Here is a 50,797-nt window from a genome sequence, read left to right as displayed (position 1 = left end):
ACGCATTAACAATCCAAGCCGACGCATTAACAATCCAAGTTAACGCATTGGCATTGTAGGATATTGCCTTTCATTAATTCGCTATGAATTAATGAAATGCTGTACTAAGTCTTGACGTTCGGTCTTAAACCCTTAAATTTATGAGAAAACGTGCGATTTCTCTATAGGCTCTTTGAGATATACAGATTAAAGTAATATAGCAACGGTGGTATTATTGCATCCAAATGATACCGTAATTTTGTCTAGATATAGAATTCTATCGCCCTGCCAACGGGAGATTATTTCTAAAAGGAGTTTGCTGTAATGTCCACAACCCCAACTACTCGATTAATTTTAGAGACTTTACTCCCCCATCTCAAAGTAGCAGCAGCCTATGCCCATTTTCTACAACCAAAAATTGCTGCACTTCCTGCCAAAGAACAAGCAAACAACTTTTTTAGTGCTGCACTTACTGATGCAGATGTGGCTATTCAAAATCTGGTAGAAGTAGTATTACTAGGCACTTTCTCAGATATTCGCTTTTATGGTGAAGAATATGAAAGTTCTAACAACACTAAATATTTTCGTGCTACCGACCTCGGATCGCAAGGTGATTACTTAGTCACACTTGACCCGATTGATGGCACGAAGTTTTACATGGATGGACATTCTAATTACCAAATTATTCTCAGTATTCTAAATTCGGATGACTTTGAAGCAGTAATTGCCATTTCTCCTGCCCAAAACATTTATTTTTATGCCCTCCGAGGTGAAGGTGCTTTTAAAGGGACACTGGAGATGAACTTAGCAGCCTGTGCCCCGTTACATATAACATCTTTTAAACCTGCTATTTTGTTGGGATGGGGAATGAATTCTATCGCACATTTATTAAAAGATCGATATCAAGTAATCGATATAGCAACTGATTACTCTAGTGATATTCAAATTCCCAATCTCAATGGTATTCTCAGTGGCGACTTGAGTGGAGCAGTCATCAAATCGGGCAAATTTCTTGATAGTGCTGCACTCGCTTTTATTGCAAAAGAGGCTGGCTGGATTGTAACTACTCTGGACGGTTCGACTTTACCAGCACTGCATACTTGTCAAAACTATAGTCTGCCTGGATTGATCGTTGCTGCTTCAAAATCTGTCCATCAAGACCTGCTGTCAGCGATGCAAAGCCTAGCTGTTTAAGGGTTAATCAATATCGGGTACTGTTGCATCTACAGGTTGATGTTGAAGATGAGTTAGTCCAAGGTATTCGGTCTAGATTGCCAATGAAAATGTACTCTCAACGACTCTGTTTAGAACCACTAGAACCATATCATGCCGAACTGCTTTTTGATGGATTACAGAGTGCGAGTATATACAAGTTTATTGAAGATGTGCCGCCAGAAAGCGTTCAATCACTTCGCGATCACTACATGGTTTTGGCACGTCGTCAATCACCAAATGGAACGGAGATTTGGTTAAACTGGGCTGTCTGGTCTCTTGTAGAGAAATGCTACGTTGGATATGTTCAAGCAACAATTACTATAGATAATAGTGCAATGCTTGGATATGTGTTTTTCCCTAATTTCTGGGGAAAAGGTTATGCGATCGAAGCCGTGAAGTGTATGATTAATTATTTAGTTGAGACATACCAAAATCTTGATTTTCGCGCTGATGTTGATGTAGAAAATCACCGTTCTATTGCCTTACTACATAATTTGGGATTTGTCAGATCGACATTTTTTCAAAATATTGAGTCTAACCAAGATGAATTCAACCACGAAGTACAGTACCGCCAACCCTAATAGATAATTAATTCAGATAATGCTACTTTCTACAAATCTCATCCTGCTTTTTGCTGAGGGTAAAAGCGACTAATACAGCACGGCGTAAATAAGCAGACCATTGAAAAGCTTTTTAGAGCTTATTCCATAAAACTTTTGACTTTTGATTTTTGATTTTTGACTTCTGCCTTGCGGTACTAGATACCGTCTTCCACGACTCATATTCTTTTGACAACATGAAAATCTGTATTGTTGGCGCGGGTGCAATTGGTGGATATTTAGGGGCAAAACTGGCACTAGCAGGTGAAGCAGTGACGCTGATTGCTCGTGGTTCTCATTTGGAGGCAATTCAAACAAATGGGCTGAAGTTACTTATGGCAGACGGTTCCAGCCAAATTGTTACTCCAATGGCAACGAGTGATATCCAGTCAGCAGGGACACAGGATGTAGTAATTTTAACTGTGAAGGCTCACAGTGTACCTGCGATCGCACCTTTTCTCCCAGCACTCTACGATGCTCACACAATGGTGGTGACAGCCCAAAATGGCGTCCCTTGGTGGTACTTTCGTCAGCATGGCGGTGAGTATGAAGGTACGCGGATTCAATCTGTCGATCCAGATGGGATTATTGAAGCTAGTATCGGTGCTGAACGTGCTATTGGTTGTGTGGTTTACCCGGCAACTGAGATAATTGAACCAGGTGTAATTAAACATATTGAAGGCGATCGCTTTACTCTCGGTGAAATCGACGGCACTAAAACAGAACGCATCCAATTATTGGCACAGACTTTAAAACAAGCAGGATTTAAAGCACCAATCCGCAATCAAATTCGCACGGAAATTTGGATCAAGTTGTGGGGAAATGTGGCATTTAATCCGATTAGTGCCCTGACTGGTGCAACTTTGGAGGATATTTGTCGCTATCCTCTCACCCGCGAACTAGCGCGGCAAATGATGAGTGAAACCCAAGCGATCGCAGAAAACTTGGGTATAAAGTTTGGCATTACTTTAGAACAACGAATTAATGGAGCAGAAAATGTTGGTGCCCATAAAACCTCGATGCTACAAGATATTGAAGCCGGACGTGCTACGGAGATAGATGCTATTGTTGGCGCGGTGGCAGAATTGGGAAAACTTACTCAAATTCCCACACCTTATATTGATGCTATTTATGCCAGCGTTAAGCTGCTGGAGGCGACCAAAGTCAGAATTTGACAGTCCCGAAGTTTTCATGGGATTAGGCAGATATATTACCTATAGAAATGGATATTAGAATTTTTCCCGTTCGTAATGATACACAGTTTTCCATTTAGGAATATTGTTTGGGAGCATTCGCCACACCCAATCTACACAAAAAATGTACATGATTACATTAACCAGTAAACCAAAAAGTTTTTCCTAAAAAGAGATCGCAAAACTTTTCGGTCTACTGAAATTCCCTATTTTTTTTAGTTGTTAATCAACTGACTTAGCTGACGATAGCAGGGAATAAAGTATTGTGCGATCGCATCGTCAACTTGCCAGAACTCTTCATAACTATCGCCACTGCAATAGCACCCCATAAATAGGAGTAACAAGGTTTGAAATGGAACATCAGCTAAAGTATGTAAGCTAACGTCTGTAAACAGAGTATTGATCACGTTTTGCAGGTGAACCAAATTAGCAATTACATCGGCATAGATGCTGGTATTGCCTGTGATTGTCGGCAAACAGGTCAGCCAATACTCCTCAAAGAAAATTTGGTAAAGTTGGGCGATCGCTTGCTTCAAACTGACTCGCGCCTCTAGTGACTGGATAGACTCTCCCAACCTGCCCCATTCTGCTAGCAACTCTTGTTCCAAGATTGATTCTTCAAAGCTCGATAGCTTGACATCTAACAATGGTTGCAGTACCCGCAAAAATAAAAAGTCTAAATCTGCAAATGCAAAATCTAGTTTCGTTGGGTTTTCTTTGAGTGAGGAGGAACATGGAAGTTGTTCGCTCAATTCCGGACGATCCCAGATGAATTTGAACTCTGCAACATCTGCAACCATTTCACCGATTAAATGGGTAAACATTAGCCCCAAGCGTTGCCGTACCTCTCCTTGAAAAAACAGCCTTGCTCGTTCTGGCTCAACGGATACTTGTTCACCCTGGCGTTGAAAAATTTCTCGGCAGGTCAACGGCCCATAGTCGGTATAGGCAGTCTCAGCCGGTCGTAGTGGATCGCTACAGCTTGCCAATATTTGATAGTCGCCCCGAAACTGAGTCAGCATGGACTGCCAGTTATGTCCCCAGATGTCATGCAGTAAATACTTTTCAGCATCTTTCGTAGGCAGAATACTCACTGAATGACTGAGGGTTTGGAGAATTTGCGGTTGGCTTAAATTAGTTGCTTGAGCCAAACGATAGCTCCAAGCAGCATCAATGCTTGCCGGATCGCTAAAGCTAAACGAGGGAAAGTGACGGAATTGTTCAAACTTAAAGTTACCAAGGGATTCTAAAAACTGTTGGATTCGTTCGCTCTCAATCTCTGATAGCTGTTCCCACAAAGCTGAATCACGCAGTTGATTGTCAGAATAATCAATACAAAAGTAAATCTGAGTCTCTGTGAACAGAACTGCGATCGCCTCAACTGGAATGGGAACATCTCCAAACAAATGTTGAAATAAAACTAGCGGTGCAGCAGGCGGCGCACTTTTTAAGTTAGGTAATAAACCGACATTCGTCAGGGCTGCCTGAACGATCTGCTTCTGCTGAACGACCTTATAATCGACCGTCTGCAACAGTGTCGTCATTTGTTCCTGAACTTCAGTTGCTAACTGAAACTGCTGGCACAATTGCGGAATGGCAAATGTGAATGACTCAGCTGGTGTTGCTTCAACTTTGTACTGGCTTAATGTGGTAGATGATACAGTTCCCTGCCAAACTGCACCCCCCACCTCGTAGTAGTGCTTGAGTAAGGCGATCGCTTCAGCAAACGCTTGACGAACATTGACGGGGATATTTTCTACTGGACAATCCTCACGACAAATTGGATGGGCAAATCCTTGTAATGTTGCTTGTAATTCATAAAGCCGTTGCTGCCATCGCTGTTGTGAATGAGCATCTCCACTGCCATTTGCTATATGACGAGCAACTTGCAAAGCTTCAGCCATCAGAGTACGCTGTGCAGCATCAAGCGTTGGTTTCGGTTGAAAGTTAGAGGTAATCATGGTGAAAGTGTGAATTAATGTCTAATATGAATTGAGAGTTAAATACCTGAAAATTTATTTGATAATCAAACCACTTCTCTAAAATCCGACTTTCTTAATTACGAATCAATACAGTTCAGTTAAGCATTTCTTTCTTCTCTTTGCGTCCTTGGCAGTTAGTTAAAAAAATTGACTTTAACAAAGAGTTTTAGCCTTAACCCAAGCGTATTGAATTACGAATTCCGTAGCTTGCTTCTCACATTCATGCAAGTATTACGAATTAGTATTCTCGCCTTGAAGAGTGATAGTTGCGTTTGATTCTATTACTTCGGTGGCGCTCTGCTTGAGGTATCGCACAACCTCTTCATAAATTTGGCTGCTGACGCGATCGCCCCGACGACCGTTTTCTAGCCTGATATCATCAACAAAGAAATTCAGGTTGAACTGAACGTAAGTTATCGCGTCACTATTTTCGATTCCTTTGATTAAAACTTGTGGCTCCTGCCACTTTTGTCGGGGTTCTTTAAATCGTTCTCGTAACCATCGGTTCAGTTCCATTACATAGTCATCTAATCGGGTTTCTTCACTTTGAGGATTAGAAATTTTTTGATATAAACGCTGTACTCTCCGCTTTAATAAATTGATTTTGCGTTCCCATTCTTCAGTTAGAATGCTGCTATCATTATCTAAAAGATGAAAATCCCGAATGTAAATCCGATACCAATTTCGGATCAGTTCAATCAAGCTATCTTTAGAACGATTCTCTTTAAGTGTAAAAACTGAACGATTGCCGTAGATTTCGGTGACAACTTCTAAACCGATCGCACTTAAAATTTCTCGATACTCTTGTTGTACATTTTCAATTTCCTCGTTGGTCATACCACCTTTTTCAGCAAACTGCAAGGTGACGACAAGTGCCTCAAGTGCAGGTGTAATTTCTTCTAATTTAAAGTTCACTTCCTGCTCGGCAAGCAGACGCAATTTGCCAATTTTCTGTTGGTTTTCTAATCCTTTTAACTGATAGTAGCAGTCAATTTGTGCTAATTTCAGATCAATATCACCTAGAGTATCGGGATGAGCCTGGATAACCTCTACCATCACATGCTTCGCCTCTTGGACATTCAACGCGATCGGCAGTTTCATGTCAGTAGAGTAATGGTAGTACGAGGTCGGACGGCTGAGATTTGTAATGTTTTGACTTTGCAGTGTGCTGTTGGGAATGTAAATATTACAATGCTTAGATGGTATATACAGTTGAGTCACTCGCACTCCAATTTTTTGCAGCATAGCAATAGAGCCATTCTCCAGCAGCAACACATCGCCAAACTGAAAGGGAGTATCAATCAGTAATACAACTCCACTAAAAAAGTTAGCTAAAATTCCTTGAGCTGCAAAGCCAATTACAAAAGTTGCCCCACCCAAAGCCACCCAAATTCCAGTTAGATCCACGCCAAAGGATTTCAGCACAAAAACAGTGGTTAGCGTGAAAACGATGACGGGAACAACTGCTTCCAGCAGGGGCAAAAGCACATCATCCCACATCGATTCAGTTTCCTGGGTATACCCCCGCAGGTAGTAAATGAAAACCTGAGTAAATAGTTGAACGAGCCAGTAACTAATCGAAACAATTAAACCAGCTGCCAATAAATTTTCAATACCGTCAATCAGCTTCACGGAGGGCAACTGATGGAAGGTAAGTTTAAGAACGCCTAGAATAAAAATCATCAGAACTGGATACGCAGACACGTTCAGCGTCACCAGGGCGATATCTCGTTCAAATTTACGAAAGATTGAACGCAGAATATAAAATAAAATGATGTAGAGGAGTATTGTACCGGCGATCGTCAGCACTACGCTACTTAGGAAGAAACTCCAGGTATTGGCTTGAAATGGTAAAAGTTCTTTGAGCATTATTTTTAAGTCCATTTACCAACGATGTTTGGCAAAGACAACATTGGCTTTGACTGTGTGGAGTGGTACAAGGATGGGGTGTAAACCCTACTGAATGTCTAGTTTGAGTCCGGGTAGCAGTTTCTCCAAGTTCTTCAAAGATTTCCCTTGCCAGGGCATATCATTTGACCCCAGCACGACTAACTGAACGCCTTTTTTCTTCTGCATACTCAGCACAAATTTGTAGAACATACTAATGCCGGAACTATTTACAAATTCCAGTTTTCTCAGATCCAAAGTCATCGTATTTGGCTTGGTCTCTATCACTTTATTTAAGAGATTGGCAATCGGAGCGTACTCTGTAGACCCACCCAAACAGAGTTCCCCTTGGAAGAGAACCGTTGAAGTGTCAGGTTCAACGTATACGGTGTAATCCTCGCCTTTAACGTCTTGCATTGCTACCATGTTGGGTTACTTTAAGCAACAATTTGAACATAATCATTAAGAACAAACTCGCTAATTGGCAATAGTGTTATTGCCTTGTTTTTAAGTCAATTTACCAACGATGTTTGGCAAAGACAGCATTGGCTTTGACTGTGTGTAGTGGTGCAAGGATAAAATGTAAACCTTACTGAATGTCTAGCTTGAGTCCGGGCAGCAGTTTCTCCAAGTTCTTCAAAGATTTCCCTTGCCAGGGCATATCATTTGACCCCAGGACAACTAACTGAACGCCTTTCTTCTTCCGCACACTTAGCACAAATTTGGACAACATACTAATGCCAGAACTATTTAGAAATCCCAGATTTCTCAGATCCAGAGTCATCGTATTTGGCTCGGTCTCTACCACTTTATTTAAGAGATCGGCAATCGGAGCGTACTCTGTAGGACCACCTAAACTGAGTTCCCCTTGGAAGTGAACAGTTGAAGTATCAGGTTCAACATGTACGGTGTAGTCCTCGCCTTTAACATCTTGCATTGCAATCATCTTGGATTATCTTTATCAACAATTTGAACATCATTAGGACTTACGCACACTCTACGAATTCTCAGCGCTCTTGGCGACTTGGCGGTTCGATAAATTAAGCCTTTTGGCGATTTTTGCGTAAGTCCTGATCATTATTAAGAACAAGCTTTAGACTGGCAAAAGCGCCATTGCCGTGACCGCGATCGTATTGGGCATTTCTTGAACCACATCAAACTTCCAGCCTAGCCGTGCAGAGTAATCATTGATCATGGTTAAAAATCCCAAACCTGATGCTTCACTATTTTCCTCTGCACTTTTTTCAACTTGCTGAACATAAAGTTCGTTGGGGTCAGAAACTAGTAGTTCTTGAATAAATGCCTGAAATTTATCAACACCTGCCGCACTAATGCTATTTGTGGCAAAAAGGACAGCCGTGGTCTGCTCCTCCTCTACAAAATGAATCCCAAATCTCACTTTAGAGTGAGTGGTTGCATCGTTGAATTTCATGGCATTTTCTAACAGTTCGTTTGCCACGAAAACCACAGCAGCTTGTGTCTCTTTAAGCTGTCGTGCATGAGTTGGATCGTCTTCATCAATTGGCAGAAAGTTGGAGAAATAGTCAGCAAGAAAGTGAGCCGATAGGCGGTTGTTACGCCAGCGCTGTTTAATTGGGCGAGAATCTGGGGTAAATGTGAGTTCGAGTGAGTCGTGTTCGGGAGGAAATTGTTCGATGAAATCGCCAAAAATCTGTGCCATCGTTTTTCCAGTTCTAGTTGTAATTGAGTTTCGTGTTGATAAGGGTTCCTAAATTTAGGTTATGTCTACGCTTTTTCCCTTACGGGTTCGCTAGTCGCTACAACGGGGGGAACCCCCGCAACGCGCTAGCTCACCAAATCAGGCTGTTCAGCTTCTCGCTTCAGCACAAGTAAGGTAATGTCATCAAATACTTTTTGCTTACCAATGTGTCGCCTGACATCGGTAATTACGGCATCTTTAATCACCTGTGCTGAGTTCTGCCAATTCTGGCTAATTGCTACACACAGTTGTTCCACACCATATTGTTTCTTGTCGATATCATAGGCTTCTGGAATACCATCAGTGTAAAGAACAACGCCTTCTCCAGGCTGTAACTTTACTGTTGCATGACTAATAAGACTGGCAATGTCATCATCGAGTCCAATCGGAAAGCCGAGATCCATTGTGTCGATACGTTCGATTTTTCCGTCACTCCTGACAATCAGGGTCTCTTCATGCTGTCCACTAATGCTTAAGTTGCCCTCTGAATAATTCAGTACAGCCAGCGTCAAATTCTTTTCCGAGTTCATCCGTTGCACATTTTTGTATATAGTGCGGTTGAGAGCATCGAGGAACTTCACCGGGTCATACTCACGTACCTCTTTGAGGGTTCGCACGGCAGTTTGAGTCATTACCATCAGAATTCCGCTTTCTAGTCCGTGTCCAGTCACGTCACCAATACCAAGGGTAGTGACTCCATCGGTGTGTAGTACATCGTAGTAGTCACCACCGACTTCATCGGCGGGTTCCATGTATCCAGCAATGTCGAGTCCTTCAATTTCTAATTCTTCCGGTTGGGGCAGAATCATCTGTTGCAACCGTTTAGTTACTTCTAGTTCAGCACCCATTCGGAGATTTTCGGCTGTGAGTTTTTCATTTAAAAGTTTGATTTCCTGATTTGCTCGTTCTAATTCAGCTGGGCTAGGAAGTGCTAAAGCTTGTGGAACTAAGGGAATAAGTTGTACAGCTGTAAATACAGATATTATTGCTGTTAGCGCTTTGATTAATCCTGATACCCAATAAGTTGGAAACCAAAGCGTCCAAATCTCCATGATGTGAGTAGTGCCACAAGCTACGATAAATCCACTAAACAGTAGAAAAATCCAATTAAAAGGCAAATCCTTACGCTTGTTAACGAAGTAGAAGAGTGTAATGGGAATAGAGTAATAAGATAAGGCAATTAGTGCGTCAGAGATGACGTGTAGCGAAACTAAACCGGGTTTCCAAAGATAGCAATGTCCATGAGGAATAAAATAAAATGTCAACAATTCAGAGCTAAGATGCCACATAGAAAAATTCTCTGTACTAATAAAATTAAACACATTGAGTTGTTCTCTTGAAAATGCTTAAGCTGCGTAGGCGTAGCCCGTCGTAGACATCGCTCTTTAAATCACTAGTATCGCTTCAATAAATTGATTCCAAGTCAATAGTTGCCCTCCTGTGCGATCGCGTAAAAATGTAATTTCATCTTTTGTCAGTGGCGATTCTCCCACGCTTGCCATTGCAATATTCATTTCATCAAGGCTGATGATATTGTCTTCATCAGCATCTATTGGTAAAAAATAAGTAAGAAAATCGTTGTATTCTGCCATCAACTGACGATGGCGCAGCATTAACTCACCGAATTCTTCAAAGTCGATTGTGTTGCTGCGATCGCTATCCATACTTGTGAATAACAGCGTGATTTCGTTATCCGACAACCCCTTTCCTGCCTGGTTTAAATGATTGGTTAATTCTTCAATACAGAGATGCCCACTCTGGTCTTGGTCGATGGCATCGAAGATATAGCGCAAGTCTCCTTTAAAGGTAGAAGACGCTTGTTTAAACAGCAGTTGGCGCGGCTTGCTTTGGATCGCGGCTGCAAGGTGACGACGAAAGTTAGAAATAATCCGCTTTGCCACTAAAAACCGTTGCCGATGTTCTTCGGGACTGGCAACTGTATGCAGTGCTACTGGTACGAGCGAGGGTAGCGATCGCCGTAAAATCAGAAAACAGCCAATGGTTACAATCGCAAAGGGCAGCGCCAGTACGGGCAATTTTAGCGGAGCAAACAAAGCTGCCAAGCCCCAACTAACTAGCGATGCGAGAAAGGCACAACCCAGAGCAATAGAAATACTGAATAGATTTGGTGTGTAGAATACTCCACCAATGGCGATCGCTGTCAGCACAGCATTGTAACCCCATAGCCCAGTATACAAATCGTCAGGAGTCACTTGCAGCAGCAAACCTGCAAGTAAGTACACTATGCATCCTAACAAGCCAACAATGGCACTAATCGGGGTACAAATGGCAATCCCCAGAATAACCAAAATTCCTACAACCCAGCTATTAGAAAAAAACACCTGCCCAACACTGAGCGGTAGCGATTGAGCCAGTTGCAAACCGTTAAATTGATTAGAAGAAACAGGCGGTAACGACCCAAAATCGAAGAAAGTTTGGGGTAGAAACAGCACGAGAATTACAAAACTTAGCACTGCAATATGATATGGAATACCGAGCGGAGCTACTCGGAACTGACTAGCAAACCAGACTCCCACAGTTTCCATTAATACTGTGGAAATAGAGGCGAATACAACCACTGCGATCGCCCAATTTAGATTCCATGTGCCATTGCCAAATAGCCCCAACGATGCGATCGTCGCCCCAGTGAGTAATCCATTCAGGCCAAAAATGCCATTTTGAATGTCATCCCGATTAATCTGGAAAATTTTCGCCAAGTGTTTCTGTAAGATAATTGCCGTTAATGTTGCGATCGCAGTTCCCAACAAGCTCATTGTCCCCAACCAAGGAGCTTGAATGAACATGGCAATTAAAAATAGTAAACCGCTTACAGGATTATTCACAAAAATCACCTGACCAATTCCCCGAAGAGTGGCATTAATAAAATCCAATAAAGGTTGATCCATTAAGCGTTCATTGAGGGACTGCATCGTACCTAATGGCAATAAGCTCTTTGATTGCTGTAATTTTGATTCCTCTGAGGATAAAACATGAGAGATTAACTCATGCAGAGGAGAGGGATCGTTATCCATTTTGTCTAGATTGCCAACAAAAAATAGGCTGTTTAGTTCTAAGATTTTTTTCTAAAGCAAATGTATCTCAAGTCTGATAATTCTTTCATAGCAAAAGGTTGAGTGTTTCATTTTCAGATATTTCATCAGTATCATTCTTCAGTAAGCACTTCCGAAATTACGTGTGTTTCGCTTGGGTTTTCTTCGTACTCAAGTTTCGTAGCTTTTTTAATTACAAAACTAGTATCAATGACGATAACTAAATCAACAGTAAATATATAGCAGTCCTAAATCATTTGTGAAAATTCTATATCTCTTTCTTCTTTCTTCCCTTTGCGTCCAACTCTTAGAGACGCTGCGCGTTGGCGGAGCCTCTCCAAGAGTTGGCGTTCTTGGCGGTTCGTTTCTTTATCTATATTTTTCACGACTCATTTAGGATTGCTATAGAACGTGCTTGCTTACTCATAGATTTTCCTTTTTATTTTGGAGCAAACCGAATAAGCTGATATTTGCAAAAGTTAAGAGGTTTCAATATAAAGGAATAAAGATTGAAGTACTAAATAAGATTTTCTTAAATAAACTTTTGCAAATACTTCTTGTATTTCATCATTAAAACACCTTTTTATAAAATTAAACAATCACATAAATGTAATATATTTTCCCTTGCTTTAACTCAGTTTTAGATACAGTTACACTAACTACTATTAATGTCAAGTCATAAATATCATAACTTTGACTATGCAAGAGGCTATTTATAAAGTCAATCTCAAGGTGATTAATTAATTAAAATTGCAATCTAAAATCCTGTATAAGCAGTATTATAGATATAAATAATGGCTCGAAAGACTTGTTATACCTACCTTAGCAACTCAGAAGGGTTAATTCTGACTCTCTTAATTCCACCAGCTAAATCAAGTAGACATCGTTGCACAACTAATATATGCTCGTGTATGCAACGCTATCTACCACCACTTGAAAACAGGGTGTCAATGAGACATGCAACAGACGCAAAAACTAGTCTGTAAAGCACTAACTAAAAATATCTGATAACAAACAAAAATAGATGGCATTCATGTAATTGTTTGAAGTTATATGAAGTGGCAATTAATATGATAATCCTAGAAAAATAACTTTTGATAAGTAGGTGGGTGAAAATAAACATCACTAGCTTACGAAATGTAAATATGCCTGAAACCCTTACTAATGAAAACTGATAACTGACAATTGACGACCCTAACTACTTAACTTTATTCGCACCGACTGACTTAATACCCAATTAAACTTTTATACAATCATCCTTTACTGGAGCAGTTTTTTTGATGACAACTCAACTTACTCATCCCAAAATTATTCTCGACACCGACCCAGGTGGAGATGATATCTATACCTTCCTGTGGCTTCTGGGCTTGGTCAAACAAGGACTCGCGGAACTTGTCGCTGTTACTTCCGCAGATGGCAATGTTGCTGCTAAATGCACGTTCTCTAGTGCTAGCCAGATTTTAAATTTAGCGGGATTCCCACACATTAAAGTGGGTCGCGGTGTCCTTGCAAAAAGAGAAATTATTGAAGATGCCACCCATATTCATGGGTCGGATGGGATGGGCAATCTTTCTCATACTTTACCCCCTGCCATACACACTTTTGAGGATGCTTCTTACTCCGATGAACTGATTATCGATGAGTTGAACGCTGCTCCGGGGGAAATTACCATTGTAGCGATCGCACCCTTGACTAACCTCGCAGCAGCGGAAATGAAAAGTCCTGGCATCCTGAAAAAAGCCAAAGAAATTGTGATTATGGGGGGTGCTTTCTTCTGTCCTGGTAATGTTACTCCCCATGCCGAATTCAATATTTGGTTTAATGCTGAAGCTGCTCAGACAGTATTTGATAGCCGAGACGATATCGTTGTGCTGCCGTTAGATGTAACCCGACGCTTAATTTTCACACGAGATATGACTGTGGTAGTCACTCACGCGAATCCAGAGAGTAAACTTTCTCAGTTCTTGACAAATCTTTGTGAGTTCATGATTGGCACAGCCTTGAATTATCGAGAGACAGAAGGAATTTCAGGTTTCCTTGTTCATGATGCGGCAACATTAGGATACCTATTTTATCCAGAAACCCTGATGCTGAAAAGAGCAAAAGTTCGGGTTGAAACAAAGGGACAGTGGACACTAGGACAGACATTGATTGATAGTCGTCCTGCCACGAAAACAGCAGCAAATGCGTGGGTGGCGTTGCAGGTAGATGAAGGTAAATTTTTTACTAGCTTGATTGAAGATTTGAAGCACCTATTCATAACCGCCAAGCTCTAAGCTTCTCTTGTAGAGTCGCTTGCTCTTGATTTTAGGTTAGTAGTTAGTGGCTATTATTCACTAGTTATTTCACAAATGTTATTACTGGCGATCGTAAGAAGGAACTTATTTAAACATGGAATTCTTTAGGCAACTAATTTTCTATTTGACATTTGCTTCACTTGGATTCACGATTACAGACATTTATCTACGGGCTAACAAGCTCTGGAAGCGCAAGCATGATAAAGCGGTTGCTGAGAGTATTTCGATTGCGGCGATGTTCGTTAGTATAGTGCCAGGTAGCGTATTCACATTAAATTATCTGTTTGTTGGCCAGTGGCAGGGATTTATTCAAGAGGCTCTATATCTATTGCTCGTGACATTTAATATTTCAGTGGGAATAGAACTATGGGTTCCTGGAGAACGTCATAAAGGCTTTTTCACATTACTGAAGCGATCTCTCAATTTAGAGCGAAAGGAAGTTGGAGATTTAGCAATAGCTTTATTTAAACCGCCTCAGCATAAAACAATCATTGATATTCTCTGCCAGATTGCATTAATTGATGAAAGGCTAGATGAACGGGAACGAAAATTTATTGATACGTTCGCTAAGAAATGGAGTATTGAATTTTCTTGGAATATGCTTCAGTCACAAAACTATGATTCAGATATGAGCTTTATTCGGCTGCGGCAAGATGTTGAGAACTACTTGGCAACTTCTCCTCCAACTGAACAGATAATTCAATTACAGGACTTGATCAACATACTCATTAGGATTGATAAAAATATTTCCGAACCAGAAAAACTGATTAATATTGAACTGAATGGAATGTTTCGTCGTTATCTCAAGTATGACGAAATATCCGAGGTTTTTTATACTATTGTGATTCCTCAAAACGAGAAGCAAGAAGAGGCGATCGCTCAAAACTTTTCTGATTTGACCCGTTACAATATTGCTGAAGGATTTATTTACCGTAGTCAACCCTTTTACTCTAAGGAATTTGCCAAAATTTTTAGTAATCAATATCGGGCGCTCAATCTATTTAGCATTGTGACGGAAATGCTGTAAGTTTTTCTACCGTCTAGACTAATAAATTTGAAAGTTATTTACTCATGAAATAACTCTATCTTTCTACAGCAATATCTAAAAGTTTAAATTTGCGGTACGCTTGCTACTTTTAAATCAACAGAAGATTAATTTATTAATTTCACAAAGGGAAGAGATGATGATGACCACAGAGCGGTTTAAAAAGTTCACAATTTTGCATTCCAATGATATGCATGGAGACTTTTTAGCAGAGGCTGGGGGTGAAGAAGGTCATTTGATTGGTGGAGTATCGTTGCTTTCTGGCTATATCAATAAGGTGCGCCAACAAGAGAAAAACGTGCTTTTTGTGATTTCTGGTGATATGCTCCAAGGTTCTCTGATTGATAAGGAATATAAAGGTCTTTCAACCATAGAGATTATGAATTATCTCGCTCCAGATGTAGTGACTCTGGGGAATCACGAATTGGATTATGGATTGCCTCACTTACTGTTCTTAGAAAAGATGGCAAATTTCCCAATTGTGAATGCTAATTTATATATCAAAAAGTATAACAAACGCTTGATGACTCCCTATCTAATCCTCAATGTCGATGGATTCGATATTATGTTCATTGGGATTATAACGGAAGAAGTTCTCAAGTCATTAAAACGTGACAACAGTATTGGCACATTTGTAAGTCTTGAAAATGCTGCTTCCGAAGTTGGCAAAATTTGCAACGCCTATAAAAACGAGGACATTGACCTAACAATTCTGCTCACTCACATTGGTTTTGAAGAGGATAGAAAACTAGCAGCCTTGCTAGACCCAGAATGGGGTGTAGATATGATTCTTGGCGGTCACTCTCATACATTTTTAGAACAACCTGCCCAAGTTAACAATATTCTAATCGCACAAGCTGGAATTGGCACAGACCAAATTGGACGCTTTGATATTGTAGTGGATGACGAGACTAATAGCATCGTTGAATGGCAGTGGCAACTTTTGGCTGTAGATAATAATTTGGCTAAACCAGATCCAGAAATTGAAAAGTTGATTACGATTTTTCAAGAAGAAGTCGATCGCAAATATAATCGACTTATTGGACGATTAGCACGTAAACTGACCCATCCGAAGCGTGAACAAGAAACGGAATTGGGTAATTTAATCGTTGATATTGTTGATCAACTAGATATGTTTGATGTAACTTTGATCGGAAGTGGTTCAATCCGCAGAACAAAATTAGGGCCGTTAGTTACACTCAGCGATATTAAAGAAGTTTTTCCTTACGACGATGTACTTTATAAACTTAATGTTACAGGTGTACAGCTTACTCAGATATTCGCACATATTATGAAACTAGAAAATAGAATACCTGGTGAAAGTTGTTGTTTTCAGGTCAGCAAAGGTATTCAAGCAACTTATAGTAATTCCCAAAATCAGCTTGAATCTTTGAGTATTAATGGACAACCCGTACAAGCCGATGCTCAATACACTATCTGTGTAGAGGAATATCATTACAAAAATTCGCTACATAGTCTAGGTATCACAATTGAAGAATTGACAATGTTAGACAACGCTAAGGTAGTTTCAACATCTTGCCAGAATGTCCTTGAAGAATATTTTAGCCATCATCAAAATCTTAATAGCCAGATCGAAGGAAGATTGATCTACAAGTAGAGAAGTTTTAAACCCAAGATGCAACGGATTATATCTGTAGGACTTACGCACACTCTACGAATTCAACTCTTGGAGACGCTGCGCGTTGGCGGAGCCTCTCCAAGAGTTGGCGTTCTTCTCTAACGAGACGCTACGCATTGGCGTCTTGGCGGTTCGAGAAATTAAGCTTTTGGGCGATTTTTGCATAAGTCCTAATCTGTATACTCACAACTTAAAAAGTTGGATGCGGTAGGTGTAGGCGTAGCCTGCGTAGGCATCGCTTTCGTCGCTTATTGGGTTGATGGTGGCTATCGCGGTAAGGATTTTCAGCATTGGGTAATGGATGTCTACCGATGGAAAATGAAGTGTTGTTACCCGCCATGAGAAACAGAAAGGTTTTGTTGTACTTCCTAAACGTTGGTTGGTTGAGCGAACTAATGGGTAGGTTTAACTGGTGTCGGCGATTGAGTAAGGATTATGAAATCTTACCCGCAACGACAGAAACTTTTGTTTACATTGCGATGATTCGTTTAATGCTCAAACAACTTGCGTGATTAAAATCACCTATTAAAAACTTTTCAGATATCCTCTTAGAGTTGCTAGGTAACGTAGGGTGCATTGGCATTGCAGGTCGATGCATTGGCATTGCAAAGCAAGATGTGGGGCAGCTTTAGAAGACTTGTGTGTACACTGTAGCCTATTAGGGGAGGGAAGCAAGCCTGTAGCTTTAGTTATAAGTGGGGTGAGGTTCTTTTCTTTTGGGCAATTCAGCGGGCATGATATCACAGATATTATCTGCTCGATTGATGTGACAGTTTAAGGTGCAGAATGGAGTTTATATATTTATCAAGTCTATGAAGAAAAAGAAAGTATGGATATTAACAATACTGGTTGTAGTAGTAATAGGAATCAGCATCATCACAGGACATAGTAATTCTCTAAAAGCTGCTTCACCTTTAGGGAAAGACACGCTGACGATGATTACTTCCCCAGATTATCCTCCTTATGAGTTTTATGATACGAAAGGAGGCGATCGCCAAATCGTTGGCTTTGATATAGATATTGCCAAAACCCTTGCTCAAAAGCTAGGGTTTAAACTTCAAATAATGGAATCCGATTTTAATGGATTAATTCCTGCACTCCAAGCAAATCGCGCTGATTTTGTCATGGCTGGGATGACTCCAACTCCAGAACGTCAAAAAAATATTGATTTTTCAATTATTTATTACGAAGCTAAAGATACGATTGTCGCTCCTAAAGGTAGCAACTTGAAGCAGCCCCAAGATTTATCAGGAAAAAAGGTTGGGGTACAACTAGGAACGATACAGGAACAAAATGCCCAGAAAATTGCTAAAAAAGTCGCGGGTATTCAGCTAAAGCAACTCAACAAAGTGCCGGAAGTAGTTCAGGAAATCAAATCTGGGCGAATTGATGCAGCAATTGTTGAAGATACCGTCGCTAAGGGATTCGCCCAAGCTAACCCAGATTTAGAATTTAATATTATTCCTTCAGAGGAAGCAAGTGGATCGGCGATCGCTTTTCCTAAAGGTTCTTCTTTTGTCGAACCGTTTAACAAAGTCCTTCAACAAATGAAGGACAATGGCACATTGAATAAACTTGTCGCCAAGTGGTTTTCACAGAATATCACCGCCAATCCTGCATCCTCAACTTCTGCCAAAGGCGGATTGAATCTCGACTTCACTAGAATTCTTCCTGACATTCCCTTTATTCTGCGGGGAATCCCTTTAACTTTGTTGTTCACGCTATTATCTGTAACCTTGGGGTTAATCTGGGGAACAATCTTGTCTCTATTAAAAATTCTCGGCATCAAGCCGCTTACCTGGGTTGCTAATGCCTACACCTCTGTTTTTCGAGGCACACCTTTGTTATTACAGTTGGCGTTGGTTTACTACGCAACACCCCAGCTTACAGGCTATGACATTTCCGCATTGGAGGCTGGGGTACTAACTTTTACCCTAAATTCTGGTGCTTATATGTCGGAAACGATCAGGGGTGGAATTCAGGCGGTGGATAAAGGGCAAAGTGAAGCGGCGATGTCTATGGGTGTTCCCTATTGGTTGATGATGTGGGATGTGATTTTGCCCCAAGCATTGAAGAATATTCTCCCCGCATTGGTGAATGAAACTATCGGATTGCTCAAAGATTCTGCGTTGGTGTCAACCATTGGGGTGGTGGAAATATTACGCAGCGCCCAAATCGTTGGTGCAAACAAATATATTTATTTTGAACCACTGCTATTTGCAGGGTTAATCTACTATGTTTTGGTAATGGGTATGACCTTGGGTGCATCCGCTTTAGAAAGGAGGTTACGGGAAAGTGAGTAATGTAGTAATTCGCACGGAATTCTTATCTAAATCCTTTGGTAAACTCGACGTACTCAAAGATATTTCCACCGAGTTTTATCAAGGGGAAGTGGTTGCTATACTAGGCCCTTCTGGTTCAGGTAAGTCTACCTTTTTACGATGCATAAACTTGCTAGAACAACCCACCAGAGGCAGAATCTACTTTCACGAGCAAGAAATTACCAAACCCAAAGCAAACATCGCTAAAGTACGTCAGCATTTGGTGATGGTATTTCAACATTTTAATTTGTTTCCCCACATGAATGTACTGCAAAATGTCACCTACGCACCCATCAAGGTGAAAGGAATAAACAAACAAAAAGCAGAAGAACATGGTTTAGAATTGCTTGCTAAGGTAGGTTTAGAACCAAAAGCTGATGTGTACCCATCCAAACTATCCGGGGGACAGAAACAGCGAGTAGCGATCGCCCGTGCATTAGCAATGGAACCTGAGATGATTTTGTTTGATGAACCCACTTCTGCCTTAGATCCAGAAATGGTTAAGGATGTGCTGGAAGTGATGAAAGCTTTAGCATTATCTGGAATGACAATGGCGATCGTTACCCATGAAATGGGTTTTGCAAGAGTTGTTGCCAATCGGATTATGTTCCTCGACCAGGGGATTTTAGCAGAAGATACTACTCCTAGCGAGTTTTTTCAAAATCCTCAGTGCGATCGCGCCAAACAGTTCTTGGAAAAAATGCTTTAAAACAATTGAAATTCGCCGCTTTTTTTGTATTCTTGAAACTTTTCCAAAACAGGGCGATCGTTTGACGTTAACGCAGGTAAGTCTGCCAAATCGAAAAATTCCAGTGCTAACGATTCTCCATCTAAGCAAGCAAGACTGCCTTCCCATTCAACAGATCGCAAAATCAAATTGAAGGTTTGGACGCGATCGCCGTTAGGATAAGTTACAGTTTCAATGGCTGGGTTGGAAGAAAACCCCACAGCTGCAAAACGCTTAACCGTTAAACCAGTTTCTTCAAAAACCTCTCTTGCTGAACATTCTTCGGCAGATTCACCTACTTCTGGATAGCCACCAGGTAGCCCCCAAAGTTTAAAATCACTTCGTTTTTGCAACAGAACGCGCCCCAAGTTATCCTCGATAATCACGTATACGCTAAATAACAGAAGTAGGCGATCGCCTACAATTTGTCGTAACTTGCCGAGATAAGAGTCTGACCAATTCGCCATAATCTAAGAGAAAGTTTGTAAAGAAAATCTAAAGGTAGCAAATAGCGATCGCCTGAAAACAGGATAATGCAGCTGAACAGGTTAATTCTTCTCATTCAACCTAGAATTATGGCATCTACACCCAAAATCCTCGCCTTTGCCGGCAGCACCCGGATTGATTCTTATAACAAAAAATTGGTAAAAATCGCGGCAGATGGCGCTAAGGCAGCAGGCGCAGAAGTGACTTATCTAGACCTCCGCGATTTGCCTTTACCTCTGTATGATGAAGATTTGGAAGCTCAAGAAGGACTACCTGCCAACGCCCGCACGTTTAAGGACTTGATGATTTCTCATCAAGGATTGCTGATTGCTTCGCCGGAATATAACAGTTCACTCACAGCAGTTTTGAAGAACGCCATTGACTGGGCATCTCGTCCATATCCAAATGAAGCACCTTTGGCTTTGACTGCTTTTGTAGGTAAGGTTGCTACTATTATGAGCGCTTCCCCAGGCGCTCTTGGTGGTTTGCGGGGATTGGTTCACCTGCGATCTATTTTGGGAAACATCAAAGTTTTGGTACTTCCCGATCAAGTTGCAGTACCCAAAGCTTATGAAGCCTTTAATGCTGATGGCACGTTAAAAAATCCGAAACAGCAAGAATCTATTGAGCGGTTAGGCGATGGCTTAACAAAGATATTGCTGAAGCTTAATTAAATTCTTCAGGTGTTCAGTAAATAACGAACACCTATAAGTAGGGATTTTGATGAATTGCAATTTATATAGATTTCGTATAAAAGAGAAGTGTTCTAAGTTTCAATCCCTAATAGGGATTTTGATGAATTGCAATTACCGCTAGTAATGTCGTCAATAGTTTGCTGGTCTGTGTTTCAATCCCTAATAGGGATTTTGATGAATTGCAATCGTGGTCGTAGTCCCACGGCCTTTTTATTTTTATTTGTTTCAATCCCTAATAGGGATTTTGATGAATTGCAATTTGCCAAAAATGGGATTATATGGTCAAGCGGTTTCTTGTTTCAATCCCTAATAGGGATTTTGATGAATTGCAATGAAGGTTAGTCCTGGCACTCCTGTTGCCAATAGTAGTTTCAATCCCTAATAGGGATTTTGATGAATTGCAATAAATATGTTATCAGTAGTACGACGATTGATTTTGGTTTCAATCCCTAATAGGGATTTTGATGAATTGCAATATTTCCATCTGCCCGCACTTCATAAATACTTCCTGGTTTCAATCCCTAATAGGGATTTTGATGAATTGCAATTCACCAAATCTCCGCCATACATAGCAGGTTGAGTTGTTTCAATCCCTAATAGGGATTTTGATGAATTGCAATAATATAGATATATGGTATGATTGCCACATCGGGCGTTTCAATCCCTAATAGGGATTTTGATGAATTGCAATCTAGAAGTTGTCCCCTGCCTCTATCACATAGTAAGTTTCAATCCCTAATAGGGATTTTGATGAATTGCAATTAGTGATAATAGTTCAGGATTTCAAATTCCTACTCTGTTTCAATCCCTAATAGGGATTTTGATGAATTGCAATTGCGATCGCATTTTTTCAGGCAATGTCTAGTGAAAGTTTCAATCCCTAATAGGGATTTTGATGAATTGCAATGTCAATAGTTTGCTGGTCTGTTACATTAATGGCGTTTCAATCCCTAATAGGGATTTTGATGAATTGCAATATTTCAGCAGCATCTAAAGCACGAGCTACTTCAAATAGTTTCAATCCCTAATAGGGATTTTGATGAATTGCAATGTTTGCTCCGGATTTGGATTTATTTTGGGAGCTAGTTTCAATCCCTAATAGGGATTTTGATGAATTGCAATAACAGCAACCGGGGGGTAAAGATGTACTTAGTTTTTTGTTTCAATCCCTAATAGGGATTTTGATGAATTGCAATTTGAAGAGATAGAGCCATTTGAAACTAAATTCAAAGTTGGTTTCAATCCCTAATAGGGATTTTGATGAATTGCAATCCTAATATTTACCAATTTGAGGAGCTAGAGCTGCGTTTCAATCCCTAATAGGGATTTTGATGAATTGCAATTGTCGCGTAATATACGCAATGGCGTTTATTTGCTCGGTTTCAATCCCTAATAGGGATTTTGATGAATTGCAATCTTCGCTAATTAACATATTCCTGGGTACGCGAAACGTTTCAATCCCTAATAGGGATTTTGATGAATTGCAATTAGAACCCCGCTACATTTTGATGTGATGCCACCAATCCGTTTCAATCCCTAATAGGGATTTTGATGAATTGCAATCCCCATTAGTTCTTGGGGCATCGGACTCATTCTCGGTTTCAATCCCTAATAGGGATTTTGATGAATTGCAATACATCTTTGCCTGCCGGCTGCTGTTCCAGTAAGTAGTTTCAATCCCTAATAGGGATTTTGATGAATTGCAATCTTTCGCCCTGAAGCGCTTTGTACCGAGCTGGGTTTCAATCCCTAATAGGGATTTTGATGAATTGCAATGTGAGAGATATATTCTCGATCCCTAAAGCGGTACGTTTCAATCCCTAATAGGGATTTTGATGAATTGCAATACTCACGTTTTCAAGGCAAGCACAGGCAATACGTTTCAATCCCTAATAGGGATTTTGATGAATTGCAATGTGATTACCTGGCTGCCTACCAGTTTACCCTAAAAGTTTCAATCCCTAATAGGGATTTTGATGAATTGCAATCTTTCAAAATGAAGTAAGGAGCTAAGAATGCCTGTTTCAATCCCTAATAGGGATTTTGATGAATTGCAATGAATCAGTCAAGTGGTGTGTACGATGTGATACACGTTTCAATCCCTAATAGGGATTTTGATGAATTGCAATGGCGGGAGCCTGAAAGTCAAGCTGTATTTAGTTTTCAAGGTGCGGTTGCGCGATTCAAAAGCAATCATAGCATTAGAAAATTTGTTTGAAAAGAGCGCCAGGAAAATTTCAAGGCTGAAATCGTATTTTGATAAGCATTTCAGAGATTGCGCGGATAAGGATTAGGCAACTAATGGCTTTAAAGCCTTACTGGAGTTGGGATAGAAGCACTTTTTTCTGGCTGTGGAATTTGTACACCTACCTTTTTGCGCATTTGAGATGCAGAAACCTAGCTAGAAGGAGACTCAGCAAAGAAAATTGTTTCGTCTCGTGGCTGTTCTCCGCCAATGCGTTCGACTTTTCGCTGACAACAGCCACAGAGAAAATAAAAACGAACGCTGTCAGTGTCGGGTTTAATCAATTTAGCCAAACGCGATCGCAGTTTAGCATACTGAGTGGGAGTGATATCGCACTCAAAGACACTCAGTTGCATCCATTGTCCGTAGGATTTGAGAACTGAATGGATTTTAGTCCGACGTTTATCTTCTGGAATGTCGTAGCTGACAACAATATACATAGAAGTGGGAGAGTTATTTGAGAATTAAAGGAGGATATTTATCGATTTCGTTCATCAGGTATTTACTTAATAATCTCGCTTGAATTTCAAAGGATTCTTGATAGGTGCATTTGTTTCCCATGACTGGATGCTTGAAACTCGATAATTTCTTTTGTTGGTAGGCGCGAAGAAATGTATGCAGTCCTTCTTTGGTTAAAGACACAGCACCACTGAGCGGTTCGGTGGTAAAGTCAGTTAGGGTTAGCGATCGCTTGTTAATCAGCGACAACACTACAGCATCTACTATTAAAGGACGAAATTCTTCCATCAAGTCCAAGGCTAGGGAAGGTCTACCATAACGCTCGACGTGTAAGTATCCTAGATAAGGATCGAAGCCAACAATATTTAAAGCACTTTGCACATCATGACGTAGTAATGAATACCCAAAACTCAGTAGGGCATTAACTGGATCGGTTGGTGGGCGGCGGCGTCTGGCTTCAAATTGAAATTCTGGAGTTTTAATTAGCTGTTGAAAGCAACCAAAATAGGCTGCACTACCAGCACCTTCTAAGCCTCTGAGAGAATCAATATTGTTTGTGTTTTCGATTGGTGCGATCGCGTTTTCCAATCGAGTGATATTATTATTCAGGTCAGTATCGGGATGTTCTCGCTGAGTGCGAAGTAAACTATGGCGGTAATTTTTCAATTTACCCCGTACAAATCCTTTAACTAAATGTATTGCTGGTTCTGATTCTCCTATAGCTTGCCATTGGGCTTTACGAACAAAGATATTTTTAGTAGTTTCTGGTTCTAAACGTCCTAAATATCGTCCGTTTTGTGTAAGAAATGTTAAACAAATGTGACGTTCTAAAAGTTCACTGACAACAGCGGGAGAAATAGTAGCTCGTCCTAGTACTACAATTCCTTCTAGTTTAATTAAAGGAATATCCAAGATTGTTTTTTGTTCAGCTTTAACTGTGAGACGTTCGTCAACTTTGCCGATAAAAGCATCGGCTTGTGTTACGTAAAGTGTTCCCATTTTTGATTATTCCTAGTAATAATTTGTGCTTGAGTAGATAATTTATCTTTTAAGACGTGATAAATCGCGTCTCTACATCATCGTGATAAATCGCGTCTCTACATCATGTTTTTGGGCTTATCTAAACTGTATTGAGGTATAATTTAATTTACTTCTTGATAACTTTTGACTTTATCAGTTGCTTTGGGCAAACATTGCGAATAAAGACTGCATCCTTGGCAGCGTTTGCTGTAAACTGGTTTTGGCATTGCTCCTGTTTCTAGGAGATTTGTAACAGATTGAATAGTAGCGATCGCACTTTGCCGTAACTCTGCATTAATCTCTACTAATTGCCGTTGATGGGAGTGGGCATAATAGATATATCCAGTGTTAACAGGTTGTCCTGTCATCTCTTCTAAACATAAGGCTTGGGCACAAACTTGCAACTCATCGTTATCCCATTCGCCTTTGCGTCCTCGTTTGTATTCAACTGGATAAATTTGACCAGATTCTGCTTCAATTAAGTCAGATTTGCCGATGAGTTTGTATTGCTCAGACTTTAGCCAAATTGCTCGAATTTGCCAAGTTTCTCCTCGTTGTAAATCGCCTGTCGTGTGGACGCGATCGTGCAAACTTGTACCTTCAATTGTGTATTGATTATCGGTAAACTCCCCTGCACAAAACATTCGCCAACAACGATGCGGACAATAGGCATATTGATTCAATGCCGCAATTGAAATATATTCGGTTTGATTCATAACTGAGGTGGTTTTTAAATGATTATTGAAATTATGGAGAATATAACCGCCGTGTCATTCCCATTCCCATAGTTGTTTTGCGACCAATTCCTGCATACAAAGCAAAATCAGCTAAAGCGTTAAGTTGCTTAATTTGTATGGGTTCAATTTCTCCCAAAATCTTGTAATTAACTTCTCCAAGGATGCCAATAAATTTGCTGCGAGAGTCGGCTAAGATTTCTGTATGAATATTGACAAAAGAAGGAAAGATTGACTCGATCGCAATATAAGAAAATTCTATACTACTGTATTTGTTCCACCGCGAAAGTAGGGAATTAAACACAGATTCTCTGGTAGGAAGGGTAGTATCATACTGTCCTTGACGGAAGGCGGTAGGTGTGGAGAAGCTAAGGTTAATGGAAGAATTGCGCTCGCTAGCTTCTTCGTATAATTGAGCGTAAGTAGTGGCATTTGCCCAAGGTTGAATAGATTGGGGTGTGCCTTGAATGCTGGTAATATACAAGTCAGCCGGGCCAAGATGCCAAGGGCGATTGGGATTAAGATTTAGCCAGAGTTGAGTAAGTTTGCCAAATAAAGTGTCATCTAATAAAGAGATGCGCCACCAACAAGGAGTCCCGGCGGGGATGGGTTGTTGGTGTGAATATTGCAATTTAGATCCCCCCCTACCTCCCTTCAATACGGGGGAGTTTGTATTACTAATTTGTAAAGGTGAAAGAGTGAAAGCTTTGTCAGCAGTGGAATCATGCAAGCGATCGCCCAATGTGCTATCTACAGAACTAACGAGGGTTAAAAATAGGGCGTGGAGATGTCTACCTGTAAGATACTGTGGTGGAATGGGCGATTGAGGTAGCAAATTCAACACTAAACTATGAGGCATACTTTCTCTTTTTGGTTGTAGACTGAGTGCTTCTTGACTCTACAGTAAACTCAGGAATTTCCTGGAGTTCAGCTTCACTCAAACTATACTGTTCACAAACTAAACTTAAGCGATTTCCTGGGGTTTTGACAGCGTTAACCGAATGGGTTAAATCACCTTGAAAATAAACTAAAGTATTGAATTGGGGCTTAATTTGTCCAAGTTGGCGTTTGTGCGATCGCAATACCAGTTCTCCCCCTTCCATATCGGGAGGTACTCGCACATAGAGGACGCTGACAACCGCAGGCGGTTCAATGGTTTTGGAGTAGGAACGTAAGGAGCGATCGATATGCGGATCAACGCGGGAGCCTTCTTTGAGTTGTAAAGGATTGAGATAAAAAGCATTACAATTCGGCTGGAGAGCCAAATCTAGGTAAAGCTTGAAGTAGGGAAACTGCTGTTCTACTTTTGCTAATCCAGAACGCTGAAATACTACGGAAAATCCTTTAGTGGCGACAAAATCGCGGTTAAGGTTGTTGATCGCAAAATAAGGACAAGCTTGGATTTCTCCCCACAAGTTGTTTAGGTAATCGCTGGGGAAGGCGTTGGATTGTTGTTGATAGTGTTTCACGGGTGGGGAGCGTTCGCTAAATGTGGTATCTAAAATTTTAAACACTGTCGAGTGATGATAGTAGTATTCTTTTAAGTGAGAAAAACTAGATAGCGAGAAAGACCAATGAGAATTGATGATTACAATGCAGCAAAGGCACTAACTGAAAAACTTAAAGAGAACTTACCCATTAAAGCACGAGCAGGTAAGGAGTTTATGAAGACATTAAAGCAAAAAGGAGAAAACGCCGATCCAGACAGAGAGTTTGAGATTGATTTCGTTGGCTATTCAGGAGATGAAGGCGGGATTATGTGCGGACTAAAAGAGCCAAATAATCCCGAAAGTAAAGAAAAATATGTCTCTTCTATTACTCACCTAAAGATTGATCCTAATCATCCTCTAACTGCTGAAGTGCAGGCTTACCAACGCCAGCGAATACGTAAGTTAATGTTGCAAGATTCCAGAGGTTTTAAAGCCGAGTTAATGACTATAGAGCCTCGAAAGAATAAAACCCGTGATAAAGGTTTTGGGAAGTAATTAACTCTGAAAACGATATTCCAGCCGAACTGGAATTTTTAAGTTTTGAATGCTATCAAATTGATAGTATTGACCTCGCATTTGGACATTCTGAATTAAGCTAACTGGAGGCATATTCACAACATCATAGCTAATCACTTGATTGGTGAACATGACATCTAAAGGATTTAATAGATGTGTACAAGTGAATATACCTTCAGTAATTTTAGGTTTTGGTAATTGTTCAACCGTAACTTCAGCTTTGCTCATCCATTTACCCAAACGAATCCACTTTGGTAGTTTGAGTTCTTTTTGAGATATGACAAAAAACTCAAATTTGCTTTCTGCTGCTATTTCCTTTGCTCTGCCAAAACTAGGGATATTTTTCTGTGTTTTTTCCATTTCAACGTGGTAGTTGTTGTTAGCATACTTCCAGGTGTTGAGGATAGAAGAATGATTGAGCGATCGCGCCGGAGTTACGTAAATTTCCTGTTGATTGAGTGGCGTTAGATGCTCCTCATATTTTGGCACTTGTTCTGGACAAAAGTAGCGATAGGAATGTTCTTCAACAACGGTGGTAGCGTAGATTTGGCTATCAACTAAACCTAGCGCATAACAGAGGGCATAATTGTGAATTATTGGCTCTGTTTCATACAATCGACCAATTTCACGAGTTGCGTAATAGAGACTGTCATGAAGTTCTATTTGACAGCGATAAATTAACACCATCTTGCTTACTCCACTACAGCAGCAGCTTTATTATTATTCTTGGTATCTTTTTTAGGGTCTTTCTTACCTGATTTAAGAACCCATGTTTGAGCATAAATAGATGATTCAGCATTTGCTTGACTCAACATTTCTTGCAATCGAGTTTCATCACTGGTGATAGACTTCACTTCACTCAAAAGTTGTGTAAAGGATGCACCAACAAAATCATTATGAGAAATACACTCTTGAGACATTAGAGCAGTAATTGCTTGTGTAGCAGCCTCTAAAACCTCGTCTTCATTGAGCGGATCAGGAGGATTAATTTGCTTTGGAGTTGCATTGCTCATTACGTCATAAATCTTTTGAGTCCAGAGAAGATTACTAACAATCTCACCATCAGCGAAAATGACTCCAACTAACTCATTACGCACTCTACCAGTGCGGGTAGTTTGCGCTCCGTAATGGCGTGTCCTGAGAATATTATTGAAAACGTAGAGAAATCCAGCTTCAGTGGGATCTTTTAGTGTGACAATGCTAGGGAAAAAGACTTGAGGTAAGATATGGTCTTGACTATTAATACGGCTGGTTACTTCCCCTTTACGGCTCATCGTTCCATTTTCCCAAGGTGCATTAAGGGTAAAGTTGAGGTGAGAATCATCAAATGGTGTGATGGAATAAGCTGTGTCTACAACTACTTTAGATTTCTCAGAACCAGAATCACCAATAGCAAAACCATAGAGAATACAATCAGGAGTGGTTTTACTAAAATCAAAATTATAATCACATTTTTCAGCATCACCAATTTTGTAGTTACGTAGTAATTCTCTACCTGTTAAACGTTCTGGTGTAGACTGCTTGCGCTTAAACATTGCCAAGCGACTAATAGGTTCTTTGTTTTCAATCCCAGCACGTACTCTTGCTTTATTGAGTTCACCATCTGTCTGGAATAAAGGATAGGATTCTGTAACACGAATAGTAATGAAATGAGCATATTTGCCCATTGGTTTAGCAGGGATTACATCGTGGAAAAATTTAGAATCAAGCGTTTTCAGTAATTTCATGGTTTGATTGCTCCAATTTAGCTAGTTGGAAAAAAAGAATAAATTAGACTGATGCTTCAAGTTGTAATTCAGGAATATCATCAGGTTCATCTTGCGGACGTGCCTTACGTTCCTCATCATCTGCTAGGCGATAAAGGTATTCACAGGTATCTCTAATTAAATTAAGTTGAGTACCTGCTAAACGTGCGCGATCGCCTTTAAAACTTTCCTCAAAAATGTCTTTCACAAAATACTTAGAAAACTCATAAACTGCTTGACGTTCTTCTTGCGAAGTTAAAGCAGGTTTCCACTTCCCATCAACTAAAGTTAATGTTGGTTTTCCTTCAGCAGCTTTGCGACGTACATTATTCATCAGCTTTGACAAACGTGCAGCTACCACATCTGTTAAAGAATCAGTGTCATTAGCTATAGATTTATCGATTTTCAAAATTACATCAGCAGCCTCATCAATTGGTTTTAGAATTGCATTAGCTTTAGCATATTGACTTTTAGAACGATAAAAGCGACGGTAAAGTTCTGTTAACTTACGTAATTGATTCACAGTTTTTCCTTCTGGTTCAAAATAGTGATAAAAATCCAAGTATAGGCGAACTTTAGCAATAGGTACAGAATCAATTTTGTCCTGCTTCCGTAGCCATTTATTCAGGTAATGAAAGACATAAAGAGGACTGGTTTCTAAATCCCGTGCCAAATCTGCTAATTTTCCCCAATCTGGATCGCCATCCTTTTTACGGTTGACTTCCAAGTGGATAGAGTAAGCCGCAGTCAGAGCATTGAGCGGGGAAAATTTCCGCTTTTCTGAACTACGAGGTAGAATACTATCTAAACGATAGTTATCTTTTTTAATCAAAGAACGAATTGCTTGATGTTCTCCATCGATTAAAACTGTTTGTTCAAAATCAGCACCACTGATAAAGGGTGGCACAGGTGATTCTGATGCAACAACTTTCACATCGAGAACAAGCGGTAACGCCAATGCTAACCAAGCTGGTGTTATCCAAGATTCTGTGTCTGTAGCTTCTCTTCCAGGAGGTAAACCTAAAAAGAAAAATGTTAGTGTTTCTTTGTCTGAAAAGCTAATTTTGAATGTGCGATCATCCTCTGGTTTTAGATTTTCTTTAATCAGGAGAGAATCAACTTTTTGATAGGTTTCCATTTGAAATTTTGCAACTTGATTTTCAGTAATAAAATGCTTACGCATTTCAGCATCAAACCGGGTTCGAGAAAATTGATTGTAAGCTAGTTGCAAAAATTTATTGGTTTCTGGGGTAAAGAAGTAAGTTGGATAAAGATAGAGATAGCGATATTTACGTCCTTCAAAGTCTGCTCCTACAGCATTTGTTTGGTTCATCAAAATTTGTCTCAACATGATTTCAATTGACCAAATTGAGCAAATTTGCCGTTTAGCAGCTTGAGCATTAAATAAAATCTGACGATTACTGTAGACTTGAGGCGCGAATAAAGTCGCTGATTCCATTTGTTCAGTCACAGTATACGAAGAACTAGAAATTGCACAAACATTTTCTCTTCCTCTACCTGTAGTTTTTGCGGCATTATAGCGTTTTAGTTCAACTAAAAATGAGTCTGTCTCTGGTTTTATAACTGCACCTGTTGGTAATGAAATAACTCGGTTGACATAAGTTTTTAAATCATCCCAGCCATCAGGCACATCCTGAAACTCTGCTAAAATTGGTCTAATAAAAATAGCAGCATGATTTACCATCCCTTTCATTACTTCCAGGATTTGAGCAAAGTCTAATCCTGAATGATTGCGAAAGTATTGTGATGCTAGATAATACCAATCAAGAGGTACACCACCTGTTTTTTTCAAAGATTGAATTTGTCTGATAGCTGGAATCTCGGCTGATAATTCTAAATATTCAGCTAGCTTTTGTGTCAAATCTAAATCGGGAATAGTTATCCTCTGATTTTTTGGCTGTTGTTTCTGCCAATCATTAACTTTTTCGCACCAACTACCCCAAATTCCTCGACATAGAGTATCACCAAACTCTGCTAATCTATCAATACGAACTTCATTAGCAAATTGCAAATTTAAATGTGCTGCTAATTCGCCTTGTGCTTGGTAACTCTGTAAACTTTCGCCTCGCTTACCAGCAGAAGCGGTTTTTGAGTCTGGAAGTAGTCGAGAAGCAGCATTAATGCTAACTTCCATTAATTCAACTACATCAAAAAATAACCAGTAATAATCCGCAAACTTAAAACCTTTACCATCACGATTAAAACCTGTTTGTCTTTCTTTTAGCTTCTCTGAACACAGGTGCTTAATTTTAGCAATAACTTGTTCAGAAATCTTATCAGTTGTAATCAAAGGAGCATCAACGGTAGCTAAATAGACAACACCATCAGGTAAATATAGTAATGGTGTATAAAACTCTTCAGGATGTGCTACTATTAAAGCGTTATTGAAAATATTTGTGAGAATACCGCGATTCTCTGAAAGGGAGTGGTAAGTAAGTTTTAGCTGATGATTACTTAATCTTGTAAGTAATGTCTGTAAGCCTCCAGATTCTACATCTCGCGGATGTTTGACCACTGAAGCAAATAAATCAGATAATCTAATTAAGTCAATTAAAACTTGTCTAATTCTACTATCTAGTCTTTCATCATCTAAAGGTTTTAGTCCACGAGTAGTTAAACCGAAATCAGAATCATTTTTAACGCCTGCATTACTGCTAATCTCAATGATGTCATCAATAAGTTCTTCCCATTTTTCACCAAGTAAGTGATATAAACCAAAATCTAAAATCTTTTTGGCAATGTATTCACGCCCAAGGTTAGGAGCATATTCTTTTTTTGGTGGATCTTCTTCCCAGTTGTGATTGATAAAATTTTGTTCTAACCAATCTGGATAGTCAGGGAATTTTTCATAGTCATGCAACAGGTAAGAAACAATAAATACAGAAGTTTGCAAGTCTTCACAACTACGTTTAACTGGGTTTGTACCTATTTCTTCTGCTTGTAATCTTTTGAAAATGCGATAGCTAGGAAATAGACCGTTAAGTAAGTGAGCAAGTATAGATTGGTCGCCTGCATTGCGTCTATCTACTGGTTTTTTACCTGCTGCTACTCTTTTAGCATTAATGATTTCTATCGTAACTTCAAAGAATTTACCACCTTTAGCGGTTGCTCCTGCTAGCTGTTGAATTAAATTAGGTAAGACATAATCTGCAAACTTTTCTAAAATGCGATCGCCTTCATTTCCTTTTGCCTTTTTTACAGCCTCTTTGAATAACCGAATCGTGAGAAATTCGCGTTTGACAGGTGATTCATCATCCTCATCTTCTGTAGGATCAAAATCTGGCACTTCTTCCGGTAAATCATCATCAAATTCGTTCATTAATTTGTTTCCTCGCGTTCAATAGCTTGAGATTCTAGTATTTTCCCTTGTTGGATAATCCACAATTTACCTGTAACATCTGCTGTATCTAACCCAGTGATGAATGTTTCAATAGCTTCATGCCAATCAGCAAATGTGTAGCGAGAGGGTAGACGAATAATTACAATTCCTGCATAGTTAGAGGGATTATATTTCAGACGATTTCCAAATCCTCTGTCGCAAGTGACTAAACATCTACCCTCGCGGCGACAAACATCAATAACTTCTGGATCTGGTGTAGAACTTAAGCCTTGTCCTGGTACTGTTGCAACATCGTGTCCTGCTAATTGCAATAAAGTTACAACGCGCAAGTCGATATTTTCATCTAGCTTTAATTTCATGCACTTGCTTCTTTTTATTTGTTCAAAGGAAGTTCTACAAAAACATCCCGCGCCATCTCTGCACCGTAGGCGATACAAGCCAGTACATCTTCTCTTTCTATACTTGGATAAGCTTCAAGAACTTCTTCAATTGTTGTACCACCAGCTAAATAGTCTAAAATTAGAGAAACCCAAATACGATGTCCGCGAATGCACGGTTTACCGAAACAAATATTTGGGTCAATAGAAATTCTAGAAAGTAAATCATCTATAGCCATTAGTTTTTCTCCAGATTTTGCGTAACAAATCTAAACAAACTTATTGGTCATTTACCTGAGTCGTGTAACACTCCATCCGCTTAAGTTCCATCGTTCACACTTCCAACCATTTGCAGAGACTTTATGACTATTGAGATAGTGATGACCTCTTCTCTTGACCTCTTTGCGCTTCAGTTTGACTCTAACCGCTATTCCTCTCTTGGTTATACCAGTATAAAACCGTGATCTTTTAGCCTTAAGCCAGCCTAAAAGCTGGTGGCGTAAGCTTTCTGGCATCTGAGAGATATCATCATCGTTGAGATAAATGTGCATAAAGACACCTGATAAGATTTCTTCTCATCATCATGGCATCTTGTTTATGAAAAGGCAATGTTACTGTAGCTTATTGATTAAAGCGTTACTATTGCTATGTGATTTGCCCCGACGGAAACAACATCGTGTAATCTATATATAAGGAGAAAGAAACGCAGTGCAGTACTGCATAGGTATAAATGCCTAAAATAATACCTCTTAGGGATTGAAACACTGTTGCTTTCTGATTTCGAGCAAAATTCTTTCTCCTCAAGCTTGTAAGCCAATTCATCTTTCATCTCCTTTAGCTTATATTGGCGACTGTAAACGTTTATGGCAACTTCAACATATCCATCCTTCATCGTCTTTTGGCTTCCAATGCCAAGTTAAGGTTTCCAATAACAGCGCATCTTGTCCAAAAGTAATGGTATAGCGAGGACTTCTATCCTCTGGCTCGTTAGTGAGGGGGTAAGCTTGAAAGTGCATGGGTAGTCCGAGGGTGGCGCGTAAAAAGTTGCGATCGCGGTCTGAAATAAAGCACACTAGTTTACGTCTACTCACAGCATCACTAATTTGGTTGATACCGTAACCGTGTCGTTGGTAAATCTCTAAACCTTGTAGTTCGTGTTGTTTATCTGGTATAACTTGCACCTTACCAGATTTAGCTAATTCTCTCAGATTTCCTGGATAATAGAAGTGCCAATCTTCCCGCACATCCCGATAGCCTTTGAACTTTAAATAACACAAAGCTTTATCAAAGCGAGTAGTAATTACTCCTGCTTTCTCAGCTTTTTCTATAAAGCTATTTTTATCCCATAACTCGAAAATAAAGTTATTGAGAATGCCAGGAAGATTGTACATTTTAAATCTTTCAGCTTCTGGCTCATCTGGATTAGTTAAGTCATAAATTGCACAATCTAACTGGCTACTTCCCCGAAAACTCCTAGCCTCATCAATAATTTTGTCTTTTTTTTCACCCTTACACCGATAATATTGAGCTTTCATGTGTTCAAGTTTGATTCCTAAAGCTCTTTGAATGCTAGTACCAAATTTCTTATCAATATCTGGGTACTTGTCTTTCATGTGATTGTTACTGCTCAGTATTTTATATATATAATATGACTGGATTCCACCCCAACGCCTTGGATAACATTCAAAGTCGTTTTTAAATATCCAGGATGAACGAATAGCATTGTTAAACTCAATCCGGTTATAATTTTCACCATCTTGTAAAGGATGTAAAGGATGAGTTTCATCCTTGAATAACCTTGCAACAATAAAGTTAGGTATTAAAGCGTAAGCTTGATAAGTTTCAAAACCTTCATGTCTACCAAGCCTACCAAAGCGTTGAATAAAATTTCCGGCATCAGCAGCTTCAAAAATTAGAAAATTAATCCGAAAGTCTACACCAACATCAATTGTAGATGTACCTAAAAGTAAATCTGCTTCAGCAACCGACTGAGATTTTTCGGTTTCTCCTGTTAAACCAGTATTTTCTCTAACTTTCCATCGTGGTTCAAAGATAGCTCTTAATTTAGGTAATAGCTTCTTAACTGCTGCAATTGAATTAAGAATGATTGCCCCTTTGCTATTTGGATTATCTTGAAAAAACTTTAAAATTACTGTTTCAGCATTTTCTTCTATCCATTTATAGCTAGAACTAAAATTAGGCTCTATATCTTGAGGAAAGCACAAGTTAATAGGCTGATTAATTTGCCGCCAGCCATCGTTTGAGTTATCTGAATAAAATTTATAAGCTCCAACATCAACCGGATCAATTTCTTGATATCTAAGTTGAGCTTTTTCTAAAAAATTCTTTAATAGTTCATTAGGTGTAGCAGAAAGAAAAAGAAATTTTTTATTAGCATTGCCAGTGTGCTTCATTAAAAGTATCGTATTGATGACACTAGCTATTTGTGGAGATGAAAAAATATGAAATTCATCATAGATAAATAATTTATAATTTTCATCTATACGTCTAAATAACCTGTCAGGGTTATCTATTTTTCCTCTTAAGTAGTAAAAATTATGGATATAATGGAAAATGTCAGGGTTCGTCAGCAGAATTTCATAGTTAGTAGAAAAGTCTTCTATCCCATCTCGTTTGGAAGACATCTGACTAGTTGCTATAGATTTCTCCAAAATAGCCGCAGTTAATCGTTTGATTTGCGGTTCGTACTTCGGTTGAAATATATCTTTGTATCCTTGCACCTGTTTTTCTTGATCTCTTGCAAGTTCGTTTGTCGGATACATGGCTAAAGTGTACGTGCGATTTGTCATTGCTGACAAATAAGCAGCCAAGCTTTTACCATCGCCTGTCATGGCTCTATTAAAGACAATATCAATATTTGGATCTTGTAATGCTTGATAAGTTTCTGCTTGATGCCAATAAAGCGACCAACCTTTAGGTAATTTCACTCCGTCAGGTGTAATAACGGTTTGAGAATAAACAGGTTTGAGATTTATGCTGTAATTTTCAGACATAACCTTAAAAATTCCTTGCAAATGCTTAGTTTATCTGAATTGCTATGTTGAAATAATGACAAATTTATGAATCCAAGCAATTTCTACCACCATTGGTGACAGTTTTTATATATGTGCTAAATACCACCCACAAATTTCTGCAACCATTGGTTGCAGTTTTTTAGATGGGTATAAAACATCTCCAGGCTATTTCTCGTACCAATGGTGCGAGTTTTTCACTTTACTTAAAAACTGTCCGTAACTCGTTGTTATTCACTATAATGCCATGCAAAATAGAAGTTGCCAAGATTTATCAGGATAAAAGTGTCCGTATAAAATATGAGTCGAAAAGGTCAATCTATTACACTGTCGATATCAGAACGTGATAAAGCCGAGCTAGAAGCGATCGCTCGTGAATTCGGTATGATGTGGGGAGAAGAACCTAATATCTCTAAGTTAATTAAAGCGATCGCTCAACGTAAGTTACTGATCGGTAACAATAACGATTGGAAAGAACCACGCATCAGAGCATTACATAGATGTATCAATGCTTTGACAGACATCGGGCAAATTGAACAAGCCCAAATCATTGCAAACTTACTTCTGGAACGCAGCGAATTATCATTACCTCTGCGAGGCGAAATTGAACGTTTTATAGAGAATTTGCCCCCACCTTGGCGCTTAGAAATAGACTGCTATATATTGCGCGAACAGCCGTTTCAGCTTTCCTATCAAGATGCAGCAGAGCGTGTGTTTAATTTTACTGTTCGCCATGCCAAAATTACACCTCACGAAAAGCGGCTATATCTTGATTGCTGGTGTGAGGAGACAGAAGGAAACCTTGATATACCAGAACTACTTCACAACTGGAGTTTACGATTAGACAGGATTACTGAAGCTGCTGTCATGCCAATTTCTGGTGAGTGGCGATCTAATTTGGCCCAGATAGAAGTGGAAATGCATTTATTTGCTGGCTTGGCTTTTGCCTATCAAGCTAAATCAGAAGACAATATTAATGAGTGGCTACCAGATAAAGCGCGAGTCCGGCGAGTTGTCAGGCGAGTATCTAGTACATTTTGGTTTAGCCGCGAAGTTATGCAGTATGCGCCAGATTGTGTAGTGATATTACCAGAGAATCTGCGCGATCGCCTCAAACAAAAACTCCTCACCTTATGCCAGTTATACGATATCGAAACTAGGAGTTAAGTCTTGTGGGGTAGGCCGAAAAGCCTGCTCTGTTAATTATCTAGTTAATATTCCTGAATGACGAAAACTTGCTGGCTAGATTTAGGCTGATTCTGCTTCTTAACTCGAATGAGGCGATTTTTCAAGTCTTCTATTTGTTGCAGATGGGCGTAGAGAGCGTGTGTTTGTCCTGTGTAGTCTCTATCAGTTTTACAAATGATTATGCCTTGGTGAGAAATACCGCTACGGTGTAGGGCGATAAAGTCCTCACGATTGAGGGTTATAACGACTCGCTGGTTTTGGGTTGCAAAGGTGAGAACATCTTCATCTGGGATTCCTTGATTAGCTTGTCCGGCTTCTTGGGAGGTGAGGATATCATAACCACGCTGGCGGAATTCTAGCACCATATCCATTGGAAAATTCTCATTGGAGTAAAGCTTAAGCATTATCGTCTTCATTGATAGCAGCCAGCACACAATTTAATTCTTCCTCGTGCTGTGCATAGTATGCCCATGCCGCTGTTAAATCATCTTTGGTGAGGGTGGGATAATTACGCAGCAATTCTACATCGTCTGCTCCTTGCTGACGGAAAGCTACTAGTGTCCACACAGGAATACGGGTGTTGCGAATGCGTGGTTGTCCACCACAAACACCTGGAGTTAATTGAATTGCCAAACTGTTGAGGCGTTCTTGCAGTAAAAGACGTTCTTCCAGAGTGAGGGAAGTGATGATTTGCAGCAGTGAATCAACTAATCGTGTGTTCATGTGTTTCTGCAATCCTCTACTTAGCGCAAAATTTGGTCAATCATCCGATTCGCTTGGGAACTATAACCGCCGCCAAATAAATTGAAGTGATTTAAAATGTGATACAGGTTATAAAGCGTTTTTCTGCGTTCATAACCTGCATCTAACGGAAATACTTCGTTGTAACCTTTATAAAATACTGCTGGGAACCCACCAAACAATTCTGTCATGGCGATATCAACTTCTCGATCTGCAAAATAGGTTGCTGGGTCGAATATCACTGGTTCTCCCGACGCAATACACCCAGCATTTCCGCCCCATAAATCGCCATGTACCAAGGAAGGTTGCACTTGACGATTTGCCAACAATTCAGGAATCGCCGCTAATAACTTATCTTCTTTAGGGAAATTACCTCCCCGCCGCCTTGCTAATTGAAATTGATAACCCAGGCGATGTTTAACATAAAATTCCACCCAGTCTGCTGTCCAAGTATTGATTTGGGGTGTGGAACCAATGGTATTGTTAATTTTCCAACCAAAACCTTGACTGCTGCTAGCTTTATGCATCGCTGCCAATTTGCGCCCCATTTCTTCCCATCGCGGAGCGTCTCGTAGAGAGGATTTAGTATTACTGCTACCAAGTTCTAACCATTCCAGGACGATGTAGCTAGAATTATCAGCAGTACCCCAGCAAATTGGTTTGGGAACGCGAATACTCGCTGTTGCTAGCATTTGCTCTAAACCCAACGCCTCAGCTTCAAACATCGCAACTTGGGATGCTTGGTTTAGCTTGAGGAAGTAGGTTATCTCACCATTGGAAACAGCATAACCTTGGTTGATACACCCGCCACTAACCGATCGCCGTTGCTGACTTTGAAATTTTTCGCCAGTCACCTGGCTAATATGGGTGTCAATTTGAGTCCACATCATGCAATTTTGGATTTTAGATTTTTGATTAGTAACTGGGCATTGGGTATTGGTTATTAATTATTTTCCTCTTACCCATGCCCCATGCCCAATCCCCCATTCCCCATACTTAATTTACGGTTTGACGAAAACTACACCATAAGCATCTGGAGATAGATACTCTTTGGCTGCTTGCATCAAGTCTGTTGGATCTTGGCTCTGAATAATCGCTGGGTAGTTAAAGGCGGGTTCCAAATCTCCCACCAAAGATTGATAATAACCATACAACCCAGAGCGATCGCTTGGTGTTTCGTTACCAAATATAAATCTGTTGGCTACTCGTCGCTGCACGCGAGCTATTTCTGATTCTGTTACCAACTCTGTTTGTATTTTGCCAATGTGTTGAGCGATCGCATTCTCTACAACAGCTAAATTTTCTACTGCACATTTAGCTGAAATATAAAATATTCCTTGTAGCTCGTTGCTCATGTTGCTCACAGAAATTGAAGAAACTAATCCCCGTTCTTCTCGTAAATCCCTCACTAATCTTGATGTCCGTCCGTGTCCCAAAATTCCGGCTAAAACATCCAATCCATAGGTGCGATCTAACTGAATCATTCCTGGAACCCGCCAAACCATTACTAGCCTTGCTTGTTGCAGACTTTCGTCGATAAATTCTCGACGGACAATTTCTGTAAATGGTGACTCAGGACTGAGTGGAAAGTGGGCAGTAGCGAGTGGGGAAGGTGGGATACCCTCTGGGGATAAGGGGGAATGGAGAGTTTTATTAGCTTTTGTAAATCCTTCCGCAACAGTTGCAATTAATTCTTCCACGGGCAAATTGCCCACAGCCACGGCAGTAATTGAGTGGGGTTGATACCAATTAGCATGAAATTCTCGCATCTGCTGAGGTTTAAGTTCGGCAATCACCGATTCTGGCCCCAATACTGCACGGCGATAGGGTAGATAATCAAAGGCTGTCTCCATCGCCCGCCGAAATGTCCGTCGTTGGGGATTATCCTCTGAACGCCTAATTTCTTCCAAAACTACCAATCGCTCGCGTTCAAAGGCATGATCGGGAATACTCGCATTTGATACTACATCTATTTGTAGTGGCGCAAGCTCGGCAAAATCTTTGGGGGCAGTAGTTATATAGTAATGAGTATAGTCCTGGCTAGTAGCAGCATTGGTGACAGCACCCCGCTCTTCAATTCGACGTTCAAATTCGCCGCTAGCTAGTCGTTCTGTTCCCTTAAAAATCATGTGTTCTAAAAAGTGAGCCATGCCGTTAATGGCATCAGGTTCGACAGCAGAGCCAACTTTAATCCATAAATTGAGGTTTACGGCTTCAACTGGCATTTGCTCGGCAATGATTGTCAAACCATTGGGCAACTTGTGCAGCGTCGGAGCATTGAGACGGGGAAATTTCCGCAGGGTTGAGGTCATTGCTACTTGTGTGTGAGGAGCATGTTACTCTTTTATCTTATCTACGACTATAAAATAAGCACTGCGATCGCTTCTCCTGTCAGAGACGCTTTAAAATCTACCGTTCTACTTGTTACATCTGTGAGCGTGAAGATGTATCGGTTTGAGTTTATCCGCAACCTTAACCTTTGTCACAATTCTGGGTAGACTCGCTCCCTTGATTCCATGCCTGATTTGCTAGATTCTTTAGTGCCATAGCCAAGTACAGAGTACGATCGTACTCACCCTGTTGTAGGCGCAAGGGAGAAAATCTCGATTTGCAGGATCATTGAGTTTGGTGTTCATAGAGTTGCGATCGCAACATCGACAAATTATGAGTGCGAACTTTGACGATACTATCCTCAAGTACTTTTGTAACCTAGAAGATCCCAGAATTGAGCGTACTAAACAACATCAATTGGTAGATATCGTTGCGTTAGCGTAGCTCACCGTTCGCGGAGCGTCTCCGACAGGAGAAGGTATTGCAATATTAGCAGTTATCAGTGGAGGAAATAGCCGAGTAGCAATTGAGACTTATACTCTAGCCCAGCTAAAATGGCTGAAAACGTTTCTGGTATTACCCCTAAATGCGTGAAAACACCTATAAATTATCAACACATTTATGAGGTCTTTAGACATTGCAGTTTTAGCTCAGAAACATCTCTGTATCTACCCTCTTGCGCTAAAGTTGCATAAGAATGTGCATCTAAAGCCAGGAGGAAAGAGTTGTGAAAGCAGTTTTGATGACAGCAGCTGGTAGTCCCGAAGTTCTGCAAGTACAAGATGTGCCAAACCCTGCTGTTCCTGTAGGGAATACTGAACTTTTAGTGCGTTTGGTGGCAGCTGGCATTAACCCCATTGACACTAAACTTCGTAGTCGAGGCAGTTTCTACCCCGATCGCACGCCGACAATTTTAGGATGTGATGGTGCAGGTATCGTGGAAGCTGTGGGTGCTAATGTTCAGCGTTTTCGCGCAGGCGATGAAGTATATTTTTGCTATGGTGGCTTGGGCGCACATCAAGGAAATTACGCTGAATACACCGTTGTAGATGAGCGATTTGTAGCACGTAAACCCGCCTCTATTTCCTTTGCCGAAGCAGCAGCAGCGCCTTTGGTGTTAATCACCGCCTGGGAAGCTTTATATGAACGGGGACGATTAGAACCTGGGGAACGGGTTTTGATTCATGCGGGTGCTGGTGGTGTCGGTCATGTAGCAATTCAATTGGCGAAACTTAAAGGTGCTACTGTTTCCACCACAGTGAGTTCTGAGGAAAAAGCTAATTTCGTCAAAGAACTTGGTGCCGATAGGGTAATTTTTTACAAACAAACAGACTTTGTACAAGCGGTATTAGATTGGACTGGCGGCGAAGGCGTAGACTTAGCTTTTGATACCGTAGGCGGCGAAAACTTTCACAAAACCTTCCCCGCAGTGCGAGTCTATGGTGATATTGTTACCATTCTCGAACCAGATGCCAATACTGTTTGGAAAACTGCTAGAACTCGCAACCTCCGCATTGGTTTAGAATTCATGTTGGCACCAGCATTGCTAGAATTACAAGACAGTCTCCACCATCATGCAGAAATTCTTGAACAATCTGCCACCTGGATCGATGAAGGCAAATTAAAAATCCATGTGAGTCATAAATTTCCCTTAAAACAAGCAGCCAAAGCCCACCAACTAATTGAAAACGGGTCTGTGGCAGGTAAAATTGTTCTGCTGATTAGTGACGAATAATTGAACAATTTGCATAATTTATCTTTTAAACGCAGAGGCACGCAGAGGTTAAACGCAAAGGTACACAGAGGAGTTTCTCTGCGTACCTCCGCGCTTCCCTTTGCGTACCTTTGCGTTTTACTTCTCCTCCTCCTCCCCCTACCAGCTTGGGCAGCACAAACACAACTAGAACGCACACCTCTAACTCTAGAATTATTGCAAGAACGACTACGCACACCCACACTCCGCGAAGGAAATTTAACCGTAGATTTGCAGAAAATGGCGATTGATTTACGCCCAGAAAACGCCAGCTTTCGTAATGCTTTTTACCAACTACTGCGAAAAGAACTCGCTACAAAATCTCTAGGTTTAGACCTCAGCAATGCTTTGATTCTGGGGGATTTTGTCGGCAGCGATTTGGGTTTAAGAACACCATTGTATGCAAAAGCGATTGCACCCATTTTCACCGCTACCGAACAAGAAAAACTAGAACGTTTGCGCTTCGTTTGTCTAGAGTCATTCGCCATCGCTTTACCCAACTCCAAAGATTGTCGATCGCTTCTGGGAACAGAATCAACTCCATACAGTGAAATCGCCGTCTTTCGTGGTGTCTTAACACTGGTGCAAACTCGCTTCAACGGCGAAGTGAAGTTCTCCAATACATTTTTTCTTCAGTCTGTAGATGCCCAAGGTGCAACTTTTCTCCAACCCACAAACTGGACTGAAACCAGATTTGCTCGTCCCATTAGTTTCGCCAGTGCTAACTTCCAGCAACCAAGCAATTTTCAGGGCAGTATTTTTTTTGAAAAAGCTAATTTTAAAAAAATCAAATTTCGGGAACTCGCTGATTTTCAAGGCAGTTTCTTTGAGAAGACTGCCAACTTCAACCAAGCAATTTTTAAACAGCTGGCTAAATTCATTAGCGTGCAATGGCAAGGGAATGCTGATTTTTCTGAAGTGTATTTTGCCAATCAAGCCCAGTTTACTAAAGGGAATTTTAATCAGCTTCTCCTTTTAATAGAAGCGACTTTTGAACAAGCTGTAAGCTTCCGAGAAGCGGAGTTTAACCAGTTAGTAAATTTGCAAGCTGCGAACATTCTTAACCAAGCAGATTTTAGTGATGCCAGGTTTTCTAAAGAAGCTTGTTTAAGCGTATCTAGTTTAACTTTTAACTCCAACCAAGCAAAAATTTTAGGTAATCCCGGTCAGATTGGTCAGATGTTCTGCATCAAAACATTGCAAGGTAATCAAAACGTCTTGCGGAACTTGGGGCAGAATTTTCGTCAGCAACAGCAAGTTGCTGATGCTAATCAACTAGAATACACAAAACAACGACTGCGATTAATAGAGTTTAGCCATCGTTTGACGGCTACAAATATTAATAGTGCTTCTGTTGTAAGTTTAATTAACCTGGGTTTTTCTGCAACTCAAGCTGAAGCGATCGCCCAGCGTCGTCTGCTAAAATCCTTTCGCAACAGTAGTGAGTTACTCACCATAGCAGACATCGATTTAGAAAAATATACCCAACTGAGCGATCGCTTAATTGTTGGCGAAACCCTTTCTCTCGGTGGATGGTTACTGCAAGCTTGGAGTTGGTTGGCGTTGAGTATATTGCTGTTGTTGAGTGGCTATGGGACAAATTTTTGGTTAGTCTTTGGCGTGGGAGGATTAGCGATCGCTTATTTCGGCTTACTGTTTTGGTTAGTGGATCGCTATCGTCGGCTGCATCCCGTACCGATTATTCCCACATCTTACGAAACCATTTCGATATTAGTCAGTTTTAGCGTTTTAGAATTCTTCAGTTTACTAGCGATTTTTCGCAATGCTGAACAACCTTGGCTGACATTGGGGTGTCTGTTAATAATTATTGTCCCCGTGCCAATGGCTTTATTAATCCGACTTTACCAACAAGGTCGTTATCATGACTTAATGGACATTTCTTACTTCACAGAAGACGGCACATTTCGCCAGTTACGATTATTGATTGGACGTTTGCCAGTCATACCAAGGAATGAGACATTTCGGGAACGATATATGCCCTTGCTGTGCGATCGGCGTTGGAACTGGCTCAACTACTATGATTTTAGCCTCAACAACCTAGTTAAATTAGGATTTAACGATATTCGCCTGCGAGACGAACACTTACCAGGTATCATCTCTACACTTGCTTGGTATCAATGGAGTTTGGGTTCAATTTACATCACCCTAGTTTTGTGGACACTTTCGCGTACAATTCCGGGATTGAATTTGCTGATTTATCTGAAGTAATCCCTGTACCTGAACCTTTTTTCGCTGCACTTCGTAGTGGTGCTAATATGATGCAAGGTAACTAGGTCGGCGTAAATAATTATCGTTAGGATAAGGCAGGGAGTAGGAGCAGAGGGCAAGGATAAAAAGCGTTTAAACCTTATTTGCTTTTATTCACATAATTTGCTTTTATTGTGCCGACTTACTTATTGTAAGCTATAAGTAACCGTGCTATTTATTGTTATTGGTTTCGCGCTATAACGTTGGATAAAAGTGATATAGCCCCGGATAAACGCAGATAAATTAAATATCTAAAAATTTGGTAAATTTATCAAAAGATTATTCATTGCAATTTAATAATTAATTCAAATTAAATTTTTTATCAAAAAACGTCAGCTATTTTTTAAAATCATTGTCTGAAAATATCTAAAAATTTGATAAATATATCAAAATATTTTTCATTGTTCTTCAAAATCAAATCATATATATTGTAAAGTGTAAGTAGTATTGGTTAAAAATTGATTATCTCACTTAACAAAGAGAACCAAATAATCTAATAGCTACTAACTAGTTTTGCTAACAAAAAGATAACAATAAAATAGACAAAATAGACTTAGATTTTGTCTATTTTATGTTGCGATGCTAGCAAACTTTTCATCAAAATAATAGAAGGATTAATCCTAATGGCAGAAGATTTGAGTAATAGTGGTAGCAGTAACTCCTCTACTAGTGGGAACAATGCGCTTGGACAATCACCCTTCGGTCCCTTGGAAGAAGTTGTCGGTAAGGAAGGCGTCAAAAATCTATTCAGTGGTGTTGGTAATGGAGAAAGTGGCGGTAGCCCATTTGGTGGTGGTGGTGGTGCTGGTGGCAGTCAGCCTGATTTAGCCTATGGTGGTAATCCTTTCGCTGGCGACAACTTCTGGAATATCTTTGCAGGCGGTGTAAACCCATCCAAAGTTGGTGGTAGCCCATCCGCAGGTGGTGGTAGCGATCCTTTGACTGGTGCTGGTGGCAGTAGTAACCCATTCGCAGGCGGTGGTAAGCCACCCGCAGGTGGTAGTAACCAAGGTAGTGGTAGCGATCCTTTGACTGGTGCTGGTAGCCAGACCTATGGTATTAGCACAAGTGAAATACCGAACGGGTTCGATTTCAAGGTTAAAATTGACAAGATAGTTGACTCAAAGCTTGACAAGGAACTGGGTGATGGAAAAACCCCATCATTTGGTAGCGGACAAGGACAAACCTCTCCATTTGGTGGTGGACAAGGACAAACCTCCCCATTTGGTGGTGATGGACAAACCTCCCCATTTGGTGGTGGACAAGGACAAAGCTCCCCATTTGGCGGTGGTCAAACCTTACCATTTGGCGGTCAATAAATCCCGTTTGCTTAATAGAATTATTGCAAAAATCAGCAGATAAATAGAGGGAACAATAATGAGTTCTTCAGTACATAGTATGCTAGTACGGTTTGGCGCGAATAAACATATCATTCGATAAAGCTCAAGAGCGTGTCTTATCAGTGATCTGCCTTCTGCCTTATTGTACTAGTTTGCTATTTTACGCCCTATAACTCTTTAGAGGTAAAGATTTAAGCAATATTTTCTGTTAGTTTGACGGTAAGATTATTAAAGCCTTTATTTTAGAGAGATTTTGGATTTAGCAAATTCATAATTGGTATAAGAAGTATTGAAGACCCCATAATTTTTTAACTAAAAATAGGAGAATTAGTGCCAATGGAAGCATCTGCTGTCAATCCCATTAATGGTGGAGTTAATCCCTTAAGTGTAGGTGGTGCTAGCAACCTATATAGCGGTAATTCCTTTGCTGCCAATGACAGTTTGTCTGCTGTTAAGGGCAGCCTGTTGACGGGTGGTAGCAATCTGTTATTAGGTAACGGTAGCAATCAGATTCCAGGTGGCGGTATTAACCCGTTTGCGGGTGATGGTGGCAGTGGGCTTCAGAAATTAATCTTTGAACGATTAAAGTTAGTTCTGGGTGATAACTATTTCAAGGGTATTGATAACACATTAGCAGGAGGTAGTAACCCGTTTGCAGGCAGTGGTTATCCCATTCCAGGTGGGGCTACCAATCCGTTTGCAGGTAACAGCAATCCGATCGCAGGTGGCGCTACCAACCCCTTTGCAGGTAACAGCAATCCGATCGCAGGTGGGGCTACCAACCCATTTGCAGGTAACAGCAATCCGATCGCAGGTGGCGCTACCAACCCCTTTGCAGGTAATGGTAATGCGATCGCAGGTGCTGGAAGTCTGCTTCAACAATCGCCTTTCGATCCGTTGAAAGAAGTCCTTGGTAACAATATACCCTTTAGTAACACTGGCAATACATCTAATTCAGGTAGCCAAACCTTTAATCAGAGCAACGCACCGGTTGGGAATGGTAATAAGGACTCTGGTAGTAATAACGCGACTATTGGTAATTTTAACTCGGATAATGGCAGTAACAGTGCAACCATTGGTAATGGTAACTGGAACTTTAATAATGACAACGCAACTATCGGTAATGGCAACTGGCTATTTGGAAAGAGTAACACAACCCTTGGTAATGGCAACTGGGATTGGGACAACGGCAGTAATAATGCAACACTAGGTAATGGAAATTGGCACTTCGGCAGTGACAACGCAACCATTGGAAACGGTAATTGGGACTTCGGCACTGATAACACAATTATTGGTAATGGTAACTGGGTTTTTACCAATGGAAATGAAATTATTGGTAATGGCAATTGGTTAACAAAGACTGACAATACAACGATTGGAAACATCAATAATCTCAGCAGTTTAAAGTTATCCCCATTAGGGATCAAAACTGATGTTAATAATTTGATTGACTCTCTTATAGGTAAAATAGGTCAAAATTTTCTTGGGTTTACAGGAGATTTTGATGCATCAAGTAGCCAAACCTTTAACCGCCTCATCTCTTCTAAAAGTGTTGGTAATGACACTAATATATCTAAGGATATTGAGCAACTTTTGGCATCACTCAGCCCAATTCAAGGAAATTTCATCAATTATCAGCCTGTGCAAAACCCTCAGCCTGTCCCAGAATCTGCTTCTTCAGTGTCATTAATAGTAATGGGACTTATGTGTTTGCTGTTGTCACTCTTCAAAAAACAACAACACTGTTAACGTAAATTAAATCCTTCTAAGCTGATTGCGATCGCACTTTCTGTTTTAGGACTTACGCAAAAAGTGCTAAGAAGCTTAATTTATCGAACCGCCAAGAACGCCATCGCGTAGCGTCTCGTTAGAGAAGAACGCCAAGAATCGTAGAGTTTGCGTAAGTCCTATGTTTCTCTACTAAGTTGACTTACAGCAGTTATTAGCGAGAATTGATGCTGTCCGTGCCAAGCTATCCTCATGGAGAGGGTTTGCGATGTCTACAACGGGCTATGCCTATGCACTATAGAGCAACTGATAAGTTAATTACAACGATTGCTGCAATGATTTAAACCTTTCTTATACATGAAGGAGCAATTGTTGCAAAGCATGAAGCCTTTGCAGCAAGTGCTTATACATTTATTGGAAATACTTAAACCTTTCTTATACATGAAAGAGTAATTGTTGCAAAGTATGAAGTATTGGCAGCAATTGCTTATACCTTTCCTGGAAATACTTAAACGTTTCTTATACATGAAAGAGCAATTGTTGCAAACGCTTCAATTTTGGCAACTAGTTTTCAGGGTTAAGCGAGTTACGAGTGCTGATAGCAAAGAAAGGGGAGACAAAGCATAGCTTTGGCTGTTTGGAGTGCAATGACTGTAGGAATCATAACTAATTTCCTTTCCTTGCGCGCGGAGTTTTATGAGTGCTATAGCTGTATTTGCTAAATTTGATAGGCGATCGCTTAAAATTTAAAAGTTGGTAATTGTTATCTGCTCAAAAGAATGCCTCAGTCAAGTTTTCAGCGTGCAAATACTCTTAAAGCGGCTTTTTTGGCTTGTAATGTTGAGCCGCTTGAACCAGCAGAAATGGAACGGTATTATGTCGATCTGTCGCTGGTGCGGAAAACTTCGGCTATTGATAATGTCAGTACAATTTTGGATTTTCAAGAAGCAGGTGATTTTACAACAATTTTATTCACCGGACATCGCGGTTGTGGTAAAAGTACGGAGTTAAAAAAAATTCAGAGTCTTTGGGAAAACAATTATCGGGTTATTTATTTGGAAGCGAATGAAGAGACAGATATTAATGATACCCGGTATACAGATTTATATTTGATTGTAATTAAACAAGTTGAATTTGAATTACGAAAATTAGGTTTGACTTTTAATCAAAATTTATTAAAAAGTTTTGAATCATGGTTTAAAGACATTACTCAAGAAAACGAGCAAAGTGTCGAAAAATCAGTCAACGTCGAAGCAGAAGCAACTCTTAGCCCTACTGCGCCATTTCTCGCCAAGCTAATGGTCAAATTGCTGGCACAAATTAAAGGCTCGGACAAGCAAAAGACAACTATTCGGCAAACTCTAGAAAAAGATTTATCTCGCCTCAAATCTGATACTAATCTGTTATTAATCGACGCTTACACAAAATTGCGGCAAAAACTTCCTCAATGTAAAGGTTTATTAATTATCTTCGATAATTTGGATCGGGTTCCTCCTGTCGTAGCAGAACATTTGTTCTTTGATTATGCGGCTCAGATGCAAGAATTAAATTGTACAATCATTTATACAGTACCAATTTCAATTCTTTGCTCGCCGAAAAATCCCTTAAATCAATTTGATGGTGATCCTCATATTGTGCCGATGATTAATATCTATGAATTTGAACGGCATAAATCTGATTTAAATTATCATCAGACGGGCTTAGATGCAATGGCAAGTGTAATTGAAAAGCGGGTTGATATTGATGCAATTTTTGAGAGCCGTAATCAATTATTAGAACTAGCAAAAGCAAGTGGTGGCCATGTGCGTCAGTTAATGCAAATGATGCGCTCTGCATGTCAAACAGCGAGTACCAGAAAACATCCAAAAATTATATCTGAAGATATAGAGTATGCAGTTAAACAGCAACAATTTAGTTTTGAGCGGTTTATTCCTGAAGAACATTACGCTCATTTGGCTCAGGTTTGCTTAACTAAAAATGTCAGTAAAGATGAAATTGGACAATTAATGTTATTTAATACTTCCGTATTGGAATATAACGGTGATAAACGGTGGAATTATCCAAATCCGGTGGTGAAGCGAAATGAGTTCTTCCAACAAGCTCTCCAATCAGCACAACAGTGAACTTCAAGCCGAAATCGGTAAATTTATTGCCTATAATAAAGATGAATTTGCTGAATTAGTGACATTTGTCGATTTTGCAGAAAAATTTACATTAGGTTTTATTGAAATTAACTTTACACCCGATATAGACCTATTAATTGCTGGATTGCAACAGAATCCTCAATGTCAAGAAATCCAATTTTTGGTTTTAGATTTTCCTGATGAGAATTTGCGATTTCTGCGGGATAAATTGGTGGAGCAATTAGCCAAAATTACTAAAGAAACAAATAAAAAACTGGTTTTATTAATTCGGAATTTAGAAAAATCGATTGGTGTTTTTGGAGATTATCCACCAGTTTTACAGGATTTAAACTTCGTCCGCGATTCCTATCGTCAAACCGTACCCCATCCACTTTTATTTATCTTGCCAGATTATGCGATTTCGCGGTTAGCAAAATTTGCACCTGATTTTTGGGCTTGGAAATCAGGTTTGTTTCGCTTTAAAACCACAGAATTGACTAAAGATAGGGCGATTGCCAATACTCTGAATACAGACATAAATATAGAACGCTTACCAACACCAGAACAACAAGAACGTATCGATTTATTACATAGTCTGTTGATGGAATATCACCCAACTGGAGAAATACCCAGGCCAGAACATCTCCGCAATTGCTGTAATATTTTAAATGAATTGGGCAAAGCATATTTAAGCCAACACAAACCAATCAAAGCTAGAGAATATTTAGAAAAAGCTGGAAAAATTGCCAAGCAATTTCCTGATTATTCCTTACAAATCGAAGTTATCAATCAGTTAGGTCAAAGCTATCAGCAGCAACGACAGTTTGAAAGTGCAAACAGCTATCATCAACAAGCTTTAGATATTGCCAAAGAGCAGAAAAATCGTCTTGCTGTCGTCAATTCCTTGTTTTATTTAGGTAATGTCTCTTTGGATATGCGACAGTTCCACCAGGCACGGGATTATTATCAACAAGCCCTGGAAATCGAAATCGAATTTGGCGATCACTATTCCAGTGCTAGCACTTACCACCAGTTGGGATACGTTGCCCAAGAGTTGCGGGAATACGACCAGGCACGGTATTATTATCAACAAGCCCTGGAAATCAAAATCGAATTTGGCGATCACTATTCCAGTGCTAGCACTTACCACCAGTTGGGATACGTTGCCCAAGAGTTGCGGGAATACGACCAGGCACGGGATTATTATCAACAAGCTCTGGAAATCAAAATCGAATTTGGCGATCGCTATTCGAGTGCTAGCACTTACCACAACTTGGGAATCATTGCCCAAAAGTTGCGGGAATACGACCAGGCACGGGATTATTATCAACAAGCCCTGGAAATCGAAATCGAATTTAGCGATCGCTATTCTAGTGCTAGCACTTACCACCAGTTGGGATACGTTGCCCAAGAGTTGCGGGAATACGACCAGGCACGGGATTATTATCAACAAGCTCTGGAAATCAAAATCGAATTTGGCGATCGCTATTCGAGTGCTAGCACTTACCACA

The 50,797-nt window shown here is 40.1% G+C and carries 42 protein-coding genes and 1 CRISPR repeat array; of the genes, 19 read left to right on the top strand and 23 right to left on the bottom strand.

Going from position 1 to position 50,797, the window contains the following annotated elements; translation table 11 throughout:
* The first annotated feature begins 303 nt into the window (after positions 1-303).
* The 3 genes from ACFE93_RS16995 (at position 304) to ACFE93_RS16985 (ending at position 2,968) form a co-directional block, all read left to right on the top strand.
* The gene (locus tag ACFE93_RS16995) at positions 304-1,173 is read left to right on the top strand and encodes an inositol monophosphatase family protein (protein WP_375474413.1); all 870 of its coding nucleotides are present in this window, start codon (positions 304-306) and stop codon (positions 1,171-1,173) included.
* Positions 1,174-1,196: 23 nt separating this feature from the next.
* Positions 1,197-1,775 carry a GNAT family N-acetyltransferase gene (locus ACFE93_RS16990; RefSeq protein ID WP_375474411.1) on the top strand — a complete coding sequence of 193 codons (579 nt, stop codon included), beginning with the start codon at positions 1,197-1,199 and terminating at the stop codon, positions 1,773-1,775.
* Between the two features lie 215 nt (positions 1,776-1,990).
* On the top strand, positions 1,991-2,968 hold the full coding sequence (locus ACFE93_RS16985; protein WP_375474409.1) for a 2-dehydropantoate 2-reductase: 978 nt from the start codon (positions 1,991-1,993) through the stop codon (positions 2,966-2,968).
* A 233-nt stretch (positions 2,969-3,201) separates the two neighbouring features.
* Here ACFE93_RS16985 and ACFE93_RS16980 read toward each other — a convergent pair whose 3' ends face one another.
* The 7 genes from ACFE93_RS16980 to ACFE93_RS16950 form a co-directional block, all read right to left on the bottom strand.
* A complete protein-coding gene (locus ACFE93_RS16980; RefSeq protein WP_375474407.1) occupies positions 3,202-4,947 on the bottom strand; it encodes a hypothetical protein in 1,746 nt (581 codons plus the stop codon).
* 252 nt (positions 4,948-5,199) lie between these two features.
* On the bottom strand, positions 5,200-6,852 hold the full coding sequence (locus tag ACFE93_RS16975) for a mechanosensitive ion channel family protein (protein ID WP_375474405.1): 1,653 nt from the start codon (positions 6,850-6,852) through the stop codon (positions 5,200-5,202).
* Between the two features lie 72 nt (positions 6,853-6,924).
* Positions 6,925-7,272 carry an STAS domain-containing protein gene (locus tag ACFE93_RS16970; RefSeq protein ID WP_375474403.1) on the bottom strand — a complete coding sequence of 116 codons (348 nt, stop codon included), beginning with the start codon at positions 7,270-7,272 and terminating at the stop codon, positions 6,925-6,927.
* A gap of 172 nt (positions 7,273-7,444) precedes the next feature.
* Entirely contained in the window at positions 7,445-7,801 is a 357-nt protein-coding gene (locus tag ACFE93_RS16965) for an STAS domain-containing protein (protein WP_375474401.1), read from the bottom strand.
* Between the two features lie 147 nt (positions 7,802-7,948).
* On the bottom strand, positions 7,949-8,536 hold the full coding sequence (locus tag ACFE93_RS16960) for a DUF6272 family protein (protein ID WP_375474399.1): 588 nt from the start codon (positions 8,534-8,536) through the stop codon (positions 7,949-7,951).
* 125 nt (positions 8,537-8,661) lie between these two features.
* Positions 8,662-9,864 carry a PP2C family protein-serine/threonine phosphatase gene (locus ACFE93_RS16955; RefSeq protein ID WP_375474397.1) on the bottom strand — a complete coding sequence of 401 codons (1,203 nt, stop codon included), beginning with the start codon at positions 9,862-9,864 and terminating at the stop codon, positions 8,662-8,664.
* 96 nt (positions 9,865-9,960) lie between these two features.
* On the bottom strand, positions 9,961-11,607 hold the full coding sequence (locus ACFE93_RS16950; protein WP_375474395.1) for an urea transporter: 1,647 nt from the start codon (positions 11,605-11,607) through the stop codon (positions 9,961-9,963).
* Positions 11,608-12,905: 1,298 nt separating this feature from the next.
* Here ACFE93_RS16950 and ACFE93_RS16945 point away from each other — a divergent pair.
* The 6 genes from ACFE93_RS16945 to ACFE93_RS16920 all read left to right on the top strand — a co-directional run bounded on the left by ACFE93_RS16945 (position 12,906) and on the right by ACFE93_RS16920 (position 19,636).
* Positions 12,906-13,901 (top strand): nucleoside hydrolase, encoded by a 996-nt coding sequence (locus ACFE93_RS16945; protein ID WP_375474393.1) that lies wholly within the window; start codon positions 12,906-12,908, stop codon positions 13,899-13,901.
* A gap of 115 nt (positions 13,902-14,016) precedes the next feature.
* Positions 14,017-14,949 (top strand): hypothetical protein, encoded by a 933-nt coding sequence (locus ACFE93_RS16940; protein WP_375474391.1) that lies wholly within the window; start codon positions 14,017-14,019, stop codon positions 14,947-14,949.
* A 154-nt stretch (positions 14,950-15,103) separates the two neighbouring features.
* Positions 15,104-16,585 carry a bifunctional metallophosphatase/5'-nucleotidase gene (locus ACFE93_RS16935; RefSeq protein WP_375474389.1) on the top strand — a complete coding sequence of 494 codons (1,482 nt, stop codon included), beginning with the start codon at positions 15,104-15,106 and terminating at the stop codon, positions 16,583-16,585.
* A gap of 311 nt (positions 16,586-16,896) precedes the next feature.
* Positions 16,897-17,118: a hypothetical protein gene (locus ACFE93_RS16930; RefSeq protein ID WP_375474387.1), complete on the top strand. Its 222-nt coding sequence runs from the start codon at positions 16,897-16,899 to the stop codon at positions 17,116-17,118.
* Between the two features lie 300 nt (positions 17,119-17,418).
* Positions 17,419-18,909: an ABC transporter permease subunit gene (locus ACFE93_RS16925; protein ID WP_375474385.1), complete on the top strand. Its 1,491-nt coding sequence runs from the start codon at positions 17,419-17,421 to the stop codon at positions 18,907-18,909.
* Positions 18,902-19,636 (top strand): amino acid ABC transporter ATP-binding protein, encoded by a 735-nt coding sequence (locus ACFE93_RS16920; RefSeq protein WP_375474383.1) that lies wholly within the window; start codon positions 18,902-18,904, stop codon positions 19,634-19,636. Before ACFE93_RS16925 ends, ACFE93_RS16920 begins: the two co-directional genes overlap by 8 nt.
* On the opposite strand, the gene ACFE93_RS16915 is transcribed toward ACFE93_RS16920, so the two are convergent.
* On the bottom strand, positions 19,633-20,121 hold the full coding sequence (locus ACFE93_RS16915) for an NUDIX domain-containing protein (RefSeq protein ID WP_375474381.1): 489 nt from the start codon (positions 20,119-20,121) through the stop codon (positions 19,633-19,635). The two genes, ACFE93_RS16920 and ACFE93_RS16915, sit on opposite strands and share 4 nt — an antisense overlap.
* A 108-nt stretch (positions 20,122-20,229) precedes the next feature.
* Between ACFE93_RS16915 and ACFE93_RS16910 the strand changes: the two genes are divergently transcribed.
* Positions 20,230-20,814: an NADPH-dependent FMN reductase gene (locus ACFE93_RS16910; RefSeq protein ID WP_375474379.1), complete on the top strand. Its 585-nt coding sequence runs from the start codon at positions 20,230-20,232 to the stop codon at positions 20,812-20,814.
* Positions 20,815-20,838: 24 nt separating this feature from the next.
* Positions 20,839-22,964: a CRISPR direct-repeat array (repeat unit 37 nt; unit sequence GTTTCAATCCCTAATAGGGATTTTGATGAATTGCAAT).
* Between the two features lie 268 nt (positions 22,965-23,232).
* Here ACFE93_RS16910 and cas2 read toward each other — a convergent pair.
* The 5 genes from cas2 to ACFE93_RS16885 form a co-directional block, all read right to left on the bottom strand.
* A complete protein-coding gene (gene cas2, locus ACFE93_RS16905) occupies positions 23,233-23,520 on the bottom strand; it encodes a CRISPR-associated endonuclease Cas2 (protein ID WP_334847621.1) in 288 nt (95 codons plus the stop codon).
* 13 nt (positions 23,521-23,533) lie between these two features.
* Positions 23,534-24,538, bottom strand: coding sequence for a type I-D CRISPR-associated endonuclease Cas1d (cas1d, locus tag ACFE93_RS16900; RefSeq protein WP_375474377.1), 1,005 nt, complete (start codon positions 24,536-24,538; stop codon positions 23,534-23,536).
* Between the two features lie 143 nt (positions 24,539-24,681).
* The gene (gene cas4 / locus ACFE93_RS16895; RefSeq protein ID WP_375474375.1) at positions 24,682-25,275 is read right to left on the bottom strand and encodes a CRISPR-associated protein Cas4; all 594 of its coding nucleotides are present in this window, start codon (positions 25,273-25,275) and stop codon (positions 24,682-24,684) included.
* A 31-nt stretch (positions 25,276-25,306) separates the two neighbouring features.
* Positions 25,307-26,152, bottom strand: coding sequence for a CRISPR-associated endoribonuclease Cas6 (gene cas6, locus ACFE93_RS16890; RefSeq protein ID WP_375474373.1), 846 nt, complete (start codon positions 26,150-26,152; stop codon positions 25,307-25,309).
* Entirely contained in the window at positions 26,142-26,762 is a 621-nt protein-coding gene (locus tag ACFE93_RS16885; protein ID WP_375474417.1) for a 2OG-Fe(II) oxygenase, read from the bottom strand. The genes cas6 and ACFE93_RS16885 overlap by 11 nt, the downstream gene beginning before the upstream one ends.
* Positions 26,763-26,867: 105 nt before the next feature.
* Between ACFE93_RS16885 and ACFE93_RS16880 the strand changes: the two genes are divergently transcribed.
* Complete coding sequence (locus ACFE93_RS16880) at positions 26,868-27,278, top strand: hypothetical protein (RefSeq protein ID WP_375474371.1); 411 nt, start codon at positions 26,868-26,870, stop codon at positions 27,276-27,278.
* Here ACFE93_RS16880 and cas5d read toward each other — a convergent pair whose 3' ends face one another.
* The 6 genes from cas5d to cas3 form a co-directional block, all read right to left on the bottom strand.
* Positions 27,279-27,986: a type I-D CRISPR-associated protein Cas5/Csc1 gene (cas5d, locus tag ACFE93_RS16875; protein WP_375474369.1), complete on the bottom strand. Its 708-nt coding sequence runs from the start codon at positions 27,984-27,986 to the stop codon at positions 27,279-27,281. It abuts the gene before it with no gap.
* 5 nt (positions 27,987-27,991) lie between these two features.
* On the bottom strand, positions 27,992-29,026 hold the full coding sequence (gene cas7d / locus ACFE93_RS16870) for a type I-D CRISPR-associated protein Cas7/Csc2 (RefSeq protein ID WP_375474367.1): 1,035 nt from the start codon (positions 29,024-29,026) through the stop codon (positions 27,992-27,994).
* A 43-nt stretch (positions 29,027-29,069) separates the two neighbouring features.
* Positions 29,070-32,384 carry a type I-D CRISPR-associated protein Cas10d/Csc3 gene (gene cas10d, locus ACFE93_RS16865; protein WP_375474365.1) on the bottom strand — a complete coding sequence of 1,105 codons (3,315 nt, stop codon included), beginning with the start codon at positions 32,382-32,384 and terminating at the stop codon, positions 29,070-29,072.
* The gene (locus ACFE93_RS16860; RefSeq protein WP_375474363.1) at positions 32,384-32,764 is read right to left on the bottom strand and encodes a DUF5615 family PIN-like protein; all 381 of its coding nucleotides are present in this window, start codon (positions 32,762-32,764) and stop codon (positions 32,384-32,386) included. Before ACFE93_RS16860 ends, cas10d begins: the two co-directional genes overlap by 1 nt.
* Before the next feature lie 14 nt (positions 32,765-32,778).
* Entirely contained in the window at positions 32,779-33,021 is a 243-nt protein-coding gene (locus ACFE93_RS16855; RefSeq protein ID WP_375474361.1) for a DUF433 domain-containing protein, read from the bottom strand.
* A 633-nt stretch (positions 33,022-33,654) separates the two neighbouring features.
* Positions 33,655-35,796, bottom strand: a complete 2,142-nt coding sequence (gene cas3, locus ACFE93_RS16850) for a type I-D CRISPR-associated helicase Cas3' (RefSeq protein WP_375474359.1) — start codon at positions 35,794-35,796, stop codon at positions 33,655-33,657.
* 318 nt (positions 35,797-36,114) lie between these two features.
* On the opposite strand from cas3, the gene ACFE93_RS16845 reads away from it, so the two are divergent.
* Complete coding sequence (locus tag ACFE93_RS16845; protein WP_375474357.1) at positions 36,115-36,981, top strand: WYL domain-containing protein; 867 nt, start codon at positions 36,115-36,117, stop codon at positions 36,979-36,981.
* 44 nt (positions 36,982-37,025) lie between these two features.
* Here ACFE93_RS16845 and ACFE93_RS16840 read toward each other — a convergent pair whose 3' ends face one another.
* The 4 genes from ACFE93_RS16840 to ACFE93_RS16825 form a co-directional block, all read right to left on the bottom strand.
* Positions 37,026-37,406 (bottom strand): DUF5615 family PIN-like protein, encoded by a 381-nt coding sequence (locus tag ACFE93_RS16840; protein ID WP_375474355.1) that lies wholly within the window; start codon positions 37,404-37,406, stop codon positions 37,026-37,028.
* Entirely contained in the window at positions 37,399-37,725 is a 327-nt protein-coding gene (locus ACFE93_RS16835; protein ID WP_375474354.1) for a DUF433 domain-containing protein, read from the bottom strand. The genes ACFE93_RS16840 and ACFE93_RS16835 overlap by 8 nt, the downstream gene beginning before the upstream one ends.
* A gap of 20 nt (positions 37,726-37,745) precedes the next feature.
* Entirely contained in the window at positions 37,746-38,630 is an 885-nt protein-coding gene (locus ACFE93_RS16830; RefSeq protein ID WP_375474415.1) for a fructosamine kinase family protein, read from the bottom strand.
* Positions 38,631-38,744: 114 nt separating this feature from the next.
* A complete protein-coding gene (locus tag ACFE93_RS16825; RefSeq protein WP_375474353.1) occupies positions 38,745-40,055 on the bottom strand; it encodes a M16 family metallopeptidase in 1,311 nt (436 codons plus the stop codon).
* Between the two features lie 313 nt (positions 40,056-40,368).
* Here ACFE93_RS16825 and ACFE93_RS16820 point away from each other — a divergent pair, with 313 nt between their 5' ends.
* The 7 genes from ACFE93_RS16820 to ACFE93_RS16790 all read left to right on the top strand — a co-directional run.
* Positions 40,369-40,518 (top strand): hypothetical protein, encoded by a 150-nt coding sequence (locus tag ACFE93_RS16820; protein WP_158680270.1) that lies wholly within the window; start codon positions 40,369-40,371, stop codon positions 40,516-40,518.
* Between the two features lie 283 nt (positions 40,519-40,801).
* Positions 40,802-41,809: a zinc-dependent alcohol dehydrogenase family protein gene (locus ACFE93_RS16815; RefSeq protein WP_375474352.1), complete on the top strand. Its 1,008-nt coding sequence runs from the start codon at positions 40,802-40,804 to the stop codon at positions 41,807-41,809.
* 9 nt (positions 41,810-41,818) lie between these two features.
* Positions 41,819-44,056 (top strand): pentapeptide repeat-containing protein, encoded by a 2,238-nt coding sequence (locus tag ACFE93_RS16810; RefSeq protein WP_375474351.1) that lies wholly within the window; start codon positions 41,819-41,821, stop codon positions 44,054-44,056.
* A gap of 662 nt (positions 44,057-44,718) precedes the next feature.
* Positions 44,719-45,414: a hypothetical protein gene (locus tag ACFE93_RS16805; protein WP_375474350.1), complete on the top strand. Its 696-nt coding sequence runs from the start codon at positions 44,719-44,721 to the stop codon at positions 45,412-45,414.
* A gap of 357 nt (positions 45,415-45,771) precedes the next feature.
* Positions 45,772-47,184: a hypothetical protein gene (locus ACFE93_RS16800; protein WP_375474349.1), complete on the top strand. Its 1,413-nt coding sequence runs from the start codon at positions 45,772-45,774 to the stop codon at positions 47,182-47,184.
* A 758-nt stretch (positions 47,185-47,942) separates the two neighbouring features.
* Complete coding sequence (locus ACFE93_RS16795; protein WP_375474348.1) at positions 47,943-49,286, top strand: P-loop NTPase fold protein; 1,344 nt, start codon at positions 47,943-47,945, stop codon at positions 49,284-49,286.
* Positions 49,246-50,797: tetratricopeptide repeat protein (locus ACFE93_RS16790; protein ID WP_375474347.1), on the top strand; the 1,552-nt coding region annotated here is incomplete at its 3' end. The genes ACFE93_RS16795 and ACFE93_RS16790, both read left to right, overlap by 41 nt.

Source organism: uncultured Nostoc sp. (assembly GCF_964247315.1).
Taxonomy (GTDB): Bacteria; Cyanobacteriota; Cyanobacteriia; order Cyanobacteriales; family Nostocaceae; genus Nostoc.
This window is presented reverse-complemented; position numbering and strand designations above follow the sequence as displayed.

What these genes read in the sequence shown, in the direction of transcription:
- ACFE93_RS16995 (WP_375474413.1), top strand. Translation starts at nt 304, where the DNA reads ATGTCCACAACCCCAACTACTCGATTAATTTTAGAGACTTTACTCCCC.
- ACFE93_RS16985 (WP_375474409.1), top strand. Translation starts at nt 1,991, where the DNA reads ATGAAAATCTGTATTGTTGGCGCGGGTGCAATTGGTGGATATTTAGGG.
- ACFE93_RS16980 (WP_375474407.1), bottom strand. Translation starts at nt 4,947, where the DNA reads ATGATTACCTCTAACTTTCAACCGAAACCAACGCTTGATGCTGCACAG.
- ACFE93_RS16975 (WP_375474405.1), bottom strand. Translation starts at nt 6,852, where the DNA reads ATGGACTTAAAAATAATGCTCAAAGAACTTTTACCATTTCAAGCCAAT.
- ACFE93_RS16970 (WP_375474403.1), bottom strand. Translation starts at nt 7,272, where the DNA reads ATGCAAGACGTTAAAGGCGAGGATTACACCGTATACGTTGAACCTGAC.
- ACFE93_RS16965 (WP_375474401.1), bottom strand. Translation starts at nt 7,801, where the DNA reads ATGATTGCAATGCAAGATGTTAAAGGCGAGGACTACACCGTACATGTT.
- ACFE93_RS16960 (WP_375474399.1), bottom strand. Translation starts at nt 8,536, where the DNA reads ATGGCACAGATTTTTGGCGATTTCATCGAACAATTTCCTCCCGAACAC.
- ACFE93_RS16955 (WP_375474397.1), bottom strand. Translation starts at nt 9,864, where the DNA reads ATGTGGCATCTTAGCTCTGAATTGTTGACATTTTATTTTATTCCTCAT.
- ACFE93_RS16950 (WP_375474395.1), bottom strand. Translation starts at nt 11,607, where the DNA reads ATGGATAACGATCCCTCTCCTCTGCATGAGTTAATCTCTCATGTTTTA.
- ACFE93_RS16945 (WP_375474393.1), top strand. Translation starts at nt 12,906, where the DNA reads ATGACAACTCAACTTACTCATCCCAAAATTATTCTCGACACCGACCCA.
- ACFE93_RS16940 (WP_375474391.1), top strand. Translation starts at nt 14,017, where the DNA reads ATGGAATTCTTTAGGCAACTAATTTTCTATTTGACATTTGCTTCACTT.
- ACFE93_RS16935 (WP_375474389.1), top strand. Translation starts at nt 15,104, where the DNA reads ATGATGATGACCACAGAGCGGTTTAAAAAGTTCACAATTTTGCATTCC.
- ACFE93_RS16925 (WP_375474385.1), top strand. Translation starts at nt 17,419, where the DNA reads ATGAAGAAAAAGAAAGTATGGATATTAACAATACTGGTTGTAGTAGTA.
- ACFE93_RS16915 (WP_375474381.1), bottom strand. Translation starts at nt 20,121, where the DNA reads ATGGCGAATTGGTCAGACTCTTATCTCGGCAAGTTACGACAAATTGTA.
- ACFE93_RS16910 (WP_375474379.1), top strand. Translation starts at nt 20,230, where the DNA reads ATGGCATCTACACCCAAAATCCTCGCCTTTGCCGGCAGCACCCGGATT.
- cas2 (WP_334847621.1), bottom strand. Translation starts at nt 23,520, where the DNA reads ATGTATATTGTTGTCAGCTACGACATTCCAGAAGATAAACGTCGGACT.
- cas1d (WP_375474377.1), bottom strand. Translation starts at nt 24,538, where the DNA reads ATGGGAACACTTTACGTAACACAAGCCGATGCTTTTATCGGCAAAGTT.
- cas4 (WP_375474375.1), bottom strand. Translation starts at nt 25,275, where the DNA reads ATGAATCAAACCGAATATATTTCAATTGCGGCATTGAATCAATATGCC.
- cas6 (WP_375474373.1), bottom strand. Translation starts at nt 26,152, where the DNA reads ATGCCTCATAGTTTAGTGTTGAATTTGCTACCTCAATCGCCCATTCCA.
- ACFE93_RS16880 (WP_375474371.1), top strand. Translation starts at nt 26,868, where the DNA reads ATGAGAATTGATGATTACAATGCAGCAAAGGCACTAACTGAAAAACTT.
- cas5d (WP_375474369.1), bottom strand. Translation starts at nt 27,986, where the DNA reads ATGGTGTTAATTTATCGCTGTCAAATAGAACTTCATGACAGTCTCTAT.
- cas7d (WP_375474367.1), bottom strand. Translation starts at nt 29,026, where the DNA reads ATGAAATTACTGAAAACGCTTGATTCTAAATTTTTCCACGATGTAATC.
- cas10d (WP_375474365.1), bottom strand. Translation starts at nt 32,384, where the DNA reads ATGAACGAATTTGATGATGATTTACCGGAAGAAGTGCCAGATTTTGAT.
- ACFE93_RS16860 (WP_375474363.1), bottom strand. Translation starts at nt 32,764, where the DNA reads ATGAAATTAAAGCTAGATGAAAATATCGACTTGCGCGTTGTAACTTTA.
- ACFE93_RS16855 (WP_375474361.1), bottom strand. Translation starts at nt 33,021, where the DNA reads ATGGCTATAGATGATTTACTTTCTAGAATTTCTATTGACCCAAATATT.
- cas3 (WP_375474359.1), bottom strand. Translation starts at nt 35,796, where the DNA reads ATGTCTGAAAATTACAGCATAAATCTCAAACCTGTTTATTCTCAAACC.
- ACFE93_RS16845 (WP_375474357.1), top strand. Translation starts at nt 36,115, where the DNA reads ATGAGTCGAAAAGGTCAATCTATTACACTGTCGATATCAGAACGTGAT.
- ACFE93_RS16840 (WP_375474355.1), bottom strand. Translation starts at nt 37,406, where the DNA reads ATGCTTAAGCTTTACTCCAATGAGAATTTTCCAATGGATATGGTGCTA.
- ACFE93_RS16835 (WP_375474354.1), bottom strand. Translation starts at nt 37,725, where the DNA reads ATGAACACACGATTAGTTGATTCACTGCTGCAAATCATCACTTCCCTC.
- ACFE93_RS16830 (WP_375474415.1), bottom strand. Translation starts at nt 38,630, where the DNA reads ATGTGGACTCAAATTGACACCCATATTAGCCAGGTGACTGGCGAAAAA.
- ACFE93_RS16825 (WP_375474353.1), bottom strand. Translation starts at nt 40,055, where the DNA reads ATGACCTCAACCCTGCGGAAATTTCCCCGTCTCAATGCTCCGACGCTG.
- ACFE93_RS16805 (WP_375474350.1), top strand. Translation starts at nt 44,719, where the DNA reads ATGGCAGAAGATTTGAGTAATAGTGGTAGCAGTAACTCCTCTACTAGT.
- ACFE93_RS16800 (WP_375474349.1), top strand. Translation starts at nt 45,772, where the DNA reads ATGGAAGCATCTGCTGTCAATCCCATTAATGGTGGAGTTAATCCCTTA.
- ACFE93_RS16795 (WP_375474348.1), top strand. Translation starts at nt 47,943, where the DNA reads ATGCCTCAGTCAAGTTTTCAGCGTGCAAATACTCTTAAAGCGGCTTTT.